Genomic DNA, 55283 nt, shown 5'->3' on the forward strand with positions numbered 1-55283 from the left:
TCCTGTAGTCGCTTCTGAGGAGCTCCACCCTGTCAGGCCACACCCTAGCTATCGGGACGTCGTTAATACTCCTGAAGGCGTCCCTCCTGCTTGTGTGCATCTTCCTGACTTTAGTGCCGCGGTGTGCCAGGCAGTACGTATCGCTAGTCTCGCCGTGCATCACCACCATGACCTCTGCGACATTACTTACCGCCATCCTCACCGCGCAGGTGAGGTTCATGGCGGAGTCGCTGCTCGGTCTGTCTGAACTCCTCTGGGCACCAACGAGGACGACGGGTTTGCCTAGGCCGCGGAGCATGAAGCTGAGTGCAGAGGCAGTGTACGCCATCGTGTCCGTCCCGTGGGCAATAACAACGCCGTCCTCCCCACCGTTGAGGGCCTTCGCCGTTTCCTCTGCAATTTTCACCCAGTATTCTGGCTTCATGTCCTCACTCAGTATGTTCATTATGAGCCTGGGCGTTACGTTGGCCATCTCAAATATTTCAGGTACAGCCTTGGCAAGCTCTTCGGCCGTAAAGGCCGGATGGACGGCGCCCGTTTTGTAGTCTATCCTACTAGCTATGGTTCCGCCGGTGCCAAGGATTGTGACGCCCGGGAGGCCCTCCCTCCGCGGGAGAACCTCCTTGAACGCCGTCTTGACACCCTCCCCCGCCTTTTCCAGAACCTCAACACTCTCTATTGCGTCTATGAGAATTCCCACGTTGTAGCCGCTGTCAAGCTTTATGGTTACCGTTTTCCCCTCCGACAGCTCGTAGGGAGGCATGAGTATGCCCTCATAGGTCAGGATCTCCCCACCTTCCCTCTTCTTTATCCTGACAAGGTCGCCGACCCCAACGCCGTACTTCCTCATGAACTCCTCAACCTTTCCCATCTCCAACACCTCATCTCGTTCCTATCTTAAACCGGGGTTCCTCTATCCATTCGGATCTGCACCTGGGACAGCGAGAGGGGATTTTTATTTCCGGCTTGAAAACGAACCCGCAGCTCCTGCATTCAGCCGGCTTGATTAGTAGAACCCTGCCTTCCCGCTTCAGGATTTTCTGCACCACCCTAAGCTCCTCGATCACGAGCCTCCTCGACCCCTTACCCCGGAGATCAAGGGCAGAGGCTATCTCGCTCGGTGAATAGTCCCTCTCTTCCAAAAGCTTTATTATCCTGGCCCTTCGAGTCATCATCGGCCCTACTTCGGTCGGACCAATAAAAAGCTTTAGGGTGGGACAATGATAGTCAAAACGGCAGAAGGGGTGCTAGAAAAACATGCACTCTGCAACCACTGCCTTGGGAGGCTCTTTGCAAAACTGGGCAGGGGCACAAATGAAGAGCGGGGGAGGGCGGTACGTTTTGTCCTCAACATGGAGCGATCGGCCAGAGGGCTGCCCTTGATACATGAGCCAGAGAAATGCGCCCTCTGCGGGGACATTTTTGAGAGTATTCCTGAATTTGTGGAGAAGATGAAGGAGGCCTCCGCCGGAATAAAGTTTGATACATTCCTCGTAGGTTCACGCTTCCCTCCAGAAATCCGCGAGAAGGAAGAGGCCATCTGGAAGGAGTTTGGGATAGAGACCGCTGAGCCCATAAACCGCGAGTTCAACCGTGAACTTGGGAAAGCCTTTGGTTTGGCCGTCGGGAAGGACACCGCCAAGAACCCGGACGTCGTTTTCATAGTTGAGCCCTACTCCGGGGAAATCGAGCTTCAGATCAACCCGCTCTACGTTTACGGGAGGTATAGAAAGCTTGTCCGTGGGATTCCCCAGACTCCCCTGCCGGACTTTGAGGACAGCGTTGCCTCGATTATCTGCAGATCATTCTCGAAGGCAAGCGGCGGCAAGTGCGTCTTCAAGGGTGCCGGGAGGGAGGATATCGACGTCAGGATGCTTGGCAACGGCAGGCCCTTCATCGTTGAGATTAAACGCCCCAAAAAGAGGAGGCTGAACCTCAATGCCATAGCGGAGGAGATAGACGCGAGCGGAAAAGTGGAAGTCCTTGACCTGCGCTTTGTCTCCCCGAAAGAGGCCGAAAGGATCCTCACCAAGAACCACCGCAAGGAATACCTGGCTCTGGTTTTTGTAGAGGACGGTGTGACTCCTGAAGAGGCCAAGGAGGTAGCCAGAAAACTTACGGGGATTGAAATCCACCAGCGGACCCCCTGGAGGGTGAGGAAGGCAAGGGCGGACAAGGTAAGGGTCAGAAAGGTGCACCTGGCAGAGGCCAGGTGGCTCGATGAGACCCACTTTGAGCTCAGGCTGATAACCGATGGGGGCCTCTACATCAAGGAGCTGATATCAGGAGACAGGGGCAGAACAAAGCCAAGTGTCAGCGATCTTTTAGGCAAACCTGCATGGTGCGAAAGGCTGGACGTGCTGAACATCCTTGATGACTGAAAACTTTATAAACGGTTCTCTTCGAATGCATAGCGGAGCCATAACAGGCTTAGTCTGTACGCTGAAAAGGTCTGAAAAGCCCCAGGATCTGTATGCAGCTAAGTTTGCTGTGTGATTGATAAAACCCCGTGAGGTGATTGGAATGGTCCAGAAAGCCCACAGCTTTAGGAGGAAGACGCGCGGTAAGCTCAGCAAGAGCCCTAGGAAGAGGGGCCTCCCGCCGCTCACGAGGTTCCTTCAGGAGTTCGAGGTTGGACAGAAGGTTCACATCGTCATCGAGCCCAGCTACCACAAGGGCATGCCCGACCCGAGGTTCCACGGAAGAACGGGAACCGTCGTTGGGAAGCGCGGCGATGCCTACGTCGTCCAGATAAGGGACGGCGGGAAGGTTAAGACCTTCTTCATACACCCGGTCCACCTCAGGGCTCAGAAGGGATGAGCATGATCGGGCGGAAGAAGCTCGAGGAGCGGTACCTCACCATAGCTGAGACGAGGGAGCTCCTCGAGAGGCGCAGGGCAGAGGGGATGGAGGAAAATCCCGAGGAGCCCATGTTCTATGAGGCCAGGGTCAGCCTTGAACACGCCGAGCGCTTTGCCAAGCTAAAGCCGGGGCAGGCGGTTGAGCTGAAGGAGAAGCTAATGGAGCGCTTTGAGTGGATTGACGAAAGGATAGCGTCAAAGCTCGTTGACCTGCTCCCGGAGGACTACTTTGACATCCGCGTTATCTTTGCCAAGGAGGACTACATGCCCACCCGGGAGGAGGCTGAGGAGATAATCCGGCTCCTCGACGAATACCGCCCTGAGGATTAGCCCCTTTTCTTTTCTCCCTAGACAAAGTATAAAAACCCGGGAGGGTATAATTTCTGGGGGAGAGACTATGGATAGGTACCGGAGACACTCTTACAGGGAAAGCCTCGAAAAGAAGAGGCGGAATGTTGAGTATGAAGAGTACGCCTATGTACTAGACTATCTCCCGGAGGGATATACAGATCTAAAAACAGGCAGACGGACCGGCAGACCGGTTGCCCAAGTCATAGGTGAAAAAGCGTTCACATTACTGGAGGTCGCCCCCAAGGAGGATCTCATGCTCTACGAGAGGGTATTCATAGGTAAGGGGCAGAGGGATAAGATCCTAATGATCAACAAAAAGATACACTACGACGACCTGACGGCCACTGCCAAGGCAGAACTGCCCTATGTTGTTGAGGAGATAGTCAAGAACAATGAGGAGCGCTTTGTCCAGTTCTTCAACGTGGCACCCCCGATAACCAATAGGTTGCACAGCCTTGAGCTCCTGCCTGGTATAGGCAAAAAGCACATGTGGGAGATAATTGAGGAGCGCAAGAAGGAGCCGTTCAAGAGCTTTGAGGATCTGCGCCACCGCGTTAAGGGGCTCCCCGATCCAGCCAAGATGATAGCAAAGCGCGTTGTGGATGAACTTGAGGGCAAGGATCGGTACAGACTCTTCGTGGGATCAAGGAGGATATTCCGCGTATGAGGGAGCGCCTCTTTTCTCTCATTTCCAAATACAACCTGAAGGCGAATTCTGACCTTGGCCAGAACTTTCTGGTAGTCCCGGATATAATTGAGAGGAACGTCGAGAGGGCAGAGCTGAGTGAGAGGGACATAGTTCTCGAAGTTGGTCCCGGTCTTGGTGTCCTCACCGATGCCCTGAGCAAGAGGGCCGGCAAGGTCTACGCCATTGAAAAAGACCATCGCCTCGTTGAGATACTCCGAAAGGAGTACGACTGGCCAAACGTCGAAATAATAGAGGGCGATGCATTGAGGGTCGAGTTCCCCGAGTTCAACAAGATAGTCTCCAACCTCCCATACCAGATTTCCTCCCCAATAACCTTCCGCTTTTTGAAGTATGAATTTGAAAGGGCCGTCCTCATATACCAGCTGGAGTTCGCCCAGAGGATGGTCGCCAAGCCGGGCGACCGGAACTACTCCCGGCTATCCCTGATGATTCGGGCGAAAGCTTACGCTGAGCTGGTGGAGAGAATCGGAAGAGGGGCTTTCTGGCCGAGGCCCAAGGTGGACTCTGCCGTCGTCGTTCTCGAACCCAAGCCGGGGAACGAAATGGTGGAACTCAACGAGGATCTGGTGAAGGCGCTCTTCCAGCACCGCAGGAGCACGTCTCTGGCGGCCCTGAAGAAGTCCCATCACATGCTCGGTCTGAGCAGGGAGGAGTTCAAGAAGGTTAGGGGCATGTTTTCCAGAATGCCCCATGCCGAAAAGCGCGTCTTTCAGCTGTCTCCAAAGGATGTTCTTGAAATTCAGGAGTTCCTCACGGCAGAGGGAATCTTGAAGTAGTCTCACTACAGCCCAATATTTGCCGGCGATTATTTTTTAAAATGGTCTGAGAAGTCCAGACCATGATAGTTGCCATTATAGACGGCTACACCGATGAACCGGCAGGCCTCGGTGTTCCCCCATATCTGGGCATATACCCCCGCTACGCTTACGGGGCCATAAAAAAGGCCCGAAAAGATGCGAGGATATTTTACCTCACGATAGACGACCTCCGGGCGGCCTTTGAGGGCGAGCGTGGCGTGAAGACAAAGAACAAAACTCCCAACTTCCCGGAAGTCCGGAAAATACTGGAAAAGGCCAACCTCATTGTCTATATTGGCGGACTCCACACACCGGGAAAGTATCTGTCCGCAGTTCCTGCTCAAGTGGAGGAGGTTGCAAAGTTTCTGAGACCGTTCTCAGGAACAAAAATTCTTGGAGGACCTGCGTTCATGGGTTCAGCCCACGCCGGGGGCACCATGATAACCTCCCGCGAGTTCCTCCTAGCCCAGTCCGTTTTTGACCACATAGTTTACGGTGACCTCGAGGCTTTCCTGCACGACTACCTGACCTCCCCGGCCGACGCCGACCCGTTCCGCCTAAGGACTTACCGCGAGCTGAGGGACTACGCCGTTATCGGAGCAGAGGTTGTGAGACAGTTCCCGGGCTACCCTGACTTTGTAATAGTGGAGATAGAGACCCAGCGGGGATGCCCCAAAGCCATGGGGATAGGAGGGTGCTCCTTCTGTACCGAGCCGGTCAGGTACAGGCGGATAGAGGATCGGCCTGCGGAGGATGTTATGGCTGAGGTGAAAGCGCTCTACGAGCTGGGGGTGAGGCATTTTAGGGTGGGGCGTCAGAGCTGCATCTTTTCATATATGGCGAAGCCCCATGGCAGGGTTCCCATCCCGAACCCAGACGCCATTGAAAGGCTCTTCTCCGGCATCCGGCGGGTGGCACCGGACGTGAAGACCCTCCACGTTGACAATGCAAACCCCGCCGTGATAGCCAACTACCCAGAAGAGAGTACGAGGATCGCAAAGGCGCTGATCATGTACGGCACTCCGGGAAACGTTGTTGCGTTCGGTCTTGAGAGCGCCGATCCGAAGGTGGCAAAGCTCAACAACCTCAATGCGACAGCGGAAGAGACGTATGAGGCCGTTCGAATACTCAACAGAATCGGCGCCAAAAGGGGCCCCAACGGCATGCCCTGGCTCCTTCCCGGCATAAATATAATCTTCGGCCTTCCGGGGGAGAGCAAAAAGAGTTACGAAATAACCTTCCAGTTCCTCAAAAGGCTCCTTGATGATGGACTGATGGTGAGGCGCATCAACATCCGCCAGGTGGTAGTGTTTCCCGGAACCCCCCTGTGGCACCTGCGTAGCAAGGTAAAGACTGAGAAGCACAAAAAGATGATTCAGCACTACCGGTACAAAATACGCCACGAGATAGACCTGCCAATGCTGAAGAGGGTCGTCCCGGTTGGAACGGTTCTGCGCGGCGTCAGGGCGGAGGTCTTTGACAATGGACTCACATACGGAAGACAGATGGGGAGCTACCCGCTGATAATCGGCATGCCCAAAGAGGTGGAGCTCAACAGGTTCTACGACGTGGTGATAGTGGATCACGGATTCAGGAGCATCACTGGAATACCAGTCCCCGTAAACATTAACCGGGAAAGTCCAAGGGTTTTGATGTGGCTCCCCGGCATCGGAAAGAAAACCGCCACCAAGATCCTGGCGAAACGCCCCTTTGAAAGCGCTGACGCATTTTTCAGAACCGTGGGAGAGGATAAAAGAGAACTGTTAAAGGACATCATCACCCTGTAATCGTTTGGGTGGTATTGCCCTGGGGCCATTTGAACCCTATGAGGTTCTCTATTAGGATCACCTCTGCCCTGAGGGTTTCGTCAGTTGTCCCCTCAATCACCAGAACCCCCCTCCGGGGGGCAAATATCTTGTTCTCCCTTGCGCCCTCAGCGGGCCCGATGAGGAGCACGACAAGGTGTTCGGGGTTTCCTATTTTGCCCCTCCCGATGTCTATCTTCGTCCAGAACGTCAGATACCTCTTGCGGTACCTCAGCCATGTCTGGTTGGAAGCATACTCCCTGGCGGTTTTGTTGTCGTATCCCATCTGGAGTGCCCGGAGGTAGTAGTTGGTGGAGAATATGTTCGACACAACCCCCGATACCTCCGAGACGGTTATTGTCCTATACCTGCAGTCGCCCACGTAGAGCTGGGGGCTGTCCTTGCAGTCAGCCACCGAGGGGGCACCAACGACGATGGTGAAGTATTCGTAGGGGCTCCTGAGCGTCAGATTCAGGTCAACCTCCGGGCTGCCCGTTATGAAGCTTTCCAGCGTGACGTTAAAGATTTTCGATCCCTCAGGAAGAAGATAGCCAGAACTGATAAGTCCCTCATACTTTTCCTTCGTCAGGACATAGAACTGGGCGGAAAGTGTGTATACAACAACGTAGTCCGCAGACGCCTTTGGCTTTTGCGGGTCAACAAGCCCCGCGTAGCTGTGATACGCCGCCCCCAGATACGCCAGGGGGGCCACGAACACAAACAGGAGCACTGCCACTGCAGCGAGTTTTCTGGGCTCCAATGTTAAAACCTCCAGAAAAGGAATTAGAATAGAAGGAAAGGCCTTCAGAGGCCAGCGAGGTAGTCCATAAGCTTCTTGGCGGCGGCCCTGGTCTCGTTCCTGGTGGCACCGGCAACGATGACAACATCGTAGTTGCCGAAGACGTCCTGGAGGTACTCGATGTCGCCTGGGCTGTTGTACCAGTCAACCTGGCTGATTCCCTGGTCAACGAGCCACTTGGTTATGGTGTTGGCAACCGGACCACCGATGAGGATGAGGTTCGCTCCGGGGTCGTCCATGTTGATCTCGAAGTCCATGTAGGTTATCGGCTCTGAGACCGGCTTGACGACGTTGGTCATGACCTTGGTCTCGATGGCAGATATGGTGCCTCCGTTGTAGTCGTCGCCGACCTGGAACTCAACGGTCTCGCTCCAGCCCTCCTTCTCCTTGAGGTAGACGTAGGCGTAGGCGACCATGAGGGTGTCTTCCTTGTCGCCGTCGCCGTTTATGTCGTAGTCAACGTCAGCCTCCTTGAGGGTCTTGGACTCGAACCTGTAGCCGAGGTCGTACTTGCCGAAGATGTCGACCGGGTTGCCCTTGAGCTCGTCCTTGTTGTAGAGGGTGACGTTCTTGATGACGTAGGTTCCGCCCTCGTCGGCAATTCCGAGGTACATAACCCAGCTCTTTCCATCGTAGGTAATGGTGTACTCACCGCTCGTGAAGGTCTGGATGTTGACTGAGACCTCGATGTCGGCGAAGACGTTCTCAGGATCCATACCCACGAAGACGTTGGTGGGCTTGATCCTGATCTTCTTGCCGTCGGAGCCGGTAAACTCGACGGCGGTTCCGAGCGGGACGAACTCCTTTATGACGTCGTTGCCGTCAACGTCCTTGGCAAGATTTCCGTACGGGTCGTAGACGGTGACGAAGACGCCCTCCTCGCCGATGCCCGGAAGGGTTATGTCCTCAAGGACGATCTTCCAGCCGTCGATCTCCTGCTGGCTGCCCCTCTGGATCGAGTACTTGCCCTTGTAGACACCGCCGACGAAGGTGGTGTTGTCCGGGATCTCGAGGACGGTGTACTCCTTGCCGAAGACGGTGAAGGTGTCGCCTTCCCTGACACCGTCAACGATGGGGTCGCCGACTATGCTGCCGCCGTTGGCCTGGACCTCCCAAGTGTCACCGATGTAGTACTCGCTCTGGGTGTCGGTGACCTCGGAGATGCCCCACTCGGGCATGGCCTCCCTGGTGGTGACGGTCGTAGTGATGCTGTAGTTGTAGAGGACGTAGTCAACAAAGACCTTGACGTTGTTCTCGCCGATGACGAGGTCGGCGCTCTTCGGCGGGATGGTTCCGCCCCAGTTGTCGGCTGAGAGCTGGATGTTGCTGAGGGTTATGTGCCAGTTGACGTCGTTGTAGGTGTCGACGCTGTCCTTGTTCTCGAGGTGAACCGGGACGCTGAAGGCCTGGCTCCACTCGGTGTAGTTGTAGACAAAGCCGATCTGGTTGCCGTCAGCGTCGTAGGCGCCGTTCCACCAGTAGGTGGCGCCGAGCTGGTCGTAGTCGGTGGCCCAGTTCTGGAAGTCGCTGTCGCCGTAGCTCATTCCGTGGTCCCTGGTCATGGTCTGGTAGTCGTAGGCGTAGATGGTCCACTGGGCGACAGTTTCAGCGGGGTGGTCAACCTTGATCTTGACGTAATCAGCCTGAGCGTCAGTCTGCTCCTTGGTGTAGAGAAGGCTTCCAAGGGCAACCGCTATGTCAGCGGCGCTGGCAACATCCATCGCAGCGGCGTTGCTTCCAACGACGATTTTAACGTTCGGGGTTCCATCGGCGTTAACAAAGAAGCTCTTTGGCGGCATGCTTTCCTGAGCGCTGGCGAGGCCCATGGTGGCTCCAACCATTGCGGCACCGATGGCAAGGGCCGCGATCTTCTTCACTTTCATTTCCCAACACCTCCTTAACTTTGGGCTTACGCCCTAGGATGGTCTAATGCATATTGTCAATGGGTTTCTACTCGATTAGGGTATATATACTTTTCGCTTTCAGACCCTTTCTCTGCTTAAAAAAAGCTCGCTCATTGCCGTAAAAATGAAAGGGAGCTTAATTAAATGCCTATAGCTTTTTCGCCTTTTGCCGATAATATCAAGTGCCCAGTTTAAACTCCGTGTTCTTCTTTTCCATGAGCCGCTTCTTCACGGGCCTCGTGACAAGCTCATTAACGAAGGCCCCTATATCCGTGAGCGCATTTTGAAGCTCGGAAGCCGTGATGTCAACAACCTCGGGCTCAAGTACTGAGATGGCAACCGGGGCGTACTTTGCGGTGAGCTGAACCAGGGTCTCAAAACTGGACAGGAGCTCAGCGGCCAGAAGGCCCTTAAACCTGCCCTCAACCACGTCCCCCTCAATGACCAGCTTGTTTATCCTGCACCCTTCAAAATCTAGCGCTCTGGACATGGTTGCCCTTATGGACTCTTCACTTTCTCCAAACACCTCAATGACGAAGCGGTACAGAATGTTCCTGTCCTCCACAATAAGCTCCTCTATTTCCTCGCGGGAGTATCCGATCCTCGGCTCTGGGACATCCTCAAGCTTTGGATAGACGGCAAGGCCGCCGAACTGCTTCATGAGGTTACCCATAACGAGGGACACCTCTCCAAGAACCTTCATCAGGTCTTTGGAGTGAACCTCCACCCTGCCAGGGGAAATGATCTCCACAACGGCCGGAGAATACCTCAGGGCCAGCCGGACGACGTCCTCGAAGTCAGCCACCATGTGGGCCTCCACGAGGCCGGAGTACTTCAGAGTATCCTCTCCGGGGTTTTCGATGACTTCCTCAACGGAAAGACGCTTTAATCTGATGTTCCTTTCACTCCTGATGCTTTCAGCAGTCTCGGCCAAGGCCCTTTCTAAAGCTTTCTTGTCGCTTCCCATTCCTTCTATGTAAAAAATAACCTCGATTTCCGCCAATTTCACCACCACATCCAGTTATATCGCTTTTTCAGGTACGTCCCGACAACGGGGATGGGTTCACCGCAGTATTCGCACTTCCCATTCTTTATGTGGTACTCCGTAATCTCAAATCCCCAGCGCACTATTAAAGGTTTGCCGCATTTCGGGCAGTACGTGTTCTCTCCCTCATGACCCGGCACGTTGCCGATGTAAACGAACTTCAGCCCCTCCTCCCTGGCAATCCTGTACGCCATTTCGACGGTTCGTACGGGGGTGGGTGGGAGGTCGGTCAGCCGGTAGTGGGGAAAGAAGCGTGAGAAGTGGACAGGCGTATCATCGCCGAGCTCCTCAACCACCCACCTCGCAAAAGCTCTTATCTCCTCCTCACGGTCGTTGAGCGTGGGAATAATCAGGTACGTAAGCTCGACGTGGATGCCGAACTCCCTCTTAGCCAGAACCGCCGTCTTCTTGCTTGGCTCCCCTCCGGGAACCCCCGTTACCCTCATGTAGAAGCCGTCGTTAAAGGCTTTTATGTCTATATTCATGGCGTCAATGTAGGGTGCGAGTTCCCTGAAGGGCTCCTCGTTGATGTAGCCGTTCGTAATGAGCAGGTTGTGGATGCCTTCCCTCCTTGCAAGTTTCGCAGTGTCAAGGACAAACTCGTACCACACCACAGGTTCATTGTACGTGTATGCTATGCTCTCACAGCCGTACCTCTGCGCGAGCGAGACTACATCCCTCGGCGGTACGTCTCGGAGGTACGGAAACTCTTCCCCGGCCTGGCTTATCTCCCAGTTCTGGCAGTACCTGCAGTGCATGTTGCACCCTACAGAGCTTATGGACAGGGCACAGGAACCCGGCCAGAAGTGAAAGAGGGGCTTCTTTTCGACGGGGTCCGCGGCTATGGAGGAGACCTTACCGTAGTTGAGCGTGTAGAGCTTCCCCCCGATGTTTTTCCTGACGCGGCAGGAGCCGGTATGGCCATCATCAATTATGCAGTTGACCGGACACAGCGTGCACCTCACCCTGTATCCGCCCTCATGCTCCCAGTAAAGGGCTTCCCTCATGGGCCTCACCAACTTAAATACGGCTAGCCCCGTTTAAGTCTTTGGTGTGTTCATCGTGGTAATCCCCCATGGTCAGGAACTTTGCACCATTCCTTCTGTGGTAGTCAATGAGCCTCGCAAGGAGCTCAAGGGCCCTGTCTCCTGTGTTGAACCTGCAGTCCCACCGTATCCTTTCGCCCTGCATCGGCACGAACTCCCACGGATGAGCAAAATATACCCTTGGCTCACCCAGCACGCTGTGGATGAAGCGCTGTATCCCCCAGGGAAGGCGCAGTACCGAGGAGGTTACCGATGCAGGAACCTCAAGGACGTTCCCGAAAAGCCTTATCCCACCCCGGTAGCCCTTATAGACGGCCTTTGACGAGTCCACCAGGATGCCGTTCTTCGAGAGTATATCATAATAATAATTAGGGAACTGCAGGTTGGGGGCCCTGAACGACACAACATCCCCGAACTTCCGGAGAACCGCCAAAGACTTCTCTATCGCCTTCCTGCCAGCTTCGGGTTCTATCCTGTCGAGCCTCTCATGGTCATAACCGTGGCTTCCCAGCTCGTGTCCCTCATCAACGACACGTTTCACGAGCTCGGGAAATTTCTCGGCCATTCTGGCCGTGAAGAAAAAGGTCGCCTTGACGCCCTTTTCCGAGAGGAGATCCAGAACCCTCGGAAGTCCCATCTCCATACCCCTGGTGCTCGTCAGGTAAGGGGGGCAGTCGTGTTCAACATCAAACGTCATTAAAACCCTCATCATCCCAGCCTCCTCATGAGCCTGTACATCAGGTACCTTCCGTCAGTTTCTCTCCCCGCCTCCATCGTGAAGCGATACACCCACAGGATGCGCCGCAGGATGACCTCCCAAGAGAACTCCTTTTCAGCCCGCTTCCTTGCCTCTACACCCATGTCGGCGAGCACCTCAGGGTTTCTGAGAACCTCGGCGAGGTTCCGCGCCATCCCCTCCTCACTATCTGCAAGGAGGCCGGTGACACCGTGAACCACCATGTCGGACAGCCCGCTTTCGTTTCTCCCGACAATCGGGGTTCCTGTAGCCATAGCCTCAAGCCCGACCACGGGGAACGCCTCCAGGATCCCTGGCATTAAGACCACGTCAGCGGCCCAGTAAACCGGCAGGAGCCTTCCCCTCTCCATGAAGCCGTACAGCTCGGCCACTTCCCCGACACCAGTTTGTACCAAGTTTTTCTCCAGCAGGGGCCTCATCGGCCCGTCCCCTATCATCACGAGTCTGAGCTTCTTCTTAGGAAAACCGCTTTCTTCCAGGGCCTTTTTAATCATAAAAGGTATCCTGTGGGCCTGCTTCCTCTCGGTCATTCTCCCGAGGTACAGGATGACGAGCTCATCCCGAACCCCTATATCCCTGCGGGCCTTCTCGCGTTCCTCCGTTTCCGGGAGGCGCCATTTCTTAACGTCAATCCCGTTTGGAATCACAACCACCGGGCGGTTTTTCAGGGCCCTCCCCATGAGTTCCCTTGTGTCCTCTGCTACAGGGGTGCTGACCGCGATGAACGTATCAACCCTCCGGAGGTTGTACCGCACAAAGGGCCCCACTATGGGGTCGAGCAGGGGGCTACCGTAGAACGAGTGGTTTGTGGCAACTACAGGGACGTTCCTTATTCCCCTGGACACCTTTGAGACGGCCACCGCGAGGGGTGAGTATATGCTGTGGATGTGGGTTATATCAAAGTCGGCCCTCTTGTAGAACTCGTTTATTTTCATCAGCTGGCTTATGCCGATGCTTGCGTGGTACTTCCTGAAGTACAGGGCCGCGGAAAAACGGACAACCGGATAGGGGAAGCTGTCCGGATAGGGCTTCATATACCTGTAGTCGTGGGTTATAACGTACGGTTCGTGGCCGATGGCGGAAAGGTTGCGGGCCAGCTCATCAATGTGCGACTCAATGCCCCCGATTTTAGGGTAGAACCAGTCGCTGGCTATTGCGATCTTAAGGCTCTCCATATTTCAACCCCTCCAGACGTCAGGAGCACCAAAAAGCCCACCGCACTGCTGATCACGTAGGAGACCAGCCTTTCCAGCAGGGTCACAGAGACCGCCAGAGTGGAGGGGAGCCCAAAGTGTATCAAAGTCCCCACCAGTCCGCCCTCAATGATGCCGATCCCTCCGGGTGTGAACGCCATCAGGCCGAGAACCAGGTTTGCTACCGAGACAACGGCCACGAGCCCCCACGAGAGACTGAGACCAAAGGCCAGTGTTATCAGCTTCAGACGTACAACATCGAGCACCCACACCGCGGAGCTGAGGCCAACGGCAGCTAAGTTGATGTTATGGAGGCTCCTAAGTGCAGTTATGCGCTTCAGCTCTTCCGGGGTTGCTTCAGTACGGAACACCCTGAGGGACACCCTGACGAAGGAGTCCCACTTTATCCAGATCAGCGCTATACCCGCCGCCCCGATGGCGACAGGTACTGCCGGTTCGGATGAGAAGTAGGTCAGCCCAACCAGGAACAGCACCATCACCGGGATGGTTTCCAGTATCCGTTCGTAGACTATGCTGACAGCAGACATACCGGCCGGGATGTTCACCCTCCTGGAGACCCACGCTATCCTCAGAAGCTCCCCCCCGCCCCGGCTCATGGGGGTAACGTTATTCATGAATATCGAGGCCATTATTGCCTTCACGAGCTCCCCCATGGGAGCCTCCCTGCCAATGCCCCGGAGTATGAGCCTCCACCTGAGCGCGTACAGCAGAACGCTGACGTAGTACGTCACCAGCGCAAGGGCTATGTACTCCACCGACGCGCCCCTGAGCACCGAGAAATACTGGGAAACCTCCGATGAAATACTCTCCACCATAGTCATGACCTAAATTCTACTCCATGGGGTGCCTTAAAACTTTATCGGAACAACTGTCTATACCTGCCTGATCGGACTGCACTGAAGTGTTCCCAGCCCAGGAGGGGCATTTTTAACCGTTTTCCCTGGGAAGTAATGTAGACCCCCCTCCCTTCCGTAACCCTGCCTATCACGTGGCAGTCCGCCCTGCACTCATGCAGTTTTTCTTCCGGGAGAGTAAAAACAAGCTCGAACTCCTCTCCGCTGGCCAGGGCTATCTCCAGGGGACTGATTCCAAGGGCACGGGCGGCTTCCCGAACCTCATCCACGATAGGAATGTCCTCACCCCTGATCTCCATCCCCACACCGCTCGTCTCAGCGATTATGTGGAGCTCCTTGGAAAGACCGTCGCTTACGTCTATTGCGGCCGTAGCGATGCTGCTTATTTCAACCCCCTCATCAACCCTGGCTCTGGGCTCCAGCAGCTTTTCGTAGAGGGCCCTCCTGACCCGCGCGCTCGTTTCAACACCGTTCATCCACACGAGGAGGCCCGCCAGCGCCCGCCCCACATCGCCCGTGATGCAGACGAGGTCACCGGGCTTTGCCCCACTTCTCGTCAGGAGCCTCTCCGTCCTCCCCAAGGCGATACCGTCAATTATCAGGTCGTCGGCCTCGTTGGTATCGGCGCTCAGAACAGGGACGTCGTAGAATTCAAGCGCCCTCCCTATGCCCCTGGCGATCCCCTCCAGATAGTCCCGATCCACGTCACTTGGAACCCCTAGGGAAAACAGGAAGCCTATGGGCTTGGCACCCATAGCAGCGACGTCGCTCACGTTCATTGTCACGGCCTTGAACCCCACCTGCTCCGGTGTCATTATGTCTGGGACGTCGGTTTTTCTCACAAGCATATCGTTAGTTGCTACCAGCCACTCCCGGCCGATTCGTATCGCACCCGCATCGTCGCCGAGAGGGAGGTCACCCTGTTTTCTGAGGTGCGCCATGAACATCCCTATTATCTCACGTTCCATCAGGTGCTCCCCCAGGGAGAGTTAACGGAGAGGATTAAAACCCTTCGCCGGGACTATTAAGATGGTTTCAAAAACTCCATGAGGCTAACTTGCCTGGGGCGGTACTCTTCCGATGGCACACTGACATCTATGCCCTCCAAATCGCGGACATCCGCCCTCCGTATTTCCTCGGGAAGCTTTATCTCTCCGTATCTTCCCCCACCCCCGGGAACAACTATAAGCTTGCCCTCCCTGTAGGCCCAGACGGCCTTGGCCACCTCATCGTGTACCTGGGCAAGGTTCTCCACAGGGACGTCCACCAGAACCCGTATCTCGCTCCCGAACTCCTTCAGAAAGCGCTCCCAGACGAGTCTGACGGCCTTCGTCCCCACACCTTTTCCCAGAACCATGGAGATTATCTCGGCCAGGGGGGCGAGCCTGATGTACGGAGGCCTGTCCCGTGGCTTTTCGCTGGTATCCGCCAGCTCAAGAATTCTATCGCGGACGCCCTTCTTTATCCTCCCGCCGCACTTGGGACACCTCCACCTGAAAGCCCTTGCATCTTCGATGGAGTACTTTGAATAACAGCGGGAGCAGGCCGTAAGGTGGTACTTTCCAAGCCGGGGGTCGAGGCCGGCGTTGAGGACTATTCCCCTTCCGCCTCGCTTCAGTATAGCCTTTCTGACCTCCTCGAACGTTGGCTCTTCTATTTCGAACCGGTTGAACTCCCTCCCCAGCCGGTGCGGCATCGGAGAGTGCGCATCAGAGTTGCTGAGGTACGTGAGCCCGTGGTGGGCCTTTATCACGTCCGCCATTTCAGAGTCCGCGGAGAGCCCCAGCTCAAGAAAGTGTATCCTCGCTCCACCATAGGCTTCCTTCAGCGAGTCGTACTCTTTATAGAGGCTCGTCCAGGGGGTGAAGGCATGTGCAGGCCCTATGAGAACGTCGAGCTCGTTCGCCAGGTCAGCTATCTCAGCCGCTGAAAGGCCCACGTGCGGCCTCCCCTCGGTGTCTATGTCACCCGAGTACGGCCTCAATCTTTCCCTCATCTCCCTGACTGTCCCAATACTGGGGAAGATAAGGACGTGGTGAACGCGTCTGCTGTCCTCAACCTCGGCCGTCAGGAGGAACTTAACACCATTCAGCTCGTAGGTGCCCTCCTCCACCCTGTCCGTGTGCTTCAGCAGTTCCTCCTCCCATCTGGGGTTGAGTATGTCCCCCGTTCCCACTACCCCCAGCCCCTTGAAGCGCGCGTTTTCCGCCAGGTTCGGAATGGTCATAGTCTTTGATACCGCCTTCGAGTATCTAGAATGAATGTGAAGATCTGCATCGATTCTCATAAAACCACCTCACTCTATGTACATGCCCTCCAGCCCCCTATAGTACGCACGGTATATGTCCCTTTTAGTTATTACTCCGACGAGCTTTCTGCTACCCGGGCATTCAAGGACGGGCAGAAGGTTCTGATCGTACTCCATCAGCTTTTCAAAGGCCTCCTCCGCGGTTTCACTCGGGTAGGTTACCCCATACGAATCCCCAAGGAAGCGCTCAACCGGCATACCCTTTTGGAGGACCGGCCTTTTCAGTATATCCTTTATCCCTATAACCCCTATGACCTCACCGCCCTCATCCACCACGGGGAAGCAGTCATGGCCGGTCTCGGCTATGAGACGCTCCACGTCAAGGAGTGTGTCGGTCTTCCTGACGTAGACCGGTTCCTTCGTCATGATCTCCCCCACGGAGATGGTCTCCAGGATGACCGGCCTGCCTGTCCTCACGTGGTACCCCTTCCTGGATAGTTTGAGTGTGTATATGGACTCACCTTTCAGGAAAAACCTCGCGGTCAGGAAACCTATGGTCGCGGACGTCATCACCGCGGGAAGAACCGCGTAGCTTTTTGTGAGCTCCGTTACCATCAGAATCTGGGTAATCGGGGCCTGGGTCATACCGCTGAAGAAGGCCGCCATCCCCGCAAGGGCATACACGGTGGGACTTGAGACGTGGGACGGGAGCAGGACGCTCATTACGCTGCCAAAGGCGGCCCCGAACATTGTTCCAATGTAGAGGCTAGGGGCGAAGACACCCCCGCTCTGCCCGGACCCTATGGTGAGGGCGGTTGCCAGCATCTTGACAGCGGCCAAGGTCACGAGAAGCCCCACCGCGAGCTCTCCCCTAAATGCCATTCCCATTCCCTCGTACCCTATCCCGAAAATTCCGTATGCCGGGAACAGCATGCCAAGGAAACCGACCCCCAGCCCGCCGATAACAGGCTTCACAGCTTCAGGAAGGCCCACTCTCTCGAACCCGTCCACCACCCCGTAGAGGAATCGGGCGTAGAATGCCGCCAAAAGTCCGAGTATGAGGCCGAGTGCAAAGAAGAGGGGCAGCTCAAAAAGGGTGTGCCCCGTTTCAGGAACCTCAATTTCCACGGCCCTTTGAAGAACCGCCAGGGTTACCGCGTTTCCCGTCACGGAGGCAATGAATATGGGCACGAGGTTGATCGAGAAAGCGCCCATATAGACGACTTCGAGGGCAAACATTGCCCCGGCGAGGGGTGTGTTGAAGGTACCGGCTATGCCGGCCGCCAGTCCGCAGGTCACCAGCAGTTTTCTCATTTCCTTGGACAGGTTGAACCAGCCGGCCAGAAGCGACGTGAGGGAGGCCCCTATAAAGCCTATCGGCCCTTCCCTTCCAACGCTTCCGCCCGAGCCTATTGTTATGGCGGTTGCCACAGTCTTGAGGACGGCGAACTTTCCGGGTATGTTGCCCCTTTTAAATATGACCGCCTCCACGACCTCAGGGATGCCGTTGCCCCTGATTTCAGGACATTCCCTGATGAAAAACGAGACCGCAAGCGCCCCCAGGGCAGGGAGGAGGAGATAGCCCAGGTTGAGGCCGTGGAATCCGTACGAGATTCGCGGCAGAATCGTGCGGAAGAAGAGGGCGTGGGCAGCACCGACCAGTACCCTGAAGGCAACTGCACCGATTCCCCCAACTATTCCGGCCGCTATGGAGAACACTATGACCGTCCCCCATTTCCTGAGGTATCTTCCGTTCCCCTGGGGCATCAATGTTGGTAACACCCACCGAATAAAAAGCTTAAGCTTTTATACCCCTTGATGAATGGGATACCGGTGGAAACTATGAAAGTTGAAGGATTTGTCTCTTCCCTCAGAAACGCTGAGACTGTGGGTGAACTCTTTAAGATACTCCATGAAAAGGGCGCCCCCGTCATCGAGCTCGACGGGAAAAAGTTCCTTATAGTTGTGGAGGGAGACTTTGAGGGCCGGAAGTTCTGGACAGAGATAAACGGCGAGAAGGCCAACCAGGCCCTCGGCGACGCCATGCTGAACTCTTCAAGCTTCCCATTCAAGTGCAAGCGCCCTTACACCGGAGGGAACGTCATCTTTGTGAACTTTGATGATATCGAAGTGGGCGAGTTCCTCGTCGCCTATCGCGACCAGGAATACGGGGTCTTCTATCTGGTTGAGAATGGGAGTGAGAAGGAAATAACAAAGGCCGAGTATGAAGAGCTCCTCCCGAAGATGCCCGAGTTCAGGATAAAAAGCATGAGCGAAGAGCAGATGGAGGTTATGGGGGCCTTCTTTGGCTGACTCACACCTGGCTCTTTAGCTCCTTTATCTTTCTCTTCGTTGTCTGTATCCTCTCCACCTTCCGGGCGGCCTTTGTCGTGGTGGCCACCTCTATCTCCCTTCTGAATGCCCACTTAAGGAGCGGCGGCGTTATCAAAACCGAGACCGTTATGAATATCAACGTGGCCGCTATGAACTCCGGTGCGTGTTTCTGGCTTATGGCCCCTCCGTGTATGGCGACCATTAGGTCAACGAGGGCCACTTCAGTCCTTGGAACCGAGCCAATGCCCATCTGGAGCGACATCCAGAAGTTCTCCCTGGTAAAGAGAAAGTCCCTGCCGCGACCCCATGCGGTCAGCCATGCCCCGACCCCTCTTCCAAAGACCTTTCCGAAGACGGCAACCGCTGTGAGCACCGCCGCAAGCACAAGGGCCTTGGCGTTCTCGAAGACAGTCAAATTGAGCATTGCACCCGTGTGGACGAAGAAGAAAGGTATGAGCAGGCCGTAGCCGATGGCACGAACGTCGTCCATGAGACGCTTTCCTTCAGGAACCCTGGAGAGGACAAGACCCATCATGAACGCGCCCTCTATGGCCGCGGCGAACCAGCCCTCGGCCAGGGCGGCGAAGAGGAACATCATCCCTAGGACAACCCCGAGTATACCTTTTTCAACGTGGAGCCTCTCGGCGAATCTTATGTAGTAATCAACCAGGTACCACCACACGACGCCAGTTATTATAAAGAACGCGACTATTTTTGCGCTCAGCTCCACGAGGCTCCCGCTGCCCACGGCGAAGATGACGAGGGCTATGCCGAGAAAGTCGTCCATAACGCTCGCGCTCAGCGAAGCGGCACCGACTTCACTCTTCAGTACGCCCAGATCCATCATGACGCGGACTGTTATCCCGATGCTCGTCGCAGTGAGCAGCACACCTCCCGCGAAGGCCTCCCTGCTGGGGTATCCCATCTCAACGAGTGCGAACCATCCGATGACGAGGGGAACGAACACACCAAGGAGAGTGGACACAGTGGCCGTTAGACCCGTTTTCTTCAGCTGCTCAAGGTCCGCATCGAGGGCCCCCAGAAAGAGCAGAAATATTATGCCCAGTTTGGCCAAGAAGTTGGAAACGACAGTCAGATCCGTGGTAAACCCATCTCCCGAAACTATGGGGAGGTACTTGGGGGCAACGATACCAAAGTAGACCAAGTTTCCCAGAAGCATGCCCATCAGGAGCTCTCCGAGAACTCCCGGAAGCTCGTAGCGCTCCACCAGACTGTCCCCTATCTTGGCAAGGATGAGAGAGATGCCAAGGGCGAACAGCAGCCACGTCACTGTTTCCATTGGGCACCACCCACCCTGAGGAGCCTGAGGAGTTCGTCTATCAGTATGCGCAGGCTCACTTCCCCCACCAGCTTCCCCTCACTGACGACCGCAAGAACCTGAATCCGGTACTTGCGCATCTTCATGAGCGCGTCGAGGACTGTAGCGTCCTCCTCTATCGTCAGCACGTGCTTTTCTGCTATGTCCGCAGCCCTCGTGGCGCCCCCCAGGATGGACTTCATGGTCTTGCCGGTCATTCCGAGCTTGAAGCGGTGGGCCTCTGGCGGAAGCAGCACATCTATGACGTCAAAATACCTTATCAGACCCAGCAACCTCGGCTCTTCCCTGCTCTCAACGACCCAAACGTGATGTCTCGTACGGAGTATCTTGAGGACACTCATCAGGTCAGAGTCCGCAGTGACCACAGGCATGTTCTCAAACCTTGGCATGATGTCAGCCAGCCTGAGGGAGTGAAAGCTCTCGAGGGCCGCCTCGACTTCCATCTCTCACCACCAATTCTGAAGGATGAAAAAGTCTTATTTAAGGCTTTGTGAGGGCCATGGAGCACCGGAGAAACGTTTAGAACATTGTACCAATAGAGATAACAAAGATTCACCGCGGACGGGAATGCTTTAATACAAATATGAACGACTGAAAGACTAAGGGAGGGCCTGAGATGGCAGCAACCGGTGCATCAAACGTTCTGATACCAAGCGTTGATCTTCTGGCGTACGTGATATTCCTGGTTCTGGCGATAGGCCTGCTGTCCCTGCTCGTGAGCAGGAGGTTTAACGTTTCATACGTCCCCCTGTTCATCCTCCTCGGGATCTTCGTGGGGCCGGTTCTGGGGATCCTCAACAGGACACTCGCCCACGAACTGTTCAGCTACATACGTGTTTTCGGCCTCGTCATGATACTGTTCACGGAGGGGCACACGCTCAGCTGGAAAATGCTCAAGAAAAACTCGGGGACGATACTTACCCTGGACACAATCGGGCTCCTGCTGACCGCCCTCATCATAGCCTTCGTTTTCTCAAGGGTCTTCGGGGTGCCATTTATTGTCGGGTTCCTCTTTGGCTCGATAGTCGCCGCAACGGATCCCGCGACCCTGATACCCCTGTTCAGACAGTACCGCGTCCGCGAGGACATAGAGACTATCATAGTGACGGAGTCCATATTCAACGACCCCCTGGGCATTGTCCTGACGTCGGTTGCCATCGCACTCCTCACGCCGGAGGCATCGAGTGCAAGGTTCCTTGAGAGCCTGGCCCACTACGTCGGCCTTTACCCCGCGGCCCTGCTGTTCTTTGCATACCAGATGGGCGTCTCAGTCCTTATCGGGGTCAGCCTCGGTGTAATCGGGTACCACCTCCTTAAACACGCGGAGATCGAAGGCTTTCCCGAGGTCGTGATATTCTCCCTCACCCTCGCCTTTGGGGGCTTTCTCCTGGGGGAGCTCGCCCAGGCGTCGGGCTACCTTGTCGCAACGTTAACGGGCATTGTGCTCGGGAACCACAAGGTTTTCTTCAGGGACGAGCCGGAGGTCGTGAGGAGAGTCATGCGCGCAATAGAAAGGGAGGTTCACTTCAACGAGAGCCTTGCGACGATGGCCACCATATTCATATTCACCCTCCTCGGTGCCAGCCTCGACCCCGAGCTGATAACGTCCCACCTCGCTCCTGGAGTTGCAGTTGCCCTAGCTTTGATATTCCTGGCCAGGCCGCTGGCGGCACTCCCCATACTCAGATGGCACTCCATCAGGGAGTACCTGTTCATATCCCTTGAAGGGCCGAGGGGTGTCGTTCCGGCTGCCCTCGCGAGCCTGCCCCTGACTCTGGGACTGACGTACGGCAACGGACAGCTGGCCCAATGGGGCGAGGTTATACTCAGCACCACGATAATCACCGTCCTAGTTACAGTCATCATTGAAACACTCTGGGTGCCCCTCCTCAGGGAAAGGCTGATAGAGGCCTCCAGCATAGAGAAAGAGCTGAGGAGATCCAGGAAAAAACGAAAAGGGGCGCGTTAGAATGTCCCACGTTATCCCTTCCATACGGCCCCGATCAGATAGAACAGGAGCTTGGCCGCGGTCAGCGCAGTAGGATCTCCAAGCTCCGTCCCGGCCACCTCCATAATATCGAAGCCGGCTACCTTCTTGTTCTCCACGAGCCACTCAACGGCCTCGATAACGTCCCAGAAGCCCAGTCCACCCGCCTCGGGGGTTCCGGTTGATGGGACGAGCGAGAGGTCAAAGGCGTCCACGTCAATGGAGAGGTAAACCGGCTCCGGGAGGGGCTCCACCAGCTCCACAAAGGCGTCAAAGTCGTAGTCTCTTGCATGAACCCATGGAATCCCGTGGCTCTCAGCGTACTCCACTTCCTCCTTCGTCCCGCTCCTTATCCCGAACATGGCTACATTCATGCCGAGTTCGTGGATCCTCCTCGCGACGCAGGCGTGGTTGTATGGGTTTCCCTCGTAGCTGTCCCTCAGGTCCAGATGGGCGTCGAAGACGATGTAACTTCTAGGCTTCAGAGCCTCGACCGCACCGAGGGTCTGGGAGTGCTCGCCGCCGAGGAGGATTGGGATGGCCTTTGGGTTTATCCCTTTGAGATCCTCAAGGGTCTCCCGCACCCTGTCCGTGGTCTTCCTCGGGTCACCGGCGACAACTGCAACGTCGCCTATGTCAGCTATCGGGAGCTCCGCGATGTCTATATCGTAGTCAAGGATGTAGCTTTCCAGGTTCAGCGTCGCGTGCCTTATCAGGGTCGGTCCGAACCTTGCCCCGGGCTTGAAACTGGTCGTCCCATCGAAGGGAACTCCAAGGATGACGAACCTGGCCTTTTCGGGCTCCACGAGAGGAAATTCCAGCTTAATGGTCTCGTAGGTGTGGAGGAAATCCATACCCTCACCTCCTTTAGGGTTAGAATGCACACCTTAAAAGGATTCAGAAGCGGAGAGAAAGGGGAGAGAAGAGCTCACTCGCCCTTGAGCTTCATTATCTTGATCCTGCCGAGGGTCTCCCAGTACTCGACGTTTATTCCTTCCTTGAGCTGATCCTTGATCTCGTCGGCGACGCCGCCCTCGATCGGAACATCGTAGAGCTCGTAGGTCTCCATGTCCATAATCTGGACGGTGTCCGGAGTCATGGCGATGATCTGGGCGGTTCTCTTGTCAATGATCGGAACGTCAACCTCGGCGCTGGTGGGCTTGACGATGCTCCTGACCTTGCCGTCGAAGATTCCAACGGCCTCAATCCTGGCCTTGGCGGAGCCGTGCTTTCCAGGTGAGGAAACGGTTATGTTGCCGATCCTGCAGGGTTCACCGTCGATGAGGATGTACCTTCCCGGCTTGAGCTTGCTAACCTGAACCTTGGTCTTGTCTCCCATTTTTCAGACCTCCCATAAGCGTTCTAAGACCGATTGGGAAGGGTCTTTAAAAAATTTTTGAAAAAAAGTATTCCTAACGTCGGGTCCTGAGCAGCATGCTGTTCATGAACGCCGGGACGAAGAGCACCAGACCGAGCAGTGCACCAATTTTTACGGAGACCGCCGGTGCCCTAAGGGCATAGTACAGGGCCACCAGGCCAACGAGGGCCAGAATGGCGATTACTACCACAAGTATCTCCCTGTTCAAGGACAGATCCTCCGAAAGCAGCGGGTATGCCTCCACGGCGGCCACCAGAGTCCCAACACTGAAAGGAACGACCAAGAACATCGTTCTGATGTCGCCGACCATCATGGCCGCAGATAGAACGACCCCAAAGAGGGCAACGAGGCCGAGGCTCCTGCCCCTGTCAAACCTCATGACCTCCGATAACACCTGGCTGCCCATCTCGATCAGGATTATTATAGTCGTCAGACCTGCGAAGTACAGGGACAGCATCAGGAGGGATATCAGCCTCCCTGCGCTGACGATGTTGCCCCTTAGGACGTAGGGTATTGAGTAAAAGACCTCAATGGAGTCTATGGGGCTCTTTTCGCCGTTTGTTGTGTACTCCTTGAGATCCTGGAACCCCATAAAGAGACGCATTGACTCTTCAGCAGGGATGCTGGGGTTCCTGAACGCCTTTCCAAACCCCTGGTACGCTGCACCAAGGGAGTAAGCGACCGTAAACGCCGCAGCAAAGCTCAGGATTATCTGGAGCACAAACACAGCGGCCAGGACCTTTTTCAGATCCAGCTCCTCCGGGGTAAAGCTACCCACGACATAGTAGACGCCCGTCCCTAAGCCGAATGAAATGAGTACGGATATGAGCATGTAGAGAACCCCTTTGAGGGACAGGGGCTGGTTGAGGGATGTTATTGACGAGACAGCACTCTCCATGTACTGAACCGCCTGCGGGGCCGTAACGGTATTGAGGGCCTGGTTCCGGATGAGCACCGCGGAGACTATGGCAAACAGAACAAAGAGCACCGAGAGAACTGAAATGACCTCAAGCGTCCTGCCCTTTGCCATCATGAGGAGGAGCACCGACAGAACCACCGTTCCAACCGCTATCGGCAGGACGTACCTGGAACCCACCCCAAATACGTAGATGAGGCTGTAGGAGGAGTAGTACGTCGTTATCCCCAGCATTATGAAAAGGAACATCAGGAGAACGAATATCAGGCTTGGAGTCCTTGACACCTTGAAAAACAGCTCGTATATCAGGTACCTGGTGCGCTTGGTGCTCTCCGCCTCACTGTAGACGAGGAACAGAACCATCAGCATGGGGATCAACGATATCAGAAAGCCTTTGAGCCCAAAGGTGATGTAGTACTTTGGCAGGACAAGGAAGTTCCATATCCCGAGGACGTAACCCGTTATCAAAAATGCCATCAGGAAGCTTATTTTTCTCATTGATTCACACCCCCGCGGAGATGTCCACGGCCAACGGCCGGAGCACTTAAGGGAAAATTAAAGCGGTCCAATATAAAAACATTATGTCGCTTCCCGGGCCTTTTCAGAGAATCCAGTGTTCAAAGCTGGTTATTGTTTCGTTCACAACTGTCCATGCCATCAACGGGGCCTTGTAAAGACTTATTTTCTTGCCGGGAATTTCGCTTCTAAAGTCCCCGTGGGGAAAGCCCCCCACAACCACCAGTGGGTTTTCAAGCCCGGAGAGAATTTTTCCGAAATCCCTGGGCGTCACCAGATCCCCGTTCTCATGCATGACGAAGACCTCATCCGGGCCTATCTCCTCTATGAGCCCACTGAGATCCTTCCCCTCCATCCGGAGAAGTTCAAGGTTCTCGGGAACAACGCGGTTCTTAAAGAGGCTTTCCATAAGCCCGACGAAGCGGTTGTAGTTCCTTGGAATCCGGGTTTCCGGCTTTATGTATATCACCTCGTCGTTCCTCGTGTGCACGTAGACCCTCAGCAGGCCCTCCTTGTTGGCTATGCTCTCCAGGGCATTGAGCAGGCAGACGTGGACTATATCCGGCCTCCCGCGCCTCTCGCCGTCTTCGAGCTTTTTCAGGGCTGAATGGTGGTACGTGGCGTCCAGGATAACCTCTTCCGGCCGCTTACCCCTCCTCTTCGCGTAGTTCACCACCGCCGGATGATCCCTTATCGTCTTCGGAACCAGCTCAAGCTCGGCCTCAGCTATCACCAGGTGGAGCATTCTCCCACCTCTCAATCTTTATTCCTCTGTCCCCAAGCTCCTCAGTTATGCGCGTGAAGGTGTCTATCCTCATCCCGAGTATCTCAGGAGGGATAACGCCGAAAATGCACCCGTGCTCCGCCACGAGCCTGGCCACCGCCGCCGCTGTGAACCCCGTGACCCGTGCCATGGACGTGAGTCCTTCCCTCTCTTCGTCGTAGAGCAGGTAGCCAATCTCCTTCGGCTCTCCATTGAGGGTGCCCCTCCCCAGGACCTGCATTATGGAGAAGTCCGGACTCTCATAGGTCATCAGCGGTGTTATGACCTCCAGCGTCCCCTCCACGTGCTCGGGTTTGAAGAAGCCGAGCTCCCTCAACACCTTCATTTTTTCTAGGTGCCCCGGCCAGCGGAGCGTCCATTCTTCAAGTCTCTCTGCCCTCACACTTTCCAGGAGGCTCCTCAGACCGTCGCTGATAAATGCATCAAACTCGAAGTCGCCAACCGTTACCCTCTTTACCTCCTCGAAGGGGTCGACCGCTATGATTTTGCCATCCCTTATCACGCGCGCCGGCCTAGTGTACTCTTCAATTAAATCTTTAGGTGACCATGTAATTCTGTAATAAAGGGGCGGCCTCGGCTCCTTCGGGAGGCCCCCAACATAGATGTAGCCCTCCCTCAGCTCGTCTATATCTCCCCATATCCTGCCCATGAGCATGTGGCTCAGCCCCGGAGCAAAGCCAGCGTCGAATATAACCGTCACCTGGGCCTTTTCAGCCTCATCGCGGAGCTCAAGCGGATTCTCCGGCATGAAGGAGACGTCAACCATGTCCACTCCAGCCTTTATCGCCGCCTTTACTGAACGGTAGCCAAACCTCCCAGGCAAAGCCCCGACGACCAGCTCAAAGCCCCTCATGGTATCTACAAGTTCATCAAAGTCCGAGGCGTCAACCTTTATCGGGGTAGCAAAGCCAGAAACGGCCTTCAGCCTCTCATCGCTGACATCACCCACGTGGACATCGAACTCGTCCCTCAAATCCCAGGCCACAGCCCTCCCAACGTTTCCAGCTCCTAGAACGAGAACCTTCATGCCAACACCCAAACTGACATTGGAGAAGGTATATATAAGTCCTGTCCCTAGTGGAGACAATGCCCCTAAAACTTCCCGTATTCCGTAAGAAAGTCCTTGAGCTGCTGTCCTCGACCGGGGAGAAGAAGGTAATGCACCTAAGCGACACCCCTGAGAGTGCCTACCGCTTTATAAAAGCCCTTATCGAGAAGACCCGGCCTGACTACATCATTCACACCGGCGACTTGGCCGACAACGTAAAGCTGGAGCGCAGGCCGGAACTCAGGCCCCTATACAAGGGGTCGCTCAGAAAGCTTGCGGGGGTACTCAGGGGCTCTGACGCGAGACTGTATATTGTCCCAGGTAACGAGGACGATCCAGAACTCGTCAGGGAGTTCTTCGGTGATACCGTCTTCGAGCCCGGTACGATCGTCGAGATTGAAGGTGTCAGGTTCGCCCTTGGCCACACTTGGAAGGACGTGATAGGTAAGGACGCCGATTTCAAGCTCTACGGCCACAACTTCAAGCTGATCGAAAATGGGCTGAACGGAGTTCTGGGCGTTAACTTCGTCCTCCTACCCAGCAGAAGAACTTATCGTGTCAAATATCCTGGCGGGACAGATCTTGACAGGGGCTACAAGATGTGGAGGGGTCTGTAGTGAGGATTATCCGGTTTGGGCCGTCTATAGTGTTCCTAAGGACGGCGCACGCCGGTGAAGTTAAGGCCGCCCTGAGGGACATTTTTGGAGTTGATGAGGTCAATACAGAGGAGGCGATACGGAGCAGCAGTGAGTTTGAGACAGTGGTTTTTGTCACGGACGAGTGGCAGAAGGAAACCCTCCCCCCAGAGAGGGGTTTCCTGATAAAATCTCACGCCCCGCTCGTCCTGAGCGAGATCATAAACAGGAACCTCCCAATCGAGAAGGTTTATGTGGAGAGCACGCTGATATTTCTCCGGGTCCCCCAGAAAGTCGGAGAGGCCCTGGGGTTAATAGCCGAAAAGTACTCCGGGGACGTCATGGACATAAGGCGGGCCCTCGATGAGGGAGAGGCGGGGGATACAATAATAGCCATTACGACAAGGAAACTCAACTCTCCCATAGGGCCCGATGAGATAGAGGGGGCGGTTCTCATAAGAAGGAACTTTCTCCAGGTTTACAGGGAGCTGAGCATTGACATCCCGGTTCTTCTTCTGAAGCTGATGCCCGACTGGAACGAGCTGACCATCAAAATCTACGACACGGAAAAGCGCTACGAGGAGAACATCGAGAGGCTAATGATGGTTATTGAAGACCTCGACATCGGCTTTGTAGTGGGAGAAGGGTGGGACTGGGACTATCCAAGGCCCTTCATGCGCGTCCCGGTTTACAAGCTCAAGCTTTTGACCTGGGAGAAGCCCGAGCGCGTTAAGTTCCTGCTCAAGGGCATCGAGTACGTTGGTTACAAGAGGCTCTGCGACATTGATGTTTTCGTCGAGGGCAAGAAGATAAGCTGGACTTCCCTGGGAAAGTACGATTCCAAGTTCGAGCTGGCTAAAGCCGCCAGGGATGAGCTGGAGAAAAACCTCAGCGGGGACGTATTGGAGAGGCTGAAGGAACTCGACGAGAAGCTCGCGACTGAATCAGAAGACTGACCTACATCTTCCTTATTTTGGCCACAAAAAAGCCGCTCGTCCTGTGTCTGTCGGGATAAAAGCGCCTCGCCTTTTTTATCTCTTCGTTCAGCTCTATTCCGAAGGGCTTGGTTAAAGCCGGCTCGCCGTATCTCAAAGGCAGAAGCTCGACATTGAAGTTGTCAAGAACCCACTGGATTACAAACTCGTTCTCCTCCGGCTCGAGGGAGCAGGTTGAGTAAACGAGGATTCCACCCTTCCTGAGCACGCTCAGGCCCTTCTCAAGCAGCTTCATCTGCAGACCCTGGCAGAACTTGACATCATCCATTGTACGGTTGGCCTTCCTCTCGGGGTTCTTGTGTATCGTCCCCGAACCAGTGCAGGGGGCATCGAGAAGGATTCTGTCGAACTCAACGCCGAGCTCGTCTATGTAGAGCGACGATTTGTGGACGAGGACGGTGTTCGTAACTCCCAGCCTTGAGAGGTTCAGCCTCGTTTCCTTCAAGCGCTCCTCGCCGACATCGAAAGCATAAATTATCCCCTCGTTCTCCATGAGCTGGGCCATGTATGAGGTCTTCCCGCCGGGGGCAGCAGCCATGTCGGCGACAACTTCTCCCGGCTTCGGCTCGAGTGCAACTGGCGGATACATCGAGCTCGCTTCCTGTATGTAGAGCAGTCCCGAGAGGTATTCCGGCGTTGAGGTTATCGAGAAGGGCTCCCGCGTAAGGCAGAACCCCTCCCTCGCCCAGGGGACGCGCTTGAACTGGAAGCCCTTCTTGTTGAGAAGCTTCGTGAGCTTTGGAACCTCTATCCTGAGCGTGTTTACGCGGAAGCACCTCGGGAGGGGCTTTTCCATAGCCTCGACTATTGCTAACGCCCTCTCTCCCCAGAGCTGGTAGTACCGCTCCGCGAAGGTCTTGGAGTAGCCGAGGCTGAAGAGCTTTTCCAGCATGGTTGAAGGTTGGAGGTGGGGTTTAAAAGGTTCTTCGTTGTGAAAGTGCATTTTCACAAAACACGCAATCTATGAAAAATCCACTTTCATAAATTGGCACTTTTGTGAAAGGGGTTTTCATAAAATGAACTCAAAGTTGTCAAACTCCCAACGGAGGAACAAAAGAGAGGAGAAAGGGGATCAGACCTTAATTCCACCCATAACCAGAGCCATAACGGCCTTCTGGGCGTGGAGCCTGTTCTCGGCCTCGTCGAAGACGACGCTGTTCGGGCTGTCCACAACGTCGTCCGTAACTTCCTCGCCCCTGTGGGCCGGGAGGCAGTGCATGAAGATGTAGTCTGGCTTTGCGTGCTTGACGAGGTCCTTGTTGACCTGGAACGGCTGGAATATCTTCCTCCTCTCCTCGGCCTCGGCCTCCTGCCCCATGCTAGCCCAGACATCGGTGTAGATGACGTCGGCGTCCTTGACGGCCTTGACCGGGTCGTGCAGGAGCTCAAATGAGCCACCGCTCTCGGCCGCGTTCTGCTCCGCCCACTTGATGACCCTCTCGTCCGGCTCGTAGCCCTCCGGAGTCGCGACAACGACGTCGGCACCGAGCTTGGTTCCGGCTATCATGAGGGAGTGGGCAACGTTGTTTCCGTCGCCGACGTAGACTATCTTGAGGCCAGCAATCCTGCCCTTCTTCTCGAGTATGGTCTGGTAGTCGGCGAGGGCCTGGCACGGGTGCGAGAAGTCGCTCAGACCGTTGATGACCGGAACGTCGGCGTACTTGGCGAGATCAACAACGTCCTGGTGGTCGAAAACACGGGCCATTATTCCGTCCACATACCTGCTAAGGACGCGGGCGGTGTCGGCTATCGTCTCGCCGCGCCTGAGCTGAAGGTCGTTCGCGTTGAGGTAGAGGCCGTAACCGCCGAGCTGGTAGATGCCAACTTCGAAGGAAATCCTCGTCCTCGTGGACGGCTTTTGGAATATCATGGCGAGCGTCTTCCCCTCAAGGACGCGGTGCGGCTTTCCTATCTTGTTCCAGATCTTCATCATCTCGGCCGTCTTGAGAATGGTCTCAATCTCCTCCCTAGTAAAGTCCTGAAGGCAGAGAACATCCCTTCCAGCTAGGCTTACCACCATGTGCATCACCGCCTAAAGCTGGGGAGCGAATTTAATAACCCTTTCGTCGGATAAAGCCATCATTAACTGAAATCTTTTGAGCATTGATGTACGTGGGCTTTTCAAACGTAATGGATACGGCGCAGGCCCCCGCGCAACGCTGCACTCAAAACGTCGGCTATATGTGAAAACATCCGTATATCCACCACCCTTTCCAGGACCAACTGGGATTTTTGACAGCTCACGACGGACAAATCTAATAAACGTGCTGTCGTTTTTCCACCGGTGGCGACCGTGGTGGATGGAATAAGGGTCACGCTTGTCAATTATACAAAAAAACCCTTAGAAACTGTCACATGGGCAGCCCTTATAAGCTACTGGGACGGATGGGAAACGGAAGCTTTTGAGAGGATGGGTGAGAAGGATGTTGAGATGCACCTCCCAAGGGTTTTAGGTTATGGCCACGAGTCTATTCTGGAGCACGCGACGCTCACCTTTGCGATTGAGGGATGTTCTCGCGTTTGTTCGCATCAACTTGTAAGACATAGACTTGCAAGTTATACCCAACAGTCACAACGTTATATAAAATTGAACCCAAATAACGTTGAAGAGACCTTCATGATTCCGGAGGGCGTGAAGGCAAGGCCTGAGCTCTACGAGAAATGGAAGCGCCTCATGAAGGAGGCGATTGAACTCTACGAGGAAAGCTACACCAAAGGAGTCCACCAGGAGGACGCTCGCTTCATCCTCCCACAGGCCGTAAGGACAAAGATAGTTGTAACAATGAACCTCCGCGAGCTCAAGCACTTCTTCGGCCTGAGGGCCTGCGAGCGGGCCCAGTGGGAGATAAGGGAAGTCGCTTGGAAGATGCTGGAAGAGATCGCCAAGAACGAAGAGCTGAGGCCGATAATCAGGTGGGCCAAGCTCGGGCCGAGGTGCGTTCAGCTCGGCTACTGCCCCGAGGGGGAACTGATGCCGCAGGGATGCTGGAAAAGGACAAGGGAGAAGTGGAAATCTCTTACTGGTTCCAAACCAACGGTTTAAGAAACCTTTTTACATAACTTTTACATAACCTCTCTGCAGAAATAATCGGTGAGTAATCATGAAAATCAGAAGCTATGAGGTTGAACTGCCCCATTCATGGGAGGGCCTCCAGGTAGTTCTCAGCGAGCCCGAAAAAACCCTTCCGTTCTTCCCGTATTTTGAGAGCATAGATGGGGACATCGTAAGGTTCAGGGTTCCCAGGTTTGTGTTTGACTTCGGCTATGAGTTCAAGCTCGCTGTGGGCTTCAGGAGCGACGGTGCAGTCTATACATTTACAGGGGAAAAGGGCGTGCTGACCGTTACGTTCGAGATGCGGGGGAACCTTCTTCGGGTCACCGCCAGCTGGTCTGGTTTTGGGGAACTCTTAATGGGCAAACCTCTTGAGAACTTCGCCAGAGGAATAGCGGAGGCCATAAAGGACTTCTGCGACGCGCAGGCCAGATGTCCCGTCGCCAGGCTGAACAGTAATGAGGGAGTTGTCGAGCACATATCGCCTGAAACTGCTCCAGCCCTCATAAAACGCATAGCATGGGAACTGAGGGGAAAGGACTTCGTGGTTGAAGGCTTGGCCGATGACGGAACCACACTTTCAGCGACTGTCAAAGACGGAAAACTCGTCAGACTCGACGTCAGGGACTCGAGCGGCAGAATGAGCACCATCGAGGCGGATGTGCTTATCCTAGAACTCAGCAGGGAGCTTTTCGAGAACCTCCCACTGGAAAAGGAGTTTAAGATAAAGATACGGGAAATCTAGGCCTTAGAAACCTTAAATCCTTCTTCTTTTGCGATCTCATCTATCGCCCTTTTCAGCTCGTCGTAAGCTTCCTCCAGCGATTCTGGGATGACCTTGGTGTCCGCTATAACCGGCATGAAGTTCGTGTCCCCGTTCCAGCGCGGGACTATGTGAAGGTGAACGTGGTCGTCTATTCCAGCGCCGGCGACCCTGCCGAGGTTCACGCCCATGTTGAAGCCGTGGGGGTTCATCGTCCTCTTGAGGGCCTTTATCATGAGCTGGGAGAGCTTCATGATCTCAAGGAGTTCCTCGTCGGTGAGGTCTTCCCACTTTCCGACGTGCCTGTACGGTGCAATCATGACATGGCCGGGATTGTAGGGGTAGTTGTTCATGATGACAAAAGCGTGCTTCCCACGGTAGAGGATGAGCCTTTCCCTATCCCTGTTCTCCTTCGGGAAGTCGCAGAATATGCAGCCGTCGTGCTTCGGTGAGCGTATGTACTCGATTCTCCACGGGGCCCACAGGGTCTTCAAGCTCTCACCTCCAGTTTGGGAAGCGGGAGAGGGTTAAAAAGTTTTTTTGAATGGACAAACATCCAAAACCGTCCAACAAAACTTTTAACTCCAGCACACTACTCACCCCAGGTGGTAGATATGAAGCAGAGGAAGGGACTTCTGATAATCCTTGACGGCCTCGGCGACAGGCCCATAGAGGAGTTCGGCGGTAAGACCCCACTCGAGTACGCTAACACCCCGAACATGGACAGGCTCGCCAAGATGGGAATCCTTGGCCAGCAGGACCCGATAAAGCCGGGCCAGCCAGCGGGCAGCGACACAGCTCATCTCAGCATATTCGGCTACGACCCATACAAGGTCTACCGCGGGAGGGGCTACCTTGAGGCAATGGGTGTTGGCCTCGACCTGAGCGAGGACGACTTGGCTTTCCGCGTCAACTTCGCGACCATAGAGAACGGAATCATAACCGACAGGCGCGCCGGCAGGATAAGCACGGAAGAAGCCCACGAGCTGGCGAAGGCCATCCAGGAGAACGTCAAGATTCCGGTCGAGTTCATCTTTGCCGGAGCCACGGGGCACAGGGCTGTCTTAGTCCTCAAGGGCATGGCCGCCGGTTATAAGGTCGGCGAGAACGACCCGCACGAGGCCGGGAAGCCGCCGCACAGGTTTGAGTGGGAAGATGAGGAGAGCAGGAAGGTCGCCGAAATCCTTGAGGAGTTCGTGAAGCAGGCCCACGAGGTTCTTGAGAAGCACCCGGTGAACGAGAAGAGGAAGAGAGAGGGCAAGCCCGTTGCCAACTACCTCCTCATCCGCGGCGCCGGAACCTACCCCGGCATACCGATGAAGTTCACGGAGCAGTGGAAGGTCAAGGCAGGGGCGGTCATAGCAGTCTCGCTCGTCAAGGGCGTCGCCAGGGCGATAGGCTTCGACGTCTACACGCCCGAGGGAGCCACCGGGGAGTACAACACCGACGAGATGGCAAAGGCGAGGAAGGTTGTGGAGCTCCTCAAGGAGTACGACTTCGTGTTCCTGCACTTCAAGCCGACTGACGCTGCCGGCCACGACAACAATCCGAGACTCAAGGCCGAGATGATAGAGAAGGCCGACAGGATGATAGGCTACATAGTCGACAACATCAACCTGGAGGACGTTGTTATAGCCATAACCGGCGACCACAGCACGCCCTGCGAGGTCATGAACCACAGCGGCGACCCCGTTCCGGTTCTCATCGCAGGGGGAGGCGTCAGGGCGGATTACACTGAGAGCTTCGGCGAGCGCGAGTGCATGCGCGGCGGCCTCGGCAGGATAAAGGGTCACGACATCGTGCACATAATGATGGATCTCATGAACAGGAGCGAGAAGTTCGGGGCTTAAATGGCCGCTTCCTTTTCTTCCGTTTTGTGAGGGCGTAAATGGTAGTCCCACCACCCGGAGAGCAAAGGTCAGAATAATGGCCCCGTACGCTTCTGGAGCCAAAAGTCTACTTCTGGCAAGAAGCTGTGCCCCCAAGGGAGATTAAGTATATTCCAATGAGTACTGCCATAACAGACGCGGCCAGGTTACCCTTTGAGCCCCAGTAACGGTACTCTGCCATCGGGTACAGAACATATCAGCCCACAGCGGCAATTGTCCTCACCGGCTCCACGTTCTGTGATTTTGCATAAATAGACCGCCCACCGAAAACTTTATAAACCCGCCTACATATGTAATATTGAAGTTACATATGTAGGAGGTTGGGAATATGAGGAAGAAGATTTGGGGTATTGCCCTGTTGGTGTTGGCCGCGCTCGGCTTCACCGTTGGGGGTGTTGCAGCGTGGCGTGGAAGTGCCGGGCCAAACCCGTACGCGGGCAGTGCTACAGCGGCCCCGATGGTCAACAGCACACTCGACGGCTACTACGCCGACCTAAGCCAGGAGGAGATAGATGGACTCCTGTGGATAATCGAAGAGGAGAAGCTGGCGAGGGACGTTTACCTGACACTCTATGACCTGTGGGGACTGCAGGTCTTCAACAACATAGCCAACAGCGAACAGATGCATATGAACGCAGTGCTCTCACTGATCGAGAAGTACAACCTCACGGCACCGGACACCCTTGACCAGGTCGGAGTCTTCCAGGACGAGGAGCTCCAGGCACTCTACGACCAGCTCATCGAGACGGGCAGCCAGAGTGAAGTTGACGCCCTGAAGGTCGGCGCCCTGATAGAGGAAGTTGACATCGAGGACCTTGAGGAGCGCATAGCCCAGACGGACAACGAGGACATAAAGACCGTTTACAGCAACCTCATGGCCGGCAGTGAGAACCACCTGAGGGCGTTCACCAGCCAGCTCGAGGCCCTCGGCGTGAGCTACACCGCCCAGGTGCTCCCCCAAGAGCAGGTTGACGAGATACTCGCCTCCACTGGGAGCCACGGGATGGGTGGCATGGGCATGGCAATGGGCACCATGGGAGCCCGCCACGGCGGAGCCCAGGAACAGGCAGGAATACTCGACGGCATCACCAACACCCTCAGAAACGCCTGGGCGTGGATGAGGGGCTTCGCCCACAGGATTGGAATGCCCATTTGATTTCTTTTCCCTCTGGAGGGGTGAGGGATGCCAAGAGGATTTGGAGGTCCCATGATAAGGGGTCCTTTCATGGGAAGGCGCGGCTTTGGCTGGTGGTGGCTCGGTCCCCTGGCCTTTGTGCTTATACTCGCCAGGGTTGCCCTGCTGATCCTGCCAGTACTGGTGCTGGCCATCATACTTTACGCTATGATCCGGAGGTGAAAGGATGAGACTATGTATTGGAAAATGTCCGCCGGAGGTGGGAGCATGAAGGCCTCTGCCCTGCTCAGGGGGATTGTTGACTTCCTGCTCCTTGTGGTCTTCATAGTTGTTGGGATAACCGGTATTGGCCTTTACCTCGCACCGAGCGGGAGGATAGCTGACTCAATAGGATGGACGTTCCTGGGGCTTGACAAGGACACCCTGACTGCTGTCCACACGTACCTAGGCTTCGTCATGATAGGGCTGATTGCCCTGCACCTGATAATCGGGTTCACAAGCATGGTAACAATGCTCAGAATGGGCCTGCGGAAATCAAGGGTGAAGGGGATTGCCGCCCTGCTGATACCGTTCCTGCTGATTGGGGCGGGATATCAGGCCTTTGCCTACTACACCGGCGAAGGTGACACCGAGACCAGCACGGAGGAATATTATACCGTGGAGGACAACTCAACAGTCTACATAACCGGGACTATGATGAAGTACTACACCCTCCAAGAGCTGGCGGACAACTACGGCGTCCCCGTGAACGCGCTCGTGGAAGAGCTGGCAAAGAGGGGGATAGAGGCATCGCCAGATGAGAAGCTTGCCGAGATAGAATACAAATACGGCCTTGACAGGGAGGAGTTCAAGGCCATGCTGGAGGAGATAATAATTGTCCTTAAAGGTGAGGAAGGATGAGGAAGTTTAGCGCGCTTGTAGTGCTCGCCCTCGTGTTGGGGGCGGTCATGGCGGCGGGATGTATCACCGGTACGGAAACCGAAACGGGTACTGCCACCGGGACCCAGGGACCCCCCGAAGACAGGGGCTACGGCCAGGGTGTGGCCGCTCCAGCGGAGGGCATGATTGATATTTCCAACGTCTCAGCGGGGGAGCTGAGCCAGGATGAGATCGACGCAATACTGTACATGAGGGAGGAGGAGAAGCTCGCAAGGGACGTCTACCTGACGCTCTACAACGCCACAGGGCTGAGGATATTCGAGAACATAGCCCGGAGCGAGGAGACGCACATGGACATGGTGCTCCAGCTCATCGAGAGGTACAACCTGACCGATCCCGCTGAGGGAAAAGCCATCGGAGAGTTCAGCAACCCCGAAATCCAGGCCCTCTACGATGAGCTCGTCAGCAGGGGCGAGAAGAACGACGTCGAGGCCCTGAAGGTCGGCGCCCTGATAGAGGAGGTCGACATCAAAGACCTCAAGGAGTGGCTCTCCAGAACCGACAACGAGGACATAAGGCTCGTATTTGAGAGCCTGATGGCAGGGAGCGAAAACCACCTGAGGGCATTCACCAGGATACTCGGCAACAGCTACGGTGTTGAGTACATCCCGCAAGTACTCAGTGAGGATGAGTACCGCTCTATAATTGGGAGCTAACGGAAACCTTTTATTCTTTATCCACCTTTTCTTATTCAGTGCTTCAATAGACAACCAGCGTGATAACCATGGTACAGAGCATCGAAGAGCTTGTGGCAATCGGGGAAGCCCTTGGGAATCCGGTACGGGTTAAGATACTCAAGATGCTCTGCGAAAAGGAGTGGTACGTCTACGAGCTGGCAAAAGAGCTTGGCATTTCCAGGCAGTTGCTGTACCTTCACCTTAAGAAACTTGAGAAAGCTGGCCTTGTCGAGAGTGAACTCCGTCTTGAGCCCGGCGATCCAAGGGCAAAGAAGTACTACCGGGCAAAGCAGTTCAGAATCGTTTTGGATAACGAAGTGATAAAGAACCTGGTGGAGGGTTGAAAAATGCCGTGGGGAGGTGAGCCGATGCAGACTCCGAGCGGATGGATAAGCATAATCCTCGGTCTGATAATCCTTGTGGTACTGATATTCGCCTTCTATCAGATTAACAAGACGCTCAATGACTTTAAGGTCGAGATCGAGCGCCTTAAGAACGCCCTTGAGGAGACGAGAAAGAACACCGAGGAAATAAGGAAGAAGCTTGAGGAAGTTTAACCTCTCAACAGCTCAAGTTCCTTTTTCATTATGCTCCTGTTCATGAACAGGTGGATTATTATCAGGATCATCATGAGCAGTCCGTAGCGGGCCCTCAGCTTGAGGAAGTCAAGCTGGGTCATCCCGAGAAAGCTTCCCTGTTTCGCCGAGATGAACGTTCCCATCGTTATGAATATAACACCCAGAAACGCAATGAACAGGAGCATTGAAAATGCTGCCTTTGTTTTGAGTTTCTTCCTCATTTTAGGGTTTTTCTTAGCTTCTTCAAACACCTTTGCCATCGGATCCATGGTATCACCCTTGGATAAAACAAGCTACAATTTAAAAACCTCCTGGTTCACAACTCTGCCCATCTTAACGTTTAGACGGAAACTTTAATTAAGTTGAACTTCCTAATTCCCCTGGTGTGGGCAAATGGTGAAGATTTCGGGTCTGAAGGAGATAGGCGACGATAGGGTTACCTCCATAGGCATGGGGACGTGGGGCATAGGTGGGAAAGAAAGCCCCGACTACTCGCGTGACAGGGAGAGCGTTGAGGTCCTTAGGCACGGCCTTGAGCTCGGGATAAACCTCATAGACACGGCCGAGTTCTACGGTGCCGGCCACAGCGAGGAGCTCGTGGGAGAAGCCATCAAAGGCTTCGAACGCGAGGAGATTTTCATCATCAGCAAGGTATGGCCTACACACTTCGGTTATGAGAGCGCAAAGAAGGCCGCAAGGGCGAGTGCAAAGAGGCTCGGCACATACATAGACCTCTACCTGCTTCACTGGCCGGTTGATGACTTTGGAAGGATAGAGGAGACGCTTCACGCCCTCGAAGAGCTCGTTGACGAAGGATTAATCCGCTACATCGGCGTCAGCAACTTCGACCTTGAGCTTCTCAAGAGAAGTCAGGAAGCTATGAGAAGGTACGAGATAGTTGCCAACGAGGTGAAGTACTCGCTCCGCGATAGGTGGCCCGAGACGGGCGGACTCCTCGACTACATGAAGCGGGAGAAGATCGCACTCATAGCCTACACACCGCTCGAGAAGGGCGCCCTCGCAAGGAACGAGTGTCTGGCCGAGATTGGAAAATCCTACGGCAAAACTTCAGCACAGGTGGCCCTCAACTACCTCATCTGGGAGGAGAACGTCGTAGCCATACCCAAGGCCGGAAGCAAAGCCCACATTGAGGAGAACTTCGGTGCCATGGGCTGGAGGCTTTCAGATGAGGATAGGGAAAAAGCGAGGGGGTGTGTTTAACACTCCAGGCTATGATCAGGGCAATAGTTAAATATTAAGCCAACGCTATTACCCCTGGTGGGGGTATATGACCCTGGTTTTAGCCTTAAAGTGGATTTGGGATAAGGAAAAGAAGCACGATGCAGTACTCATGGTCTCCGATTCTCGGGTAACATATGGACCAGTGACATACGAAGCAAAGAAAATCCATCCCATAACTGTTAACGGTGTTCCTGTGGCTATTGCTGGCGGTTCTGGTGACGCGGCTCTCATAAAATATGGGTATTATGTCGTCGATTCAATAACCCGGAAGTACATGGAGAACAAAGAGACCACGCCTTCCCAAGAAGAATTCCGAGGGCTCATTGGAGAGATTGAAAACGTCCTCATCCAGCGCTTTAGAGAGCTGAGGAGCATGGGTATTGAGATAAGCTTCACCATGATCCTGTCAAGCGTTGATCCAGAGGGTAAGGCCTCGATATATCACTTTGACAGTAGGGGGCTTGCTGAACCCGTCCATGATACCCCTGGCTTTGCTATCATAGGTTCTGGCTCTATCACGGGTGGCCTCCTGCTCCTCCGCCTTTTGGGATACTCTCCTTCTGTAGAGCTTAACTGGGGACTACTCTCAACCTTTATAGTGGATATGGTGAGCGAGATTGACCCATCAGTTGGGCCGTTCGTAGGGGAAAGCTGGCTTATGAGGGTTGAAAATGGGAGAGTGGCCCTTGGCCAGATAAAGGAAGAGGCGCTGAAAGAGTTCAAGGAGCAGGTCAGGAAACGGAAGGAACTAATCCAAGAACTTATGTTCCTGTGCGATGTCCTTGGAGAGGATGAAGTTGAGAAGGTCATCTTAAGCTCCCTCACAGGAGCTGGTGGAAATGAGGGACACGAGGGAGATGATAAGGGACAGAGTTAAGGAAGCTGTTGAGAAAAAGATGGAAGGACTCTTCGTCGATTTCCTTACCAAGGACTTCGTGGAGCGAGAGAAGTACAGGGAGTTGCTGGCCGTTTGGCTGATTGCACATCCCGAATTGTATGGCTATCCCAAAGTACTTGAGGTTGAATGCAACCGGAAAGAATACTGCGAGGTCGGTGACATCAAGATACTGGAATACCAGAATGTGGTATCTATTACCAAGCAAATAGTGAAGGATCACAAATCCGAGATTGTGACGAGTGTTCAGAATGCCCTTAACGCTATTATCACAAATCCAAGTTCAATAGACGAGAAGATAACCGCAAGGCAGATCTACGACCGCACAATTAGCAGTGTTGAGGAGGGCATCCAGAAATACGTTGAAACCCAAAGTGACACTCTTGAGTTTAAAGTCGGTTATGAATCTGTTTCCATTGAGCCCCCACAGGTACTATCCAAATCGGCAGGGTTCATTCTCAGGCACAACAAAGATGTCGTTAAATACTTTGAGAATGAACTAATTGAGAACATCAGAGTTCTCTCAAAAGAGACCAAACTTACCGTTGTCGTTCTGTCGGTGTATCCAAAAACTTACAATGAGCTTCCGTTTACTCTAAGTGTCTTTAAGGTGGTATGGGAAGTTATCTCCCAGGGAACAATTGAGACAGCTAACTTTAACGAGTGGGATATAACCAAAGAATTGTACAAGTCTGGGTTAATTGTGTACAGTAGTGGTGGATATGGTAGCGATAGTATTGTCCCACCTTTCGCAGTCAACATCTGGAAAAACTCCGTCAATACCAAAGAGCTAATTTTAAATGTGCCTATAGAAGTCGTTGAGAGAATTAAAATAATACTGTCTTGGAGGGAGAATAATGATTGAGGATAGGATGCCCTATCACGATGAGAAAGAATGGGAAGAATACGTGGCAAAACTTTCTGACCTTTACTTAAAAATCGAAGAGGTTTTTCGTTTGAGGGATAAATTGCTTGAGGAGGCAGGAGATAGAACTGTTGACGCCCTTATTAGAGAAAACAAAATCTGGGAGTACGTTCTCTTTGGTGGTCTAAACGAGAAGGGTTATATTGAGGAAAATGGCCTTGCCAGATTCTACTCGGAAATCCTTGGATTTGGAATCTCAGAAGATGATCTAAAGAGAATAGTCTCATACCTCAAGGAGGGCATAGACATTGAGAGTGCATCATCCAATGTCACTCCAAAGCTGAGGGGAACGGAATTCACTAAACTCATCGCTTCAATGAAAAAGAAGCTCATGGGTATCTTTGATGCCCTCGAAAGGGAACCTCCAAAGACAAGCGAGGTTTCATTCTCATCACCAGTGGCAGGAGTCAAAGCGGTTGCGGAACTCCTTTCAGTGGCAAAGCAGCTGTTGCCCCTCCACAACCCCCTCTCAATGTTTATAATCTCCATTCGCTCGACGCCTCGTTTTTATCTGGAGGGAATTTATACAAGACTTTTCACTGACGAAGTTCAAGAGCTTTTATCTAAGTACGGCATTTCTCTCAGGGACATCGTTTCACCTGACCTTCCCTTGGAGCAAGAAAAGAAGAAGAGAACGGTAGTTGGGTTAGAACCAAGAACCGTGGGACACAGAATTTACGAAGTTATCTTTGACTGTTACCAACTCTTCCAGATTAGGGGCATGGAGAATTTCTTCCGGATCGAAGATGAGTTCGAGAAATACCTTGTGGTGTATTCCGAGAGACTAAAGAACACGATCCCTCTGGATGAACTAAAGGACGTATACGGGGCGCTTACCTCAATCGGATATTCCTACGGGAACCGGTTCAACTCGCTTGTTGTCCAACAGCCGTTTAGGGTGTACGAGATAGATACACAAATTAGCGGAGGGTACTTAAGACCCAAATCTGGCTGGCAAAAAGAACTCAGCTATACGGAGTTCATAGCATTCATAGCTCCTCTCTCGTTCTGTGGGTTTGCCACTCTGGATAGGGCATCTGAGAAAGAAGTTAAGTGCCGGGTGATCATGGGATGGGATAAAAAATGAGAGAATCAGCGTTGAAAACAAAAGTCGATAAAAGGAAACAAATTCGATGGGTGGATGATGAAATCATTGTTACATATATCGAGCCAGATGTGATAGTGTCCGAAACTGAGAACATAGAAAGGCCAAGAATTAAAAAGAAGAGAGCAATCCAGGTCCCATATATTCCGCCAGTGTTTCTGAGACCCAACACTGTAGCTTCTCACATCGAGGAAGCCATATCTCCACCGGAGCCTTTCGACATATCCAAAGTTAATCTGATTGGTGAGTTTGTGTTTCTCGAATCCGGACAAATCAAAAGCAGGTCCCTTGAAATCAAGGTGTTCCGCCCATATGTTGTGCATCTGATTGATATGATACTCAGGAAGAACATGGAAGTTCATTTTGAGAAACCCAGCTCTGTTTCCTTTAGTGTAACTGATAATGTTAGGACTCCTTCTGGGAGAGAACTGAACCCGCTCTCTTTCCCGGTATTCAGCCCAATATTTTTAAAACCCTCAGGAGACATTGGGTTCTCAGTAACGACAGAAGTCAAGTTACTGATAGCTACCAAATCTCCTAAAGGGGTCCCGGAGATTGAACTTCCCGTAGAAGACATGATTTTAAGGGCTTTTGGTACCAGTGCACCATTTTTCAAAGAGGGCCCAGTAATAATTCTAGCCAAGAAACCTGAATCAAAGAGATTTGGGTATATAGAGTTCCTAAAACGTCTTCTCAGAGAAGTGTACAGAATTAGGGCTGGAGGTTTGCCCGTTGCATACCACGTCCTGTTGCCCGGAGACCCTGAGCGGTTGAGGTCTATCAAAGCCGGAAATTCAATCTTCGTTCTTGAATGGGAAGGACGGACAAAACCAGAAGAAAAATTGAAAGATTATCAACTAATAATCATCGAAAAGGTCAGGGAACTTTTCTCTCAGGGTTTTGGCTTTCTTGTGTTCTACGGGAATGATGATTTCTTGGAGTGGGTAAGGACAAAAATATTTGTTTCGAGAAAGGCTACTTCAAACTTGAATGGCAATACCAAATTGTCTCTAGTTCCTAGATGGATAGAACTCGGCCTGAAATCGCCAGAAGATTTTGAAAGGCTTATAGAGCACTTCTGGGGATTTTACGAGGAGCTTTCTCTTGAAAATGAAGGATTTGATTATCTCGTCTCATACTTTGAGGGTCAATATCATGAATTCATGGAAGGCTACGTAAAGACTATCAACATACGAGGCAAAACAGTACCCTCGGCTCTCTACATTGAGGGCAACGCTGGAGAAAGCTTGATCCACTATGCCTTAAAGGCTTTTGTGTTTGAAAGATTGGTAGAGGATTATGGGGTTAATCCAGAGGACATAGAAACAGAGTATCCAGAGGGAGACATACGAATTGATGTGTATATTAAAACCCGGGATACTGCCATTGAAGTTGAAACTTTCTATGGAGAAACCATCCCTTTACTGAAGCTAAGAAAAGACGTGGAGACCAGATTGAATACTAAATCCGAATTGTGGATAGTCCTTCCACCTTCGTCGTATCTGCTATTTAAAAACGATGTACAAGCATTTATAAAATGGACTTCAGCTGAGCCAAAATACAGGAATCGAGTTAAGATCTTCACAGTGGACATTAAAAACAAAAAGCTAGTTCAAATAACATAACTCCTAAACGAGGCTAAGCATAACTCATATAAGCACTGCTATTGACCTACCGTTAATATAGAGCTTTTAGTGCTTCGAGGTGGATTGATATGTACGGCTACCACAACAGAATCGCGCGCGTGAACTTGAGCAGGGGAAAGGTAACCTACGAGGAGTTGCCAGACGAAGTTATAAGGAAGTTCATAGGCGGAAAGAGGCTGGGGTACTACACCATCTACAGAGAAGTTCCGCCGGGAACGGACCCGTTGAGCGAGGCCAACAAGCTCGTCTTTGTTCCCGGTGGGTTAACAGGCATAATCCCTGGTTCGAGCAAGGTGATAGCGGTGAGCAAGAGTCCCGAGACGCGCTTGATAAGCCACTCCAGTGGTGGAGACGCCTTCGGTCCAAAGCTCAAGGGTCACTTCGATGCCCTCATAATCGAGGGGAAAAGCGAGGAGCCCGTTTACCTCCACGTCCACGATGGCGAGGTCGAGATTCTTCCCGCTGGGCACCTCTGGGGGAAGAGCAACTACGAGGTTGCCAGGGAGCTCTGGAAGGAGCACCCGAAGGCGAGCATGGCCTTGATAGGCCCTGCCGGAGAGAGGCTCAGCAGGATAGCGAACATAATCTACGACACCGAGCGGGCGAGCGGTAGAGGTGGCCTCGGAGCGGTTCTCGGGAGCAAGATGGTAAAGGCTGTAGTTGTCGAGCCCGGCGAGAAGCCGAAGATGGCCAATCCCGAGGAGTTCCAGAGGCTGTGACAGGAGTTCTACGAGGAGTTCGTCACCAACCCGAAGTACGAGCACACGAGGAACTACGGGACGAGCGACGCTTTGAGAAGTTCCGCGAGCCTTGGCATGAGTCCGGCATACAACTTCTCAAGGCCCTACATTCCGGACGAGCTGGCAAGCAAGCTCGGCAGCGACGAGGTCAAGAAATACGAGATAGAGCCCGAGTGGTTCGTCCACGGAAAAAGTTGCCCGATAAAGTGCGCCCGTTATGTGGAGGTCAAGTACAAAGGCCGGAAGGTTCGCGTTAAGCCCGAATACGAGAGCATAGCCATGCTTGGAGTGGCAACCGGGGTTTTTAACTTTCCGGCTGTCGCTTACTTCAACTGGCTAGTCACTCACCTCGGCCCCGACAGCATAGCGACCGGCAACACGATAGCCTGGCTCTTCGAGATGGTTGAGAAAGGGCTAATCAGTGAAGAGGAGATAGGCTTCCCTGTGAAGGGCTTCGGCGATGAGGAGGCTGAGGAGAGGCTCATCAAGCTGATGGCGGAGAGGAAGGGCATCGGCGCGGTTCTGGCGGACGGCGTGAAGAGGGCCTGCGAGCGCTTGGGTAGGGGCTGTGAGCTAGCGGTTCACGTCAAGGGCATGGAGAGCCCCGCCTAGGATTCAAGGGGAAGGAGAACCTACGCTTTGAGCTATGCAACGGCCGACGTTGGTGCTTCCCACCTCCGCGGCTGGCCGAGGCCGCACCAGCTCCCGAACCAGGGGCCGGCGAAGGAGCTCGTGCCATCGATGATAGAGGGCAGGGACGAGAGCTACATCACCGACATGCTCGGAACCTGCAAGTTCGTGCCATACAGGATGGAGGACCTGGCGAGGCTTTACAGCATTGTCACCGGCGAGGAGTGGACGGTCGAGGAGCTAAGAAGGAGAGCATGGACCGTTGAGAACATCGCCAGAATCCATGATGCCCTTGACTGGGTTACACCACCTCTTGACGACACGATTCCTCCCCGCTGGTGGGAGCCTGAACCAGATGGTCCGGCTGAGGGCAACGCCGCTTTCATAGACTACAACGACTTCCTTGAAGCTCGTAAGGAGTTCTACAGGCTCAGAGGCTGGGATGAAGAACTCGGCGTCCCACTGCCGGAGACGATGGAGGAACTGGGCCTCCCGGAGTTCAGGGAGGACGCGGAGAGAGCGCTGGAAGTAGTGAGGAAGAGAATGGCCTTCAGGCCCTGAGACTGCTGAAGATTCCGAGGATAATCAAATCAAGGATTGTATATGCAGTGAAGAGTGCGATAACGGGCCTTTTTATTTCCCTTCACCCCCTTATGCAGGAGCGGAACGAGGCCATCAACGTGCTGTCAGTGAGGCAAAAAGAATGATTGGCAGCAGAACCAGAGGTGTCAGCAGGCGTTTATCGATTCCGAAGGTGTCTATCATAGCCGCACTCACGAAGGTGAAGTAAATGCTAAATGAATGAGGAATAGGACGTAAAACCCCGACAATGAGGTCGGCCCTTTCTCGGGGCGTTCAAGATTTCAATTATCCGAGCTCCCCTTATTTTTCTTCCACCCAAACCACTGCGGGGATTATGCAGGTGCCATTCGTCCTCTTGACCGTGGTGTTGTTGTACCTCACCGTTACCGTCGAGTTGCAGGCAAAGACTCGCCCACCGTGCTCGCTGAAGAATGTGAGGTATTCCTTCACTTCGGTTTCGTTGGTCGGGACCAGATTCAAAGTCTTGTTTTGGAAATCAAAGAGGGCCAGATACGTTCTGTTTCCCACTTCAACTATGGATTCCATACGCAGTATTCGGCATTGAGGTGAGAGTTTCCTGCAGGTTTTACCATCGATCCAGTATGTGTAGTGGGGCTTAAGTGAGAAGTTGCTCAAGTTTGCGTCGTAGAGCATGTTTAGAGCTGTATCTGGAGCCAGTGTCGGAGAATCGGGAGAGGGGCTTTTATCAACATATCCTTTGGCCCATGTTAGTATTCCTAATACTAACAGAAAAGATAAAAGAAGCATGAAGGCAGCTTTATGATTCTTTCTCATTTAGTGACCCCCTCTTTTTCGACATAGGACATGATCTTTAAAACTTTAACCTGAGGATTTTCCAGAACGTATATCGGGCTTCCTTTTTTTGCAGCCCTTTGAATTACTATGTCCGGAATATTGAATTGTCGCTTGTATTTTTGGACATGCTTTGGATCTATGGCATACATTGTGTAAATCTTCCCATTAATATTTATTGTGTATTTGGAAATTCCTATAACTCTGTACTTTATTCCCTGGATAATTTTAGTTGCTGTGCTGGTTTTTTTCAACATCATAGTTGGGGTGTAAGAAGGTGCTCTGATCTCAAAACTACCAGAAACGACAGCAGCATCTACTGGATCCCAGTATATTTTTGACTTAACTGTAAAATCCGCATAGCTGCCCGGATCAATTTCTACAAACCAGCGTGTGAAGTGCCCAACATCACTTCCATATGTCGTCCACCTGAAGTATACGTCCCCAGGATTATTGAGTGTGTCATATCCTTTTTTGAGGTTATAAGCGAATTCTGCCGCTGTGCATGCATAACCTACCCCATAGGGCATATTACTAACCACAATTCCTGCTATATCCTGTGCAATATCTTCAAATAAACCAGCAGTTCCTGAGTCTGGAAATGCTGCAGCCACACGTCCATCAGATGGATTTGTCATGAAAGAAAAACTTCCTCCGTCTTTTATGAGATCTACTCCTTGCTTTACTATCATCCCAGGTCCACAGGAGATATCGCATTCTCTTGCAGCACCGGCAGCAGATTCTTTGAGTTCGTACAAATATCCATAACCATCCCACCAGTAGTAGTTGTACTTCTCAACTGCTGCACTGTTGTGTACAGTCCCTCCTCCAAGGGGAGTTTCATAATACCCCTTTGAATACCCCTCTCCAAGTTCACTCCAATCCCCAGAAGCTAATGCCACCCCAGTTGTAGTTCCGACCATCAGCAGCCCCAAGAGGACTGCTATCAAGAGCTTCCATCTCAAGCAGTTCACCTCCTGAGAGTTTTCATAACACTTATGAACGTTAGCATATATAAATTTTTCCTTTTACTATTAGTAAGACTTCTTCCTTTTTTTTCGAGTACAAATTTATTCGGAGTTGGGTTTTACGATGGAGATGGGCTAAAAGAAAGAAGAGTAATCTAGTGAATTAGTGAATACATCGGAACAAAAATGCAAAAAATTACCCCTTCAAAAACGCCTCCACGAGGTTCCTCGTCTCGTTGAAGGCCTCAAGCGGAATCCCCTTAGGCAGGCCGCCTATTTCTCCCTTCACGTCCTTGAGGACGCCTTCTCCAGCACCGAGGAACATGCCCTCGCTGACTATTCCCCTGAAGTTAGCCGGCGGGAGCAGAGCAACGGCGACGCGGTTGCCCTCCTTTACCGCCAGGTCGTTGGTGACAACCGTTATCGCTCTGTCGCCGATGTTCACGTTCGTGACGAGTAGCCTGTCGGCGTTCGGGTGCTTGCCGACGCTCATCACTTCCCCGACCTTGATATCCACCGCGATGACCGGGTCGTTTATCTTCCCAAGGGCGAGCCTTCTGTCGAGTCCAAGTATCGTGTTCAGGAAGAAGCGGACTTTGGCGACTGCCTCCTCGACCTTTTCGCGCTCGCTCTTGTCTGCTAGGCTGAGGAACTTGTGGTGCCAGTCCTCGCCACCAAGGGCCTCGATTATACCGCTGGCCTTCTCCTTTAGTGCCTTCATCTGCGGTGTCTCAATCAGTTCCTTCGGGTCGACGTAGGTGTACCTCATCGCCTGTATCTCCGGAATCATCTCCTTCGCTAACTGCTGCGCTCCCTTCTTGTTCCACTTCCCCTTGAACTTCGCGTGCTCCACCGTCTTCAGGAACAGCTCCACGCTCTTCTCCGCCACCAGTAAGCGGTAATCCTTGCTCGTGTCCCACATACCTCTCACCCTCCAGTGCCTCCAAAACGCGGTTCTTAATGCTTTCGTCCTGTATCCCCTCAGCTATTGAGCGGGCTTTGGCTTTATCGCCCCAGCGGGCGTATGCTAAGGCGACCTCCCCGAGGAGCTCGGAGGAGAGCCTCTTGTCCCTGATGACCCCCGCAAGGATGAGCGGCTCTTCAAGGAAGCCTATGCGCAGGAAGCGCCTAGCTATCCTGCTTAGCTCGTTGTCAGTGGGCCGGAACTTGCCCACGAAGACTATTTCAAGTGCATCATCGAAGACCCTCCTTCCAAGCCTTGGCTGTTCGTGGAGGAAGAGCCAGTAGGCGAGTTCAAGCATTGTTATCGCCCTGCCCTCCAGCGGGAGGAAGCGCATGGTCTCGATGGCCAGTTCGACTTCCCCTTTTTCAAGGAGCTCCTCAACGGCAACCTTTCCCCTCTTGAGGACGTCCCTTATCAGCTCCATCCTCCTCTCAAGGTACTTCGCCTGGAGTTTGAAGAATATTGAGGAGTAGACATCCCTTGCCAGCTCGTAGAACTCCAGTGCAGTCTCGTTGGGTATATAGTCGGCGCTTCTCTCTATCAGACGGGCCACTTTTATCAGGGATGAGGTTGCAGCTGATGACAGTCCCCGGGAGGCCTGAAGCAGTTCAACGGCCTCACGGAACAGCTCAAGGGCGTCTCTGTATCTATCAGAGAGAACGAGGTTTCTCGCTATTCCTGCGAGGACCTCACCGCGTATTCTTGGGGAGTCTATGTTCTCCGCGAGGGTCAGGGCGTTCTCGAAGTAAGCCTCGGCATCACCGTCCCTGTCTAGGGTGTAGAGCGCCCTTCCCAGGATTGAATATGCCAGAGCTTTCTCCGGGGTTCCGCTCACGGATTCTAGTGCCTCAAGCATGTGGCTCAGAACTTCGTCCCTCGGGAAGGCCGTTAGGACTTCCGTCAGTGCCAGAAGCCGCTTTATTGGATCACCTATTCCCAGGGCGTTATTCAAGGCGTTTTTATAGTCCCCCTTTGATAGGTAAAGCTCTACGGCCTCCACGAGAACCACCAACCGCTAAGAATAGGTTGGGAAAGTAAAAAAGGCTATCGCTAACCCTTGACCTTTTTATCCCACTGCTCGAGCATCGTGTCGAGTGCCAAAAGGCTGTTGAGTCTGAGGCGAACCTTCCGGTTCTCCCAGTCTATGGACCCCTTGAATTCGTTGAGAAGGTCGAAGACCTTCTCGGCCTCTTTCACAGGAAGGTTCCTTCCATAGAACTCCTCACCGCAGTGGGGACACTTGAAAACGAAGCCTTCAAAAGTTTCCATGAACCTTTCGCGGTCTTTCATTATATCCTCCGCGTTATTGAGGGCGAGCATCTGCTCGATTAACTCCGCCCAGTCGAGGGCGCTGCCGCAGAGCGGGCACTTTGCCATCTCAATCAACCTCCCTCAAAAACCTCTCAATCTCCTTCAGGATTAGCTTTATAGCCTCGTCAAGGTTCTTTTTCCCGTTTGCGCCAGCGGCACCGGCGTGGCCGCCGCCCGAGCCCTCTATAACCGGCCCGGCCTTCTCCATTATCTTCCCTAGGTGGAGGCCCTTCTTAACGAGGCTCTCCTTGGCCCTCGCCGAAATCCGCACTCCCTTCTTCTCGCTTCCGACTATGGCTATGTCAGCCCCGAGGTTGAGGAACGTCTTGCAGGCCAGGGATTCGTAGGCCGAAACCTTCGAGACCGCTATGATGTACTTCCTGAACTTTCTAATCTCCAGCCTCTGGCAGGCCTTCAGAATGGCCATCCTCTTCGCCTGGTCTATGTTCTCGTCGCTGACCGGGGCGACGAGCTGGAAAATCTCACCCATCTGGAGCGGGAACAGTTCGAGCATCTCGGAGACTGCCTTAAACGTCTTTGCATTGGCGAAGCGGAAGTTCGCTGTATCAGTAACTATTCCAGCTAAGAGGGCCTTAACAGCAGTTTCATCGTAGAAACTGAGGTACTTGAACAGCTCCCACACAATTTCAGCTGTGGATGTTCTCGAGGAATCAACAACGGCTATGTCCGCCTTTATCGCGTTGTCCTTCTCGACATGGTGGTCAATGACGACCACGGACTTTCCTTTGGGAATTTCAATCGGTTCCAGCTGTTCAAGAGAGGATGTGTCAAAAATCACCACGACGTCCTCTTTAACGGCTGGATCCTTTTCAACGGGAACCGGAGAGAGCGTTAACAGCCTCTTGGCGTAGGAAGAAACGCTCTGGGCGACGCCTATTCTGACGTCCCCAACACCGAGTGATTTGAGGTAGAGCGCGAAGGCTATCGCCGAGCCGAGGGAATCCGGGTCTGCATTGTGGTGGCAGAGGAGGAGAAAGGACTTGCCCTTTGATCCCTGAAGGAAGCGCTTAAGCTTGAGCTTTCCCCTCATTGGCTATCTCCCTCAGCTTTCTCTCGACTGCCTCGTAGGCCTTCTCAACTGCCTCGTCGATGAGCTTCTCGACATCAACCTTCACGAAGATCGGAACCTCAAGGTAGACCTCGATTTCAAGGTCGAGGGTCTCCCCGCGGTTTATCCTCATGGTAACCTCTATGTCCTTGACGTCGCTCCTGTTGAGGGCATCAAAGACGTGCTCTATTATCGTCTCCTGGGCGAGCTCGCCAACCTCGATTATCTGCTCTTCACTCAGCTCCGGCAGTCCTATGTGGACGACCCTCTTTCCACTGCCCCCCTTGTCCATTTCAGCCCCCTCCGGGTAATGAAAGAGAAGAGGTCAGCCCGCGGTGGGCGGCCTGAGGGCGCTCTGGATCTGGGCGGTGAGCTCTTTGAGCTTCTCGTTGAGCTTCTTCTCCTGCCTCTCAAGGGCGCTGAGGCGAACCTCCAGCGTCTCGACCTTCTCCTTGAGCTCCTCGACTGCCTTGGCCTTGTCGGTCTTCACGATGAGCGTTCCGACGGTTTTGTATATGGTCGTCCCATCCTCGACCTTTTCAAGCTCCTCCAGGGCCTTTCTGGCCTCAGTCAGCTCAAGCTGAACCTTCTGCTTCTGCTGGATGACGAGCTGGAGCTGCCCCTGGTAGTTCTCAAGCTGTCCCAACATCGCCTGAACCTGCGGCGGAACATTCTGCATGACCAACACCTCCGTAATCGCAATGCCAGGTTAGAATAAGGGGGAGAGTTTAAGAAAGTTTGGGGCCGCTGGACACGCCCGTATTCTCGGCCTCCAGATGAGGAGAAAGGCTGGAGACACATAATGACACTAGTGTTCTAATCAGAACATTTTAATACTTCCTGTGCAAAGATTAAACGGTGACTCCTCGTGGAGGAGACAGATATTGACTTTCTAGTCGAGGAACTCCACAACATTGGGCTGTGGGTAATGAAGCTCCAGGAGAGCCTCGGCAATCTCGCTGACCACCTCATCGAGACAAAAAGGTTCGTGGCAGAGATACAGACCGAACAGAGGCAGATGGCCGCGAAGATGATAGACCTTGAGAGGCTGATATCCACGAGAACAGAGCTGATCGAAGAGAGGATCAGAGGTACAGAGTCCACCGTCGCCCGCGTCGAGGACAGCTTAAAGGCTTCGGGAGATTCGCTCCAGAGCCGTATTGATTCCCTGGAAGGCTCTCTTAAGGAGTCCCTTGAGGACATTAAAAGGCTCATGGACCACAATTTTGATGCCATCATGTCAAAGCTCCAGGAGATCGAGGGGAACATACAGAAGCTTGCGGACGCCGTGTCAGTGACAAAGTCACTGGCCACGTATATAAGATCCGACATACGGTCCCTCTCATACGAACTCAAGGAGGAGATAAAACGATCCGACGAGGCGGACTCAGAAAGGTACGGGCAAATGGTTGAGAGGATAGAGGAACTCCAGAGGTACGTTGACAGCGTTCTGACGGAACAGGAGAGAATACTCGATGCACACACAGAACGGCTCCTCACCCTTCAGGGAGAGGTCGCCCTCCTCCGGGAGGCCGTTCTGAAGAACTTTGGTGAAGTTTTTACCCGGCTCGGAATGCTCTCATACCCCAAAATTTTAACCGGTGATGAAAATGAGTGAAGCCGTTGATTTTAAGAGGCTTGAGGGCTATACAAAGTACTCTTCAGACGCAAGAAAAATAATGGACAAGGTACAGCGCGGAAAAGGGCTGTCGAAAGAAGAGCTCACGCTCGCAATAGTGTCGAACCTCCTTCTGGAGCACAGGGAAAGCCTCCAGAGGTACCGGGAATTCCTGGAAAGGGTCAACGATGTTGTAAACAGCTCCAAGAGCAACGAAGAAAAGCTGAGAGAAGCCATCGAAGCGGTGAATAGGCTGATATCCTCCCTCGAAAAGGACATAAGGATGTACTCCAACGTCCATGAAATGCTGAAAAAGATTTCCAGCGAACTCGGGCCGTCTATAGAGAGACTGAACGACGTGATATCCCTGCTCAGCGAGTCGGTAGGGATGCTGAAGGAGGAGAAGCAGAGGCTGGAGGAGAAGCGCACGGAGCTGGAGGAGAAAATTGCCCAGATTGAGGCGCTTAGGGAGCAGAAGATACAGCTTGAGAAGGAAGTGTCAGAACTTCAGGCAACCGTCGCATCCCTGGAGGAGAGGAAGACAAGCCTGGAAGGGCAGATACAGGAGATCGAGGAGCTGAAGGCCAGGCTAACTCAGAAGGAGGAACACCTGGCCTCTCTGGAGGAAGAAATAAGTTCCAAACTCACCTTCCTCACCGAGAAGATTGAGGAGCTCAACGAAAAGGAGAGGCAGGTTCTCGAAAAGGAACGGGAGCTGCTTGCGAAGGAAGAAGAGATATCAAGAAAGGAGGAGGAGCTGGCCCGCCTTGAGGCCCTGAAGGGCGAACTTGAAGAGCGCCAGAGAACCCTCGAAGAAAGGGAGAAGACCCTTGAGGCCCTTCTCGTCCAGGTTACAGAGAGCATCAGGCACGTTGAGGAATCCGAGGCAGAGCTCAGGGAAAAAGAGAAGATCCTCATGGAAAGGGTCGCGGAGCTTGAAAAGCGGGAAGAGAGGTTAAAGGCATGGAAGGAGGAGCTGGAAAGCTTTGAAAAGGGTCTGAAGGAAAAGGAAATGAGGATTGGGCTTATTGAGGAGGCGCTGGAGAAGGAAAAACAGGCACTAAACACCGAAAAATCCCGCCTTGCAGAGGAATACTCCCGTCTCGAAGAGGAGAAAAAAGAGGTATCCAAGAGGTTCCTTGAGCTGGCGAGTCAGGAGAGGTACCTATCGGCTCTCATCAGGGACTACACCGAAAAGCTGGGGGAGATCAAGAGGAAAGAGCTCGAACTGGCCAAGTGGGAAGAGGATCTTAAAAAACTGGATGAATACCTCAGATCCCGCGAGAAGGACCTCCTCAACCGCATAGAGGATCTCAAGAGAGAAAACCTCCAGCTCCGCAACGAGCTAGAAACGTGCCGCGAAAAGCTCAGGAGCCTCTCAGAGGAGTGACTAAACCTCCAGAGAGTCCATGGCCACCTTAATCCACCGAAGGTACGAGTTCAGGGTGCCTCTCAGAGCGGAGTTGTCGCTGGCCAGGAACCGCATGGTTATTTTTTTACCCTCTTTCAGGAAGTCTATCCTGCTTCTCCGATAGGGCACGCTCTCATGCTCGTAGAGGACACTCTCATAAACTATCCCGGCGGTTTTCTCATCGGGAAAAACGAGTTCGATCACTCCTTCGATTGGCCACTCCTGCTTCTCTTCAGCCCCAGGGCCTCTTTGTAGTCCCATCTCCTCCCGTCCTCCATGATCCATATTTTGACGCTTATAAGCGGGCCGACCGTTCTTTCCTTTGTGACATCGAGGCGGTAGAAGTTGACGGCCATACCGCGCGGGTGCCTCTCGATGACGCCGAGAACGTCGGTGTTGTACCTGTCGGCTATCCCCAGGAGGGAGCGCTCCCGTCTGGGCACGAACTTTCCGCCGGTGAGCTCGGCGAAGGCCTGGGCAAAGGCAACATGGTCTATCCCGACACGCTTGGCCGTGGTGACTATAAACGGCATCTCCTCGCGTATGGGCCTTATGTCCCTGAAGCCTATCTCGCGCTGGAGCTTTATGCCGTGTAGGTAAAGGTAGCCGAGGTAGCCCCAGTCGTCGGGGTCAACCTTGATGAAGGTCATCTTGAGCGGGTTGCCCTTCCAGACGTTGATTATGAGCAGCCTTTCGTAGTTCCTGTCGTAGGCCTCCATGAGAAGGTCTTGGATGGTCTTCTTCCCCCTGGTCAGGTAGAGGGAGTTGGGGAACACCTTCTCCAGGTCGTGTCCGAAGCTCCTTGTCCTCCTGGTCGGCCTGTGGGAAGTCGTTATCAGCATCATAGCCCTCACTCAAAACCCGCTTTGGACGATAAAAGGCTTTCGAAACGAAAGAATCAGATCGCCTTAACGCGCCTGGCCACTCTCGGCCTGGGCTTGTAGAGTATCTTGCTGCCGCAGTAGGGGCAGCGAACCTCTCTGGTGTTCTCGAGGTCGAGCTCGACCTCCTTTCCGCATTTCGCACAGCGGTAAACGGCCATCACCATAGCTATCACCCGAATAGAAGGAAGGGATCAGGCCTTAGAGGCCGTGACGCGCTTGGCAACTTTTCCTGCCGGAGTGGTCGGCAGGTAGGCACCGCCGGCGAATGTGGCGCCGCACTTCTGGCACTGCCATATACCGGTACTTATCCTCCGGACCGCCTTCCTTCCACATACCGGGCAGACGTGCTTCTGCTTCATCTTGGCCTCAACGGCCGCGACCCTTCTCCTTATCTTGAGACCGTACCTGGGACCGAACCTTCCAGCGGAACCGACCTTGGTAGTCCTTCCCATGAGCATCACCCCTAATTATCAACGATTTTCTCGACTGGAGAGTGTTCCCGGAGACGTTTTATAAACCTTTGCATAACTCCGGACATCGGGCGGGCTCTTTCCTAATAAACCTTTCGGGGATGTCCCTGGCAATGAACGGGGATTCCCAGATGGCACCGGCCAGACCAGTGATAATAGCTAAATAATCACAAGAAAAAGCACCTCCGACGAACCACAGAACGGAACTGCCCAAATGTTGCCCTGAAAATTGCATGATGGTGCGGGGGCGGGGATTTGAACCCCGGAACCCCTGCGGGAGTGGATCTTGAGTCCACCGCCTTTGACCAGGCTCGGCAACCCCCGCTCGCGAGGGTTCGAGAATAATGACCCCAAACTCGCTTATAAATTTAACTCAGAAAGTCCCAAAAAGAACAGGAACAGCGAACGGGGATTAGCGCTCCATCCTTTTGACGCCTTCTCTAGTTCCCACGAGCACGATGTCGGCTATGTCGGCGAAAATGCCGTTCTCAACGACACCCGGGATGTTGTTCAGCTCTATCTCAAGGTCGAGGGGGTCGTCTATCCTGTAAAAACGTGCGTCCAGAATGAAGTTCCCATTGTCCGTGACGACTGGTCCATCCTTCCTGCTGGCCATTCTCAGCTCCGCCGTCGCGTTGAACACCTCAAGCTCCTC

61 protein-coding genes, 1 tRNA gene and 2 pseudogenes (2 of these 64 running past the window's edge) are annotated in these 55283 nt (G+C 53.6%); 27 read left to right on the forward strand and 37 right to left on the reverse strand.

Annotation, left to right across the window (positions count from 1 at the left end):
- Both gatD and E3E36_RS09900 read right to left on the reverse strand, forming a co-directional pair.
- Positions 1-871: the 5' portion of a Glu-tRNA(Gln) amidotransferase subunit GatD gene (gene gatD, locus E3E36_RS09895; protein WP_167895223.1), read on the reverse strand. The gene continues 446 nt to the left of window position 1, outside the view; 871 of the gene's 1317 nt are visible here — the first part of the coding sequence; it begins with the start codon at positions 869-871; its stop codon lies off the left edge, out of view.
- Positions 872-881: 10 nt separating this feature from the next.
- Entirely contained in the window at positions 882-1175 is a 294-nt protein-coding gene (locus tag E3E36_RS09900; RefSeq protein WP_167895224.1) for a transcriptional regulator, read from the reverse strand.
- A gap of 45 nt (positions 1176-1220) precedes the next feature.
- Here E3E36_RS09900 and E3E36_RS09905 point away from each other — a divergent pair, with 45 nt between their 5' ends.
- The 6 genes from E3E36_RS09905 (at position 1221) to E3E36_RS09930 (ending at position 6505) form a co-directional block, all read left to right on the forward strand.
- The gene (locus E3E36_RS09905; protein ID WP_167895225.1) at positions 1221-2381 is read left to right on the forward strand and encodes a tRNA pseudouridine(54/55) synthase Pus10; all 1161 of its coding nucleotides are present in this window, start codon (positions 1221-1223) and stop codon (positions 2379-2381) included.
- Positions 2382-2523: 142 nt separating this feature from the next.
- Positions 2524-2820, forward strand: a complete 297-nt coding sequence (locus E3E36_RS09910) for a 50S ribosomal protein L21e (protein WP_167895226.1) — start codon at positions 2524-2526, stop codon at positions 2818-2820.
- Positions 2821-2822: 2 nt separating this feature from the next.
- Complete coding sequence (locus tag E3E36_RS09915) at positions 2823-3191, forward strand: RNA polymerase Rpb4 family protein (protein ID WP_167895399.1); 369 nt, start codon at positions 2823-2825, stop codon at positions 3189-3191.
- Positions 3192-3258: 67 nt separating this feature from the next.
- Positions 3259-3879, forward strand: a complete 621-nt coding sequence (locus E3E36_RS09920) for a DUF655 domain-containing protein (protein ID WP_167895227.1) — start codon at positions 3259-3261, stop codon at positions 3877-3879.
- Positions 3876-4697, forward strand: a complete 822-nt coding sequence (gene rsmA, locus E3E36_RS09925; RefSeq protein WP_167895228.1) for a 16S rRNA (adenine(1518)-N(6)/adenine(1519)-N(6))-dimethyltransferase RsmA — start codon at positions 3876-3878, stop codon at positions 4695-4697. Before E3E36_RS09920 ends, rsmA begins: the two co-directional genes overlap by 4 nt.
- A gap of 62 nt (positions 4698-4759) precedes the next feature.
- A complete protein-coding gene (locus E3E36_RS09930; RefSeq protein ID WP_167895229.1) occupies positions 4760-6505 on the forward strand; it encodes a radical SAM protein in 1746 nt (581 codons plus the stop codon).
- On the opposite strand, the gene E3E36_RS09935 is transcribed toward E3E36_RS09930, so the two are convergent.
- The 10 genes from E3E36_RS09935 to E3E36_RS09980 all read right to left on the reverse strand — a co-directional run bounded on the left by E3E36_RS09935 (position 6495) and on the right by E3E36_RS09980 (position 18157).
- The gene (locus E3E36_RS09935) at positions 6495-7283 is read right to left on the reverse strand and encodes a hypothetical protein (protein WP_167895230.1); all 789 of its coding nucleotides are present in this window, start codon (positions 7281-7283) and stop codon (positions 6495-6497) included. The genes E3E36_RS09930 and E3E36_RS09935 overlap by 11 nt on opposite strands.
- Positions 7284-7327: 44 nt before the next feature.
- The gene (locus E3E36_RS09940) at positions 7328-9205 is read right to left on the reverse strand and encodes an S-layer protein (RefSeq protein WP_167895231.1); all 1878 of its coding nucleotides are present in this window, start codon (positions 9203-9205) and stop codon (positions 7328-7330) included.
- Between the two features lie 199 nt (positions 9206-9404).
- Positions 9405-10235 (reverse strand): hypothetical protein, encoded by an 831-nt coding sequence (locus E3E36_RS09945; protein ID WP_342764405.1) that lies wholly within the window; start codon positions 10233-10235, stop codon positions 9405-9407.
- The gene (gene amrS, locus E3E36_RS09950) at positions 10232-11278 is read right to left on the reverse strand and encodes an AmmeMemoRadiSam system radical SAM enzyme (RefSeq protein WP_167895401.1); all 1047 of its coding nucleotides are present in this window, start codon (positions 11276-11278) and stop codon (positions 10232-10234) included. Before amrS ends, E3E36_RS09945 begins: the two co-directional genes overlap by 4 nt.
- 13 nt (positions 11279-11291) lie before the next feature.
- Positions 11292-12026: a polysaccharide deacetylase family protein gene (locus E3E36_RS09955; protein WP_167895402.1), complete on the reverse strand. Its 735-nt coding sequence runs from the start codon at positions 12024-12026 to the stop codon at positions 11292-11294.
- Complete coding sequence (locus E3E36_RS09960) at positions 12026-13249, reverse strand: glycosyltransferase family 4 protein (protein ID WP_167895232.1); 1224 nt, start codon at positions 13247-13249, stop codon at positions 12026-12028. Before E3E36_RS09960 ends, E3E36_RS09955 begins: the two co-directional genes overlap by 1 nt.
- Positions 13225-14109 carry a lysylphosphatidylglycerol synthase transmembrane domain-containing protein gene (locus tag E3E36_RS09965; protein ID WP_306463670.1) on the reverse strand — a complete coding sequence of 295 codons (885 nt, stop codon included), beginning with the start codon at positions 14107-14109 and terminating at the stop codon, positions 13225-13227. The genes E3E36_RS09960 and E3E36_RS09965 overlap by 25 nt, the downstream gene beginning before the upstream one ends.
- Positions 14110-14144: 35 nt before the next feature.
- Positions 14145-15110 carry a thiamine-phosphate kinase gene (locus E3E36_RS09970; protein ID WP_167895233.1) on the reverse strand — a complete coding sequence of 322 codons (966 nt, stop codon included), beginning with the start codon at positions 15108-15110 and terminating at the stop codon, positions 14145-14147.
- A gap of 56 nt (positions 15111-15166) precedes the next feature.
- Positions 15167-16429 (reverse strand): TIGR00375 family protein, encoded by a 1263-nt coding sequence (locus E3E36_RS09975; protein ID WP_167895234.1) that lies wholly within the window; start codon positions 16427-16429, stop codon positions 15167-15169.
- Between the two features lie 9 nt (positions 16430-16438).
- The gene (locus tag E3E36_RS09980) at positions 16439-18157 is read right to left on the reverse strand and encodes a chloride channel protein (RefSeq protein WP_167895235.1); all 1719 of its coding nucleotides are present in this window, start codon (positions 18155-18157) and stop codon (positions 16439-16441) included.
- Positions 18158-18232: 75 nt separating this feature from the next.
- On the opposite strand from E3E36_RS09980, the gene E3E36_RS09985 reads away from it, so the two are divergent.
- Entirely contained in the window at positions 18233-18703 is a 471-nt protein-coding gene (locus E3E36_RS09985; protein WP_167895404.1) for a hypothetical protein, read from the forward strand.
- 1 nt (position 18704) lies between these two features.
- Here the strand turns inward: E3E36_RS09985 and E3E36_RS09990 are convergent, their stop codons facing one another.
- Together E3E36_RS09990 and E3E36_RS09995 are read right to left on the reverse strand one after the other, a co-directional pair.
- Positions 18705-20024, reverse strand: coding sequence for a cation:proton antiporter (locus E3E36_RS09990; protein ID WP_167895236.1), 1320 nt, complete (start codon positions 20022-20024; stop codon positions 18705-18707).
- Entirely contained in the window at positions 20012-20506 is a 495-nt protein-coding gene (locus E3E36_RS09995; protein ID WP_167895237.1) for an HPP family protein, read from the reverse strand. The genes E3E36_RS09990 and E3E36_RS09995 overlap by 13 nt, the downstream gene beginning before the upstream one ends.
- 173 nt (positions 20507-20679) lie before the next feature.
- Between E3E36_RS09995 and E3E36_RS10000 the strand changes: the two genes are divergently transcribed.
- Positions 20680-22032, forward strand: a complete 1353-nt coding sequence (locus E3E36_RS10000) for a sodium:proton antiporter (protein WP_167895238.1) — start codon at positions 20680-20682, stop codon at positions 22030-22032.
- An 11-nt stretch (positions 22033-22043) separates the two neighbouring features.
- Here E3E36_RS10000 and speB read toward each other — a convergent pair whose 3' ends face one another.
- From speB to E3E36_RS10025, 5 genes are all read right to left on the reverse strand, one after another.
- A complete protein-coding gene (gene speB, locus E3E36_RS10005) occupies positions 22044-22904 on the reverse strand; it encodes an agmatinase (protein WP_167895239.1) in 861 nt (286 codons plus the stop codon).
- Between the two features lie 74 nt (positions 22905-22978).
- A complete protein-coding gene (locus E3E36_RS10010; RefSeq protein WP_088180153.1) occupies positions 22979-23389 on the reverse strand; it encodes a translation initiation factor IF-5A in 411 nt (136 codons plus the stop codon).
- 73 nt (positions 23390-23462) lie between these two features.
- Complete coding sequence (locus E3E36_RS10015; RefSeq protein ID WP_167895240.1) at positions 23463-24842, reverse strand: sodium-dependent transporter; 1380 nt, start codon at positions 24840-24842, stop codon at positions 23463-23465.
- 103 nt (positions 24843-24945) lie between these two features.
- Positions 24946-25605, reverse strand: coding sequence for a 16S rRNA methyltransferase (locus E3E36_RS10020; protein ID WP_167895241.1), 660 nt, complete (start codon positions 25603-25605; stop codon positions 24946-24948).
- A complete protein-coding gene (locus tag E3E36_RS10025) occupies positions 25583-26671 on the reverse strand; it encodes a saccharopine dehydrogenase family protein (RefSeq protein ID WP_167895242.1) in 1089 nt (362 codons plus the stop codon). Before E3E36_RS10025 ends, E3E36_RS10020 begins: the two co-directional genes overlap by 23 nt.
- A gap of 59 nt (positions 26672-26730) precedes the next feature.
- On the opposite strand from E3E36_RS10025, the gene E3E36_RS10030 reads away from it, so the two are divergent.
- Positions 26731-27309 carry a metallophosphoesterase gene (locus E3E36_RS10030; protein WP_167895243.1) on the forward strand — a complete coding sequence of 193 codons (579 nt, stop codon included), beginning with the start codon at positions 26731-26733 and terminating at the stop codon, positions 27307-27309.
- Positions 27309-28283, forward strand: a complete 975-nt coding sequence (locus E3E36_RS10035) for a hypothetical protein (RefSeq protein WP_167895244.1) — start codon at positions 27309-27311, stop codon at positions 28281-28283. Before E3E36_RS10030 ends, E3E36_RS10035 begins: the two co-directional genes overlap by 1 nt.
- A gap of 1 nt (position 28284) precedes the next feature.
- On the opposite strand, the gene E3E36_RS10040 is transcribed toward E3E36_RS10035, so the two are convergent.
- A complete protein-coding gene (locus E3E36_RS10040) occupies positions 28285-29214 on the reverse strand; it encodes an RsmB/NOP family class I SAM-dependent RNA methyltransferase (protein ID WP_167895245.1) in 930 nt (309 codons plus the stop codon).
- A 180-nt stretch (positions 29215-29394) separates the two neighbouring features.
- Positions 29395-30342 (reverse strand): ornithine carbamoyltransferase, encoded by a 948-nt coding sequence (argF, locus tag E3E36_RS10045; RefSeq protein ID WP_167895405.1) that lies wholly within the window; start codon positions 30340-30342, stop codon positions 29395-29397.
- A gap of 273 nt (positions 30343-30615) precedes the next feature.
- Here argF and thyX point away from each other — a divergent pair, with 273 nt between their 5' ends.
- Both thyX and E3E36_RS10055 read left to right on the forward strand, forming a co-directional pair.
- Entirely contained in the window at positions 30616-31365 is a 750-nt protein-coding gene (thyX, locus tag E3E36_RS10050) for an FAD-dependent thymidylate synthase (RefSeq protein ID WP_167895406.1), read from the forward strand.
- A gap of 58 nt (positions 31366-31423) precedes the next feature.
- The gene (locus E3E36_RS10055; protein WP_167895246.1) at positions 31424-32119 is read left to right on the forward strand and encodes a hypothetical protein; all 696 of its coding nucleotides are present in this window, start codon (positions 31424-31426) and stop codon (positions 32117-32119) included.
- Here the strand turns inward: E3E36_RS10055 and E3E36_RS10060 are convergent.
- On the reverse strand, positions 32116-32631 hold the full coding sequence (locus tag E3E36_RS10060) for an HIT domain-containing protein (protein ID WP_167895247.1): 516 nt from the start codon (positions 32629-32631) through the stop codon (positions 32116-32118). The two genes, E3E36_RS10055 and E3E36_RS10060, sit on opposite strands and share 4 nt — an antisense overlap.
- Before the next feature lie 120 nt (positions 32632-32751).
- On the opposite strand from E3E36_RS10060, the gene E3E36_RS10065 reads away from it, so the two are divergent.
- The 7 genes from E3E36_RS10065 (at position 32752) to E3E36_RS10095 (ending at position 37334) form a co-directional block, all read left to right on the forward strand.
- Positions 32752-33987, forward strand: coding sequence for a 2,3-bisphosphoglycerate-independent phosphoglycerate mutase (locus E3E36_RS10065; RefSeq protein ID WP_167895407.1), 1236 nt, complete (start codon positions 32752-32754; stop codon positions 33985-33987).
- Between the two features lie 367 nt (positions 33988-34354).
- Positions 34355-35182: a DUF2202 domain-containing protein gene (locus E3E36_RS10070; RefSeq protein WP_167895248.1), complete on the forward strand. Its 828-nt coding sequence runs from the start codon at positions 34355-34357 to the stop codon at positions 35180-35182.
- A 51-nt stretch (positions 35183-35233) separates the two neighbouring features.
- Complete coding sequence (locus E3E36_RS10075) at positions 35234-35383, forward strand: hypothetical protein (protein WP_167894902.1); 150 nt, start codon at positions 35234-35236, stop codon at positions 35381-35383.
- A 45-nt stretch (positions 35384-35428) separates the two neighbouring features.
- Entirely contained in the window at positions 35429-36061 is a 633-nt protein-coding gene (locus tag E3E36_RS10080; RefSeq protein ID WP_167895249.1) for a DUF4405 domain-containing protein, read from the forward strand.
- On the forward strand, positions 36058-36756 hold the full coding sequence (locus E3E36_RS10085) for a DUF2202 domain-containing protein (RefSeq protein WP_167895250.1): 699 nt from the start codon (positions 36058-36060) through the stop codon (positions 36754-36756). The genes E3E36_RS10080 and E3E36_RS10085 overlap by 4 nt, the downstream gene beginning before the upstream one ends.
- Before the next feature lie 68 nt (positions 36757-36824).
- Positions 36825-37121 carry a winged helix-turn-helix domain-containing protein gene (locus E3E36_RS10090; protein WP_167895408.1) on the forward strand — a complete coding sequence of 99 codons (297 nt, stop codon included), beginning with the start codon at positions 36825-36827 and terminating at the stop codon, positions 37119-37121.
- Positions 37122-37145: 24 nt separating this feature from the next.
- Entirely contained in the window at positions 37146-37334 is a 189-nt protein-coding gene (locus tag E3E36_RS10095; RefSeq protein WP_167895251.1) for a hypothetical protein, read from the forward strand.
- Here the strand turns inward: E3E36_RS10095 and E3E36_RS10100 are convergent.
- Positions 37331-37624 (reverse strand): hypothetical protein, encoded by a 294-nt coding sequence (locus E3E36_RS10100; RefSeq protein ID WP_167895252.1) that lies wholly within the window; start codon positions 37622-37624, stop codon positions 37331-37333. The genes E3E36_RS10095 and E3E36_RS10100 overlap by 4 nt on opposite strands.
- Before the next feature lie 124 nt (positions 37625-37748).
- Here E3E36_RS10100 and E3E36_RS10105 point away from each other — a divergent pair, with 124 nt between their 5' ends.
- The 6 genes and pseudogenes from E3E36_RS10105 (at position 37749) to E3E36_RS10130 (ending at position 45099) form a co-directional block, all read left to right on the forward strand.
- On the forward strand, positions 37749-38576 hold the full coding sequence (locus tag E3E36_RS10105; RefSeq protein WP_167895253.1) for an aldo/keto reductase: 828 nt from the start codon (positions 37749-37751) through the stop codon (positions 38574-38576).
- Positions 38577-38643: 67 nt separating this feature from the next.
- Positions 38644-39474 (forward strand): hypothetical protein, encoded by an 831-nt coding sequence (locus E3E36_RS10110; protein ID WP_167895254.1) that lies wholly within the window; start codon positions 38644-38646, stop codon positions 39472-39474.
- A complete protein-coding gene (locus E3E36_RS10115) occupies positions 39431-40357 on the forward strand; it encodes a hypothetical protein (RefSeq protein WP_167895255.1) in 927 nt (308 codons plus the stop codon). The genes E3E36_RS10110 and E3E36_RS10115 overlap by 44 nt, the downstream gene beginning before the upstream one ends.
- Entirely contained in the window at positions 40350-41504 is a 1155-nt protein-coding gene (locus E3E36_RS10120; protein ID WP_167895256.1) for a hypothetical protein, read from the forward strand. The genes E3E36_RS10115 and E3E36_RS10120 overlap by 8 nt, the downstream gene beginning before the upstream one ends.
- 50 nt (positions 41505-41554) lie before the next feature.
- Complete coding sequence (locus E3E36_RS10125) at positions 41555-43147, forward strand: hypothetical protein (protein WP_167895257.1); 1593 nt, start codon at positions 41555-41557, stop codon at positions 43145-43147.
- Positions 43148-43236: 89 nt separating this feature from the next.
- A pseudogene (locus tag E3E36_RS10130) lies at positions 43237-45099 on the forward strand (aldehyde ferredoxin oxidoreductase family protein).
- 321 nt (positions 45100-45420) lie between these two features.
- Here E3E36_RS10130 and E3E36_RS10135 read toward each other — a convergent pair.
- From E3E36_RS10135 to E3E36_RS10170, 8 genes and pseudogenes are all read right to left on the reverse strand, one after another.
- Entirely contained in the window at positions 45421-45915 is a 495-nt protein-coding gene (locus tag E3E36_RS10135; protein WP_167895258.1) for a hypothetical protein, read from the reverse strand.
- Positions 45912-46898, reverse strand: a complete 987-nt coding sequence (locus tag E3E36_RS10140; RefSeq protein WP_167895259.1) for a hypothetical protein — start codon at positions 46896-46898, stop codon at positions 45912-45914. The genes E3E36_RS10135 and E3E36_RS10140 overlap by 4 nt, the downstream gene beginning before the upstream one ends.
- A 199-nt stretch (positions 46899-47097) precedes the next feature.
- Positions 47098-47823, reverse strand: coding sequence for a tRNA-binding protein (locus E3E36_RS10145; protein ID WP_167895260.1), 726 nt, complete (start codon positions 47821-47823; stop codon positions 47098-47100).
- 652 nt (positions 47824-48475) lie between these two features.
- Positions 48476-48721: pseudogene (locus E3E36_RS13355) on the reverse strand (tetratricopeptide repeat protein); the annotation flags it as partial.
- Positions 48722-48915: 194 nt separating this feature from the next.
- Positions 48916-49242, reverse strand: coding sequence for a hypothetical protein (locus E3E36_RS10155; protein WP_167895261.1), 327 nt, complete (start codon positions 49240-49242; stop codon positions 48916-48918).
- Between the two features lies 1 nt (position 49243).
- Positions 49244-50227: a bifunctional oligoribonuclease/PAP phosphatase NrnA gene (locus E3E36_RS10160; RefSeq protein WP_167895262.1), complete on the reverse strand. Its 984-nt coding sequence runs from the start codon at positions 50225-50227 to the stop codon at positions 49244-49246.
- Complete coding sequence (locus E3E36_RS10165; RefSeq protein WP_167895263.1) at positions 50205-50537, reverse strand: DUF3194 domain-containing protein; 333 nt, start codon at positions 50535-50537, stop codon at positions 50205-50207. Before E3E36_RS10165 ends, E3E36_RS10160 begins: the two co-directional genes overlap by 23 nt.
- A gap of 33 nt (positions 50538-50570) precedes the next feature.
- Positions 50571-50924: a prefoldin subunit beta gene (locus tag E3E36_RS10170; protein ID WP_167895264.1), complete on the reverse strand. Its 354-nt coding sequence runs from the start codon at positions 50922-50924 to the stop codon at positions 50571-50573.
- A gap of 189 nt (positions 50925-51113) precedes the next feature.
- Here E3E36_RS10170 and E3E36_RS10175 point away from each other — a divergent pair, with 189 nt between their 5' ends.
- The gene (locus E3E36_RS10175) at positions 51114-51863 is read left to right on the forward strand and encodes a hypothetical protein (protein WP_167895265.1); all 750 of its coding nucleotides are present in this window, start codon (positions 51114-51116) and stop codon (positions 51861-51863) included.
- Positions 51850-53253 (forward strand): hypothetical protein, encoded by a 1404-nt coding sequence (locus E3E36_RS10180; RefSeq protein WP_167895266.1) that lies wholly within the window; start codon positions 51850-51852, stop codon positions 53251-53253. The genes E3E36_RS10175 and E3E36_RS10180 overlap by 14 nt, the downstream gene beginning before the upstream one ends.
- Here E3E36_RS10180 and pcc1 read toward each other — a convergent pair whose 3' ends face one another.
- The 6 genes from pcc1 to rpiA all read right to left on the reverse strand — a co-directional run.
- Complete coding sequence (gene pcc1 / locus E3E36_RS10185; RefSeq protein WP_167895267.1) at positions 53254-53535, reverse strand: KEOPS complex subunit Pcc1; 282 nt, start codon at positions 53533-53535, stop codon at positions 53254-53256.
- On the reverse strand, positions 53475-54119 hold the full coding sequence (locus E3E36_RS10190; protein WP_167895409.1) for a ribosomal biogenesis protein: 645 nt from the start codon (positions 54117-54119) through the stop codon (positions 53475-53477). Before E3E36_RS10190 ends, pcc1 begins: the two co-directional genes overlap by 61 nt.
- Positions 54120-54172: 53 nt before the next feature.
- Entirely contained in the window at positions 54173-54322 is a 150-nt protein-coding gene (locus E3E36_RS10195; protein ID WP_012571411.1) for a DNA-directed RNA polymerase subunit P, read from the reverse strand.
- A 27-nt stretch (positions 54323-54349) separates the two neighbouring features.
- Entirely contained in the window at positions 54350-54610 is a 261-nt protein-coding gene (locus E3E36_RS10200; protein ID WP_014788081.1) for a 50S ribosomal protein L37ae, read from the reverse strand.
- A gap of 255 nt (positions 54611-54865) precedes the next feature.
- Positions 54866-54953: transfer RNA gene (locus E3E36_RS10205), tRNA-Leu, on the reverse strand.
- Positions 54954-55040: 87 nt separating this feature from the next.
- A protein-coding gene (gene rpiA, locus E3E36_RS10210) for a ribose-5-phosphate isomerase RpiA (RefSeq protein WP_167895268.1) crosses the window boundary here: on the reverse strand, positions 55041-55283 show its 3' portion. It continues 441 nt past the right edge of the window; 243 of the gene's 684 nt are visible here — the last part of the coding sequence; its start codon lies off the right edge, out of view; the stop codon is at positions 55041-55043.

It is taken from the genome of Thermococcus sp. M36 (genome assembly GCF_012027355.1).
GTDB lineage: Archaea > Methanobacteriota_B > Thermococci > Thermococcales > Thermococcaceae > Thermococcus.

Coding starts and splice junctions, on each gene's coding strand:
- E3E36_RS09960 (WP_167895232.1), bottom strand. CDS start 13,249: ATGGAGAGCCTTAAGATCGCAATAGCCAGCGACTGGTTCTACCCTAAA.
- speB (WP_167895239.1), bottom strand. CDS start 22,904: ATGGATTTCCTCCACACCTACGAGACCATTAAGCTGGAATTTCCTCTC.
- E3E36_RS10105 (WP_167895253.1), top strand. CDS start 37,749: ATGGTGAAGATTTCGGGTCTGAAGGAGATAGGCGACGATAGGGTTACC.
- E3E36_RS10195 (WP_012571411.1), bottom strand. CDS start 54,322: ATGGTGATGGCCGTTTACCGCTGTGCGAAATGCGGAAAGGAGGTCGAG.
- E3E36_RS09990 (WP_167895236.1), bottom strand. CDS start 20,024: ATGGAAACAGTGACGTGGCTGCTGTTCGCCCTTGGCATCTCTCTCATC.
- E3E36_RS09900 (WP_167895224.1), bottom strand. CDS start 1,175: ATGATGACTCGAAGGGCCAGGATAATAAAGCTTTTGGAAGAGAGGGAC.
- E3E36_RS09995 (WP_167895237.1), bottom strand. CDS start 20,506: ATGGAAGTCGAGGCGGCCCTCGAGAGCTTTCACTCCCTCAGGCTGGCT.
- E3E36_RS10180 (WP_167895266.1), top strand. CDS start 51,850: ATGAAAATGAGTGAAGCCGTTGATTTTAAGAGGCTTGAGGGCTATACA.
- E3E36_RS09905 (WP_167895225.1), top strand. CDS start 1,221: ATGATAGTCAAAACGGCAGAAGGGGTGCTAGAAAAACATGCACTCTGC.
- E3E36_RS10000 (WP_167895238.1), top strand. CDS start 20,680: ATGGCAGCAACCGGTGCATCAAACGTTCTGATACCAAGCGTTGATCTT.
- E3E36_RS10170 (WP_167895264.1), bottom strand. CDS start 50,924: ATGCAGAATGTTCCGCCGCAGGTTCAGGCGATGTTGGGACAGCTTGAG.
- E3E36_RS09930 (WP_167895229.1), top strand. CDS start 4,760: ATGATAGTTGCCATTATAGACGGCTACACCGATGAACCGGCAGGCCTC.
- pcc1 (WP_167895267.1), bottom strand. CDS start 53,535: ATGGGACTACAAAGAGGCCCTGGGGCTGAAGAGAAGCAGGAGTGGCCA.
- E3E36_RS10160 (WP_167895262.1), bottom strand. CDS start 50,227: ATGAGGGGAAAGCTCAAGCTTAAGCGCTTCCTTCAGGGATCAAAGGGC.
- E3E36_RS10155 (WP_167895261.1), bottom strand. CDS start 49,242: ATGGCAAAGTGCCCGCTCTGCGGCAGCGCCCTCGACTGGGCGGAGTTA.
- E3E36_RS10025 (WP_167895242.1), bottom strand. CDS start 26,671: ATGAAGGTTCTCGTTCTAGGAGCTGGAAACGTTGGGAGGGCTGTGGCC.
- amrS (WP_167895401.1), bottom strand. CDS start 11,278: ATGAGGGAAGCCCTTTACTGGGAGCATGAGGGCGGATACAGGGTGAGG.
- E3E36_RS10090 (WP_167895408.1), top strand. CDS start 36,825: ATGGTACAGAGCATCGAAGAGCTTGTGGCAATCGGGGAAGCCCTTGGG.
- E3E36_RS09980 (WP_167895235.1), bottom strand. CDS start 18,157: ATGCCCCAGGGGAACGGAAGATACCTCAGGAAATGGGGGACGGTCATA.
- E3E36_RS09985 (WP_167895404.1), top strand. CDS start 18,233: ATGAAAGTTGAAGGATTTGTCTCTTCCCTCAGAAACGCTGAGACTGTG.
- E3E36_RS10190 (WP_167895409.1), bottom strand. CDS start 54,119: ATGATGCTGATAACGACTTCCCACAGGCCGACCAGGAGGACAAGGAGC.
- E3E36_RS09915 (WP_167895399.1), top strand. CDS start 2,823: ATGATCGGGCGGAAGAAGCTCGAGGAGCGGTACCTCACCATAGCTGAG.
- E3E36_RS10135 (WP_167895258.1), bottom strand. CDS start 45,915: ATGAGAAAGAATCATAAAGCTGCCTTCATGCTTCTTTTATCTTTTCTG.
- E3E36_RS09955 (WP_167895402.1), bottom strand. CDS start 12,026: ATGAGGGTTTTAATGACGTTTGATGTTGAACACGACTGCCCCCCTTAC.
- E3E36_RS10085 (WP_167895250.1), top strand. CDS start 36,058: ATGAGGAAGTTTAGCGCGCTTGTAGTGCTCGCCCTCGTGTTGGGGGCG.
- E3E36_RS10200 (WP_014788081.1), bottom strand. CDS start 54,610: ATGGGAAGGACTACCAAGGTCGGTTCCGCTGGAAGGTTCGGTCCCAGG.
- E3E36_RS09965 (WP_306463670.1), bottom strand. CDS start 14,109: ATGACTATGGTGGAGAGTATTTCATCGGAGGTTTCCCAGTATTTCTCG.
- argF (WP_167895405.1), bottom strand. CDS start 30,342: ATGGTGGTAAGCCTAGCTGGAAGGGATGTTCTCTGCCTTCAGGACTTT.
- rsmA (WP_167895228.1), top strand. CDS start 3,876: ATGAGGGAGCGCCTCTTTTCTCTCATTTCCAAATACAACCTGAAGGCG.
- E3E36_RS10110 (WP_167895254.1), top strand. CDS start 38,644: ATGACCCTGGTTTTAGCCTTAAAGTGGATTTGGGATAAGGAAAAGAAG.
- E3E36_RS10075 (WP_167894902.1), top strand. CDS start 35,234: ATGATAAGGGGTCCTTTCATGGGAAGGCGCGGCTTTGGCTGGTGGTGG.
- E3E36_RS10070 (WP_167895248.1), top strand. CDS start 34,355: ATGAGGAAGAAGATTTGGGGTATTGCCCTGTTGGTGTTGGCCGCGCTC.
- E3E36_RS10165 (WP_167895263.1), bottom strand. CDS start 50,537: ATGGACAAGGGGGGCAGTGGAAAGAGGGTCGTCCACATAGGACTGCCG.
- E3E36_RS10055 (WP_167895246.1), top strand. CDS start 31,424: ATGAAAATCAGAAGCTATGAGGTTGAACTGCCCCATTCATGGGAGGGC.
- E3E36_RS09940 (WP_167895231.1), bottom strand. CDS start 9,205: ATGAAAGTGAAGAAGATCGCGGCCCTTGCCATCGGTGCCGCAATGGTT.
- E3E36_RS10065 (WP_167895407.1), top strand. CDS start 32,752: ATGAAGCAGAGGAAGGGACTTCTGATAATCCTTGACGGCCTCGGCGAC.
- E3E36_RS09975 (WP_167895234.1), bottom strand. CDS start 16,429: ATGAGAATCGATGCAGATCTTCACATTCATTCTAGATACTCGAAGGCG.
- E3E36_RS10145 (WP_167895260.1), bottom strand. CDS start 47,823: ATGTGGGACACGAGCAAGGATTACCGCTTACTGGTGGCGGAGAAGAGC.
- E3E36_RS09920 (WP_167895227.1), top strand. CDS start 3,259: ATGGATAGGTACCGGAGACACTCTTACAGGGAAAGCCTCGAAAAGAAG.
- E3E36_RS10030 (WP_167895243.1), top strand. CDS start 26,731: ATGCCCCTAAAACTTCCCGTATTCCGTAAGAAAGTCCTTGAGCTGCTG.
- E3E36_RS10015 (WP_167895240.1), bottom strand. CDS start 24,842: ATGAGAAAAATAAGCTTCCTGATGGCATTTTTGATAACGGGTTACGTC.
- E3E36_RS10100 (WP_167895252.1), bottom strand. CDS start 37,624: ATGGATCCGATGGCAAAGGTGTTTGAAGAAGCTAAGAAAAACCCTAAA.
- E3E36_RS09910 (WP_167895226.1), top strand. CDS start 2,524: ATGGTCCAGAAAGCCCACAGCTTTAGGAGGAAGACGCGCGGTAAGCTC.
- E3E36_RS10040 (WP_167895245.1), bottom strand. CDS start 29,214: ATGCTGGAAAAGCTCTTCAGCCTCGGCTACTCCAAGACCTTCGCGGAG.
- E3E36_RS10080 (WP_167895249.1), top strand. CDS start 35,429: ATGAAGGCCTCTGCCCTGCTCAGGGGGATTGTTGACTTCCTGCTCCTT.
- E3E36_RS10095 (WP_167895251.1), top strand. CDS start 37,146: ATGCAGACTCCGAGCGGATGGATAAGCATAATCCTCGGTCTGATAATC.
- E3E36_RS09970 (WP_167895233.1), bottom strand. CDS start 15,110: ATGGAACGTGAGATAATAGGGATGTTCATGGCGCACCTCAGAAAACAG.
- E3E36_RS10020 (WP_167895241.1), bottom strand. CDS start 25,605: ATGCTCCACCTGGTGATAGCTGAGGCCGAGCTTGAGCTGGTTCCGAAG.
- E3E36_RS10010 (WP_088180153.1), bottom strand. CDS start 23,389: ATGGGAGACAAGACCAAGGTTCAGGTTAGCAAGCTCAAGCCGGGAAGG.
- E3E36_RS10120 (WP_167895256.1), top strand. CDS start 40,350: ATGATTGAGGATAGGATGCCCTATCACGATGAGAAAGAATGGGAAGAA.